Origin of the sequence: Streptomyces viridochromogenes, assembly GCF_001270495.1 — a bacterium.
Classification (GTDB): domain Bacteria; phylum Actinomycetota; class Actinomycetes; order Streptomycetales; family Streptomycetaceae; genus Streptomyces; species Streptomyces viridochromogenes_A.
The window spans coordinates 1-51,098 of the sequence record NZ_LGUR01000238.1 but is presented as its reverse complement, the minus strand read 5'-3'; the positions used below and the strand labels follow the sequence as shown (position 1 = coordinate 51,098).

General features: G+C 72.0%; 50 protein-coding genes and 2 pseudogenes. 32 read left to right on the top strand and 20 right to left on the bottom strand.

Going from position 1 to position 51,098, the window contains the following annotated elements; translation table 11 throughout:
- Positions 1-574 precede the first annotated feature (574 nt).
- On the bottom strand, positions 575-706 hold the full coding sequence (locus ADK36_RS51085; RefSeq protein WP_267887438.1) for a hypothetical protein: 132 nt from the start codon (positions 704-706) through the stop codon (positions 575-577).
- Positions 707-842: 136 nt separating this feature from the next.
- On the opposite strand from ADK36_RS51085, the pseudogene ADK36_RS36930 reads away from it, so the two are divergent.
- A pseudogene (locus tag ADK36_RS36930) lies at positions 843-1,274 on the top strand (hypothetical protein); the annotation flags it as partial.
- 99 nt (positions 1,275-1,373) lie between these two features.
- Here ADK36_RS36930 and ADK36_RS36925 read toward each other — a convergent pair.
- On the bottom strand, positions 1,374-2,180 hold the full coding sequence (locus tag ADK36_RS36925) for an NPP1 family protein (protein WP_053200707.1): 807 nt from the start codon (positions 2,178-2,180) through the stop codon (positions 1,374-1,376).
- Positions 2,181-2,489: 309 nt separating this feature from the next.
- Between ADK36_RS36925 and ADK36_RS36920 the strand changes: the two genes are divergently transcribed.
- From ADK36_RS36920 to ADK36_RS36870, 11 genes are all read left to right on the top strand, one after another.
- On the top strand, positions 2,490-6,224 hold the full coding sequence (locus ADK36_RS36920) for a hypothetical protein (protein WP_053200698.1): 3,735 nt from the start codon (positions 2,490-2,492) through the stop codon (positions 6,222-6,224).
- 146 nt (positions 6,225-6,370) lie between these two features.
- Positions 6,371-7,036 carry a hypothetical protein gene (locus tag ADK36_RS36915; protein WP_053200696.1) on the top strand — a complete coding sequence of 222 codons (666 nt, stop codon included), beginning with the start codon at positions 6,371-6,373 and terminating at the stop codon, positions 7,034-7,036.
- 68 nt (positions 7,037-7,104) lie between these two features.
- On the top strand, positions 7,105-7,953 hold the full coding sequence (locus ADK36_RS36910) for a helix-turn-helix domain-containing protein (RefSeq protein WP_048585858.1): 849 nt from the start codon (positions 7,105-7,107) through the stop codon (positions 7,951-7,953).
- Entirely contained in the window at positions 7,913-8,110 is a 198-nt protein-coding gene (locus ADK36_RS36905; RefSeq protein WP_048585857.1) for a DUF397 domain-containing protein, read from the top strand. The genes ADK36_RS36910 and ADK36_RS36905 overlap by 41 nt, the downstream gene beginning before the upstream one ends.
- 88 nt (positions 8,111-8,198) lie before the next feature.
- The gene (locus ADK36_RS36900) at positions 8,199-8,780 is read left to right on the top strand and encodes a tellurite resistance TerB family protein (RefSeq protein ID WP_048585856.1); all 582 of its coding nucleotides are present in this window, start codon (positions 8,199-8,201) and stop codon (positions 8,778-8,780) included.
- Between the two features lie 989 nt (positions 8,781-9,769).
- Entirely contained in the window at positions 9,770-10,354 is a 585-nt protein-coding gene (locus ADK36_RS36895; RefSeq protein ID WP_053200694.1) for a hypothetical protein, read from the top strand.
- 373 nt (positions 10,355-10,727) lie between these two features.
- The gene (locus ADK36_RS36890; protein WP_053200691.1) at positions 10,728-12,077 is read left to right on the top strand and encodes a helix-turn-helix domain-containing protein; all 1,350 of its coding nucleotides are present in this window, start codon (positions 10,728-10,730) and stop codon (positions 12,075-12,077) included.
- An 87-nt stretch (positions 12,078-12,164) separates the two neighbouring features.
- The gene (locus ADK36_RS36885; protein WP_048585852.1) at positions 12,165-13,169 is read left to right on the top strand and encodes a permease; all 1,005 of its coding nucleotides are present in this window, start codon (positions 12,165-12,167) and stop codon (positions 13,167-13,169) included.
- Positions 13,166-13,969 carry a TIGR03943 family putative permease subunit gene (locus ADK36_RS36880; protein WP_048585851.1) on the top strand — a complete coding sequence of 268 codons (804 nt, stop codon included), beginning with the start codon at positions 13,166-13,168 and terminating at the stop codon, positions 13,967-13,969. The genes ADK36_RS36885 and ADK36_RS36880 overlap by 4 nt, the downstream gene beginning before the upstream one ends.
- Before the next feature lie 135 nt (positions 13,970-14,104).
- Positions 14,105-14,842 carry a GAF and ANTAR domain-containing protein gene (locus tag ADK36_RS36875; protein WP_048585850.1) on the top strand — a complete coding sequence of 246 codons (738 nt, stop codon included), beginning with the start codon at positions 14,105-14,107 and terminating at the stop codon, positions 14,840-14,842.
- A gap of 66 nt (positions 14,843-14,908) precedes the next feature.
- Entirely contained in the window at positions 14,909-15,184 is a 276-nt protein-coding gene (locus ADK36_RS36870) for a ribosomal protein L7/L12 (RefSeq protein WP_048585849.1), read from the top strand.
- A gap of 31 nt (positions 15,185-15,215) precedes the next feature.
- Here ADK36_RS36870 and ADK36_RS36865 read toward each other — a convergent pair whose 3' ends face one another.
- On the bottom strand, positions 15,216-16,001 hold the full coding sequence (locus ADK36_RS36865) for a hypothetical protein (RefSeq protein ID WP_048585848.1): 786 nt from the start codon (positions 15,999-16,001) through the stop codon (positions 15,216-15,218).
- A 454-nt stretch (positions 16,002-16,455) separates the two neighbouring features.
- Here ADK36_RS36865 and thrS point away from each other — a divergent pair, with 454 nt between their 5' ends.
- Together thrS and ADK36_RS36855 are read left to right on the top strand one after the other, a co-directional pair.
- Entirely contained in the window at positions 16,456-17,811 is a 1,356-nt protein-coding gene (gene thrS / locus ADK36_RS36860) for a threonine--tRNA ligase (protein WP_267887439.1), read from the top strand.
- Between the two features lie 136 nt (positions 17,812-17,947).
- Positions 17,948-18,919 carry a nucleoside hydrolase gene (locus ADK36_RS36855; protein WP_048585846.1) on the top strand — a complete coding sequence of 324 codons (972 nt, stop codon included), beginning with the start codon at positions 17,948-17,950 and terminating at the stop codon, positions 18,917-18,919.
- Positions 18,920-19,007: 88 nt separating this feature from the next.
- Here ADK36_RS36855 and ADK36_RS36850 read toward each other — a convergent pair whose 3' ends face one another.
- A complete protein-coding gene (locus ADK36_RS36850) occupies positions 19,008-19,919 on the bottom strand; it encodes an LAETG motif-containing sortase-dependent surface protein (protein ID WP_048585845.1) in 912 nt (303 codons plus the stop codon).
- Positions 19,920-20,180: 261 nt separating this feature from the next.
- On the opposite strand from ADK36_RS36850, the gene ADK36_RS36845 reads away from it, so the two are divergent.
- On the top strand, positions 20,181-21,854 hold the full coding sequence (locus ADK36_RS36845) for a glycoside hydrolase family 13 protein (RefSeq protein ID WP_053200689.1): 1,674 nt from the start codon (positions 20,181-20,183) through the stop codon (positions 21,852-21,854).
- Positions 21,855-21,893: 39 nt separating this feature from the next.
- Here ADK36_RS36845 and ADK36_RS36840 read toward each other — a convergent pair whose 3' ends face one another.
- Entirely contained in the window at positions 21,894-22,481 is a 588-nt protein-coding gene (locus ADK36_RS36840) for a DUF4142 domain-containing protein (protein ID WP_107086947.1), read from the bottom strand.
- Positions 22,482-22,639: 158 nt separating this feature from the next.
- On the opposite strand from ADK36_RS36840, the gene ADK36_RS36835 reads away from it, so the two are divergent.
- Positions 22,640-22,933, top strand: a complete 294-nt coding sequence (locus tag ADK36_RS36835) for a hypothetical protein (protein WP_048585843.1) — start codon at positions 22,640-22,642, stop codon at positions 22,931-22,933.
- A gap of 7 nt (positions 22,934-22,940) precedes the next feature.
- On the opposite strand, the gene ADK36_RS49235 is transcribed toward ADK36_RS36835, so the two are convergent.
- Positions 22,941-23,093, bottom strand: a complete 153-nt coding sequence (locus ADK36_RS49235) for a hypothetical protein (RefSeq protein ID WP_159029301.1) — start codon at positions 23,091-23,093, stop codon at positions 22,941-22,943.
- A 185-nt stretch (positions 23,094-23,278) separates the two neighbouring features.
- Between ADK36_RS49235 and ADK36_RS36830 the strand changes: the two genes are divergently transcribed.
- A complete protein-coding gene (locus tag ADK36_RS36830; RefSeq protein ID WP_053200687.1) occupies positions 23,279-24,037 on the top strand; it encodes a hypothetical protein in 759 nt (252 codons plus the stop codon).
- A gap of 81 nt (positions 24,038-24,118) precedes the next feature.
- A complete protein-coding gene (locus tag ADK36_RS36825; protein ID WP_053200685.1) occupies positions 24,119-24,730 on the top strand; it encodes a DinB family protein in 612 nt (203 codons plus the stop codon).
- 8 nt (positions 24,731-24,738) lie between these two features.
- On the opposite strand, the gene ADK36_RS36820 is transcribed toward ADK36_RS36825, so the two are convergent.
- Positions 24,739-25,212: an FxLYD domain-containing protein gene (locus ADK36_RS36820; RefSeq protein WP_053200683.1), complete on the bottom strand. Its 474-nt coding sequence runs from the start codon at positions 25,210-25,212 to the stop codon at positions 24,739-24,741.
- A 188-nt stretch (positions 25,213-25,400) separates the two neighbouring features.
- Here ADK36_RS36820 and ADK36_RS36815 point away from each other — a divergent pair, with 188 nt between their 5' ends.
- A complete protein-coding gene (locus ADK36_RS36815; protein WP_053200681.1) occupies positions 25,401-25,994 on the top strand; it encodes a DUF7144 family membrane protein in 594 nt (197 codons plus the stop codon).
- Here ADK36_RS36815 and ADK36_RS36810 read toward each other — a convergent pair.
- The 5 genes and pseudogenes from ADK36_RS36810 to ADK36_RS36790 form a co-directional block, all read right to left on the bottom strand.
- Positions 25,954-26,142 carry a hypothetical protein gene (locus ADK36_RS36810; protein ID WP_048585839.1) on the bottom strand — a complete coding sequence of 63 codons (189 nt, stop codon included), beginning with the start codon at positions 26,140-26,142 and terminating at the stop codon, positions 25,954-25,956. The genes ADK36_RS36815 and ADK36_RS36810 overlap by 41 nt on opposite strands.
- A gap of 98 nt (positions 26,143-26,240) precedes the next feature.
- Positions 26,241-26,609 (bottom strand): DUF6479 family protein, encoded by a 369-nt coding sequence (locus tag ADK36_RS36805; RefSeq protein ID WP_048585838.1) that lies wholly within the window; start codon positions 26,607-26,609, stop codon positions 26,241-26,243.
- A 100-nt stretch (positions 26,610-26,709) separates the two neighbouring features.
- Positions 26,710-26,991 (bottom strand): annotated as a pseudogene (locus ADK36_RS36800) (MFS transporter); the annotation flags it as partial.
- Positions 26,992-27,234: 243 nt separating this feature from the next.
- Positions 27,235-27,948 (bottom strand): DUF305 domain-containing protein, encoded by a 714-nt coding sequence (locus ADK36_RS36795; protein ID WP_425315485.1) that lies wholly within the window; start codon positions 27,946-27,948, stop codon positions 27,235-27,237.
- 109 nt (positions 27,949-28,057) lie between these two features.
- A complete protein-coding gene (locus ADK36_RS36790) occupies positions 28,058-28,510 on the bottom strand; it encodes a DUF6153 family protein (protein ID WP_338060814.1) in 453 nt (150 codons plus the stop codon).
- 264 nt (positions 28,511-28,774) lie between these two features.
- On the opposite strand from ADK36_RS36790, the gene ADK36_RS36785 reads away from it, so the two are divergent.
- Genes ADK36_RS36785 through ADK36_RS47180 form a run of 4 tightly spaced genes read left to right on the top strand, consistent with a single transcriptional unit; the run spans position 28,775 to position 30,918 of the window.
- Entirely contained in the window at positions 28,775-29,185 is a 411-nt protein-coding gene (locus tag ADK36_RS36785) for a Tat pathway signal sequence domain protein (protein ID WP_053200677.1), read from the top strand.
- Positions 29,186-29,202: 17 nt separating this feature from the next.
- A complete protein-coding gene (locus ADK36_RS36780) occupies positions 29,203-29,841 on the top strand; it encodes a class F sortase (RefSeq protein ID WP_107086946.1) in 639 nt (212 codons plus the stop codon).
- Between the two features lie 53 nt (positions 29,842-29,894).
- Entirely contained in the window at positions 29,895-30,386 is a 492-nt protein-coding gene (locus tag ADK36_RS36775; RefSeq protein ID WP_030050204.1) for an RNA polymerase sigma factor, read from the top strand.
- Positions 30,370-30,918, top strand: coding sequence for a hypothetical protein (locus tag ADK36_RS47180; protein ID WP_078916629.1), 549 nt, complete (start codon positions 30,370-30,372; stop codon positions 30,916-30,918). The genes ADK36_RS36775 and ADK36_RS47180 overlap by 17 nt, the downstream gene beginning before the upstream one ends.
- Before the next feature lies 1 nt (position 30,919).
- On the opposite strand, the gene ADK36_RS36765 is transcribed toward ADK36_RS47180, so the two are convergent.
- Entirely contained in the window at positions 30,920-31,891 is a 972-nt protein-coding gene (locus ADK36_RS36765; RefSeq protein WP_053200673.1) for an expansin EXLX1 family cellulose-binding protein, read from the bottom strand.
- Between the two features lie 239 nt (positions 31,892-32,130).
- Between ADK36_RS36765 and ADK36_RS36760 the strand changes: the two genes are divergently transcribed.
- From ADK36_RS36760 to ADK36_RS36730, 8 genes are all read left to right on the top strand, one after another.
- Positions 32,131-33,639 (top strand): hypothetical protein, encoded by a 1,509-nt coding sequence (locus ADK36_RS36760; RefSeq protein WP_053200671.1) that lies wholly within the window; start codon positions 32,131-32,133, stop codon positions 33,637-33,639.
- Between the two features lie 138 nt (positions 33,640-33,777).
- Entirely contained in the window at positions 33,778-35,013 is a 1,236-nt protein-coding gene (locus ADK36_RS47175; protein WP_078916631.1) for an AAA family ATPase, read from the top strand.
- On the top strand, positions 35,010-36,314 hold the full coding sequence (locus ADK36_RS36755) for a DUF2201 family putative metallopeptidase (protein ID WP_078916628.1): 1,305 nt from the start codon (positions 35,010-35,012) through the stop codon (positions 36,312-36,314). Before ADK36_RS47175 ends, ADK36_RS36755 begins: the two co-directional genes overlap by 4 nt.
- A gap of 129 nt (positions 36,315-36,443) precedes the next feature.
- Entirely contained in the window at positions 36,444-36,959 is a 516-nt protein-coding gene (locus tag ADK36_RS36750) for a hypothetical protein (RefSeq protein WP_048585830.1), read from the top strand.
- A gap of 217 nt (positions 36,960-37,176) precedes the next feature.
- Complete coding sequence (locus ADK36_RS36745) at positions 37,177-39,441, top strand: MMPL family transporter (protein WP_159391248.1); 2,265 nt, start codon at positions 37,177-37,179, stop codon at positions 39,439-39,441.
- 112 nt (positions 39,442-39,553) lie between these two features.
- Positions 39,554-40,816 carry a sensor histidine kinase gene (locus tag ADK36_RS36740; protein WP_053200668.1) on the top strand — a complete coding sequence of 421 codons (1,263 nt, stop codon included), beginning with the start codon at positions 39,554-39,556 and terminating at the stop codon, positions 40,814-40,816.
- 89 nt (positions 40,817-40,905) lie between these two features.
- The gene (locus tag ADK36_RS36735) at positions 40,906-42,162 is read left to right on the top strand and encodes an SLC13 family permease (protein ID WP_048585861.1); all 1,257 of its coding nucleotides are present in this window, start codon (positions 40,906-40,908) and stop codon (positions 42,160-42,162) included.
- Between the two features lie 29 nt (positions 42,163-42,191).
- Positions 42,192-42,674, top strand: coding sequence for a universal stress protein (locus ADK36_RS36730; RefSeq protein WP_048585827.1), 483 nt, complete (start codon positions 42,192-42,194; stop codon positions 42,672-42,674).
- Here ADK36_RS36730 and ADK36_RS36725 read toward each other — a convergent pair.
- Positions 42,671-43,678: a LacI family DNA-binding transcriptional regulator gene (locus ADK36_RS36725; protein ID WP_048585826.1), complete on the bottom strand. Its 1,008-nt coding sequence runs from the start codon at positions 43,676-43,678 to the stop codon at positions 42,671-42,673. The genes ADK36_RS36730 and ADK36_RS36725 overlap by 4 nt on opposite strands.
- 263 nt (positions 43,679-43,941) lie before the next feature.
- Between ADK36_RS36725 and ADK36_RS36720 the strand changes: the two genes are divergently transcribed.
- On the top strand, positions 43,942-46,011 hold the full coding sequence (locus ADK36_RS36720) for a glycoside hydrolase (RefSeq protein WP_048585825.1): 2,070 nt from the start codon (positions 43,942-43,944) through the stop codon (positions 46,009-46,011).
- 114 nt (positions 46,012-46,125) lie between these two features.
- Here the strand turns inward: ADK36_RS36720 and ADK36_RS36715 are convergent, their stop codons facing one another.
- The 6 genes from ADK36_RS36715 to ADK36_RS36690 all read right to left on the bottom strand — a co-directional run bounded on the left by ADK36_RS36715 (position 46,126) and on the right by ADK36_RS36690 (position 50,668).
- Positions 46,126-46,506, bottom strand: a complete 381-nt coding sequence (locus tag ADK36_RS36715; protein WP_048585824.1) for a hypothetical protein — start codon at positions 46,504-46,506, stop codon at positions 46,126-46,128.
- A gap of 55 nt (positions 46,507-46,561) precedes the next feature.
- A complete protein-coding gene (locus ADK36_RS36710; protein WP_048585823.1) occupies positions 46,562-46,849 on the bottom strand; it encodes an SCO5918 family protein in 288 nt (95 codons plus the stop codon).
- A gap of 25 nt (positions 46,850-46,874) precedes the next feature.
- Positions 46,875-48,383, bottom strand: coding sequence for a DEAD/DEAH box helicase (locus ADK36_RS36705; protein WP_048585822.1), 1,509 nt, complete (start codon positions 48,381-48,383; stop codon positions 46,875-46,877).
- A 243-nt stretch (positions 48,384-48,626) separates the two neighbouring features.
- On the bottom strand, positions 48,627-48,830 hold the full coding sequence (locus tag ADK36_RS36700) for a cold-shock protein (RefSeq protein ID WP_007383480.1): 204 nt from the start codon (positions 48,828-48,830) through the stop codon (positions 48,627-48,629).
- Positions 48,831-49,061: 231 nt separating this feature from the next.
- Positions 49,062-49,400 (bottom strand): MerR family transcriptional regulator, encoded by a 339-nt coding sequence (locus ADK36_RS36695; protein ID WP_048585821.1) that lies wholly within the window; start codon positions 49,398-49,400, stop codon positions 49,062-49,064.
- A 158-nt stretch (positions 49,401-49,558) separates the two neighbouring features.
- Entirely contained in the window at positions 49,559-50,668 is a 1,110-nt protein-coding gene (locus ADK36_RS36690) for a sugar ABC transporter substrate-binding protein (RefSeq protein ID WP_234330022.1), read from the bottom strand.
- Positions 50,669-51,098 lie beyond the last annotated feature (430 nt).

Below are 51,098 nucleotides of genomic sequence, written 5' to 3'. Positions count from 1 at the left end.
GCCCCGCCCCGCTCCTCGTGCCGAGTTCCTTACGCGGCTTCGAGCCCAACCCCACCCAGGGCCCGACCCCCGTCCCCCCACCGCTCCCTGGCGAACTCCCGGCTCTCGACTCACCGCTGCCCGGGGAGGCCCCGGCCTACGGCTCTCCGCCACTTTCTTCGGCACAGAGCCCGGCCCCGGGGGCCCCGCGGCTTCCGGCGCGGGACGTGTCGCCGGGTTCTGGGCCGCTCCCGGCGCAGGACCTGCCGCCGGGTCCGGCGCCGAGCCCGGCTCCGGTTGCTGCGTCGAGTTCCGTGCCGGTCCCGGCTCCGGTCGCTCCGTCGGGTTCCACGCCGAGTGCCGAGCCGAATCCCGCGTCGGGTTCACTGCCGCTTCCGGCGGAGAGCCCTGGTGCGGGTACCTCGCCCATTCCGCCGCAGCAGTCGCCGTCGGGTTCGGTTCCGAATTCGGCTCCCGCCTCTGTTGTGCCGGGTTCCGTGCAGAGCCGTGAACCGGTCCCGGTGTCGATTTCCGCGCCCAGCACCGAGCCGAGTCCCGCGCCGGGTTCCCCGCCGCCCCCTGCGGAGGGTCTGGCTCAGGGTTCCCCGTCGCTTCCGCCCGAGTACTCGCCGTCGAGTTCGGCGCCGACCCCGGCTCCGGTCTCTGCGCCCGGCTCCGAGCCCAACTCAGAGCCGAGTTCCGAGCCGAGTTCCGAGTCGAGCCCCACCCTGGTCCTGCCGCTCCCTGTGCAGAGCCCCGCGCCGAGCTCCCCGCAGGCCCCTGTGCGGAGCCCCGAACCGAGCGCCCCGCCGCTCCCCGCGCACAGTCCTGTCCCGAGCCCCGCGCCGACCCCCGCCCAGCTCCCCGCGGCCCATGACCCCCACGCCACCATCGCCGCCGCCGTGGAGTCCGGTCGGCATGGGGAGGCCGAGGTGTTGGCGGCTCACTATGAGCAGACGGCTCTGCGGGCCCATGGGCCGGCTTCCGAGGCGGCGCTGCACTGGATCGAGGTGCGGGCCGACCTGGCCATGATGGCCGGGGATCCGGTGCGCAGTTGCCGGGCTTGGATGATGGTGGCCTCGGCGCGGCTGTCCGCCGGGCAGGCGCCGGACGCGCCGGCGGTGGAGGCCGCGGTCGACCGGGCCCATCACCAGTGGGGCCAGATCAAGGACGCCGCCCCTGCCCGTGAACTCGGCCCCGCGCTCGCGGAGCTGCGGGGCCGGGTGCCGGGGCGGCGGCGGGGTGCGCTGGAGAATGTCCAACGGCAGCTGCAGCAGCTGCAGACCCAGGCCTGAGCCGCCGCCGCGGACGTCACTGGGTGAAGACGAAGCAGGGGGAGCCCCCGGCGGGACAGGGGGGATGTCCCACCGGGGGCGGCTCGGTGCGGGCCCGTCTCAGGAGAAGGCGGGGACGATGCGCTCGATCGACTGGCCGCCCCTCTTGGCTTGCCGGGCCTTGTTGATCTCGTTGACGAGGTTGTTGGTCAGGGGGAAGTTGGCGTCGCCCCACTTGGAGTTCCACAGGGCGTCACGCGGCGCCTTGGCCATCCTCTCCATGGACACCAGGGCAGGCCGGTCCCAGCGGCCGTTGCCCCAGGCTTTGGGAACTTCGCCCCACTTGGCGAAGCGGAAGGCGTGGGAGCTGCCGCCGTCCTTGTGGTAGACGATCTTGACGTGGTTGCCCTCCATCGGCACCTCGTTGATCGGGTGGGTGCTGTATTTGCCGTGCGCGGAGGCGGCCAGGTAGCGGGGCCGCTCCTCGCCCTGCTTCTGCAAGGCCACGACGGACTCGAAATCGTGGCGGTGCCCGAAGGCGTCGGCGCCGTTCACGACCTGGTCCTTCTCGAAGTAGAGCGCGTAGACGTACGCGCACCAGCCGTGCTGGCACTTCGACTGCGCGTAGGTGTTGGCCCTGCCGAGGTGGCCGTCCCGGCAGCCGCCGGTGATCTTCCCGCTGTTGTTGAGGCCGCCGTTGAGCCGTCCGTTCGCGTCGACCGCCGCGGCCGGGAGGCAGCCGTCCGTGTCGTAGTCGAACAGCGGCATGTACTTCTGCTGGAAGGTGGTCGCGTTCGCGCGAAGGGGCTGCAGGACGGCGGCGTTGGCACTGCCGGTCAGGCCGGCGGTCAGCGCGGTGACGCTGCCCGCGACGACGGCGGCCTTGGCGAGTCGGGACTTTCGCTTGGTCTTGAGTGCCTTGGGCATGCGGGTCTCCTCCAGTTGCTCGGTCTGCCGGGAGTCCGGCGGGCTGAGATCGAGACTGGAGAGCCGAAAGTTGATCAGCACCCCCTCTGACCAGGGCAATCAATTCCGAGGGAACCGGAGGATTGATTGCCGCATCCCCTTTGTCGAGACAATCAAATTCCATGATCATTGCTGATTTGTCCGGTGACGCGCGTCCCGGTGCCTTTCATTTGCCTGCACGTCACCCATGGCGTGCTCAGGCGAAAGGTGCCGCGACGTATCGTCACCGCCCTGACGTCGGTTTCGTCAGCTGTGTGGAGGTACGTGCGCATGGGCCGACCCGAAAGACCCCTGGACCCCGCGGCCGGGCCCATAGCCCGGCTCGCCCATGAGCTCCGCGAGGTGCGCAAGGCAGCCGGCACCCCCTCGTACCGGCGGATGGCCGAGGTGGCCGGGTTCTCCGCGACAACGCTGTCGCAGGCCGCGGGCGGCGAACGGCTGCCGTCCCTCGCCGTCGTCCAGGGATACGTGCGGGCGTGCGGCGGCGACCCCGGCGCGTGGGAGGCCCGCTGGAAGGACGCCGAGGCGGAGGTGTCGGGCGCGGCCCGCGAGGACGACGAGGACGCGGCGCCGCCGTACCGGGGGCTCGCCCGGTTCGAGCCGGCCGACCAGGGGCTGTTCTTCGGCCGGGACCGGCTGGTGGAGGAGCTGCTGGAGCTGGTGTGCGGGCACCGGTTCGCCGCGGTGTTCGGTGCCTCCGGCAGTGGAAAGTCGTCCCTGCTGCGGGCCGGGCTGATCCCCCGCCTCCAGAAGGAGATCGCCGACCGGGGCGGTCCGGCGGTGCTGCGGGTGCTGACTCCCGGGCAACGGCCGGCCGCCACGTACGGCCATCTGCTGACCCCGGCCGAGGACGAGCCGGAGAGCTGGGTGGTGGTCGACCAGTTCGAGGAGGTCTTCACGCTGTGCCGGGACCGGGCCGAACGCGCCCGGTTCGTCGACCTGCTGCTCGCCGCCCGCGACCCCGGGAGCCGGTTGCGGGTCCTCATCGCCGTACGGGCCGACTTCTACCCCCGCTGCGGTGAGCACCGGGACTTGGCGGACGCCCTGTGCGGTGCCGGGCTGCTGGTCGGGCCGATGACGGCGGACGAGCTGCGGGAAGCGGTCGTCAAGCCGGCGCAGCAGGCCGGGCTTCTGGTGGAGCGGGAGCTGACCGCGCGGATCGTGGAGGAGGTCCTCGACGAGCCCGGCGGGCTGCCGATGCTCTCGCACGCCCTCCTGGAAACCTGGCGACGCCGCAAGGGCCGGCTGCTGACCCTCGCCGCGTACGAGGCGGCCGGCGGCGTGCACGGCGCCATCGCGGCCAGCGCCGAGGAGGCGTACGGGCAGCTGACCGCACCCCAGGCGGAGGCCGCCCGGCGCCTGCTGCTGCGGATGGTCGAGCCCGGTCAGGGCACCCCCGACACCCGGCGACCGCTGACCCGGGCTGAGCAGGAGGACTGGGCGTGCCCCGATGTGCCGGCGGTGGTGGAGCGGCTGGCCCGCGCCCGCCTGCTGACCGTCGACGAGGAGGACGCCCAGCTCGCCCACGAGGCGCTGATCAACTCCTGGCCGCGCTTGCACGACTGGATCGAGGAGGAGCGTGAGCGGCTGCGCCACCACCGCCGGCTGACCGAGGCCGCCCGCGCCTGGCTGGAACACGACCGCGACCCCGGCGGGCTGTACCGGGGCAGCAGGCTGGCGCGGGCCGAGGAACTGTTCGGGGCCGACGACGGCACGCTCACGGTGTCGGAGCGGGCGTTCCTCGTCGCCGCGCTGGAGGCGCGTGAGGCCGAGCGGCGGGCGGCGGCGCGGACCGCCCGCAGGTCGCGGGTGCTGGTCACCGCCCTGTCCGCCGTCCTGGCGGTGGCGCTCGTGGTCAGCCTGGCCGCCTGGAGTCAGCACCTCGACAACGAGCGGCAGCGCACCGACACCACCGCCCGCCGCGTCGCCTCCGTCGCCGACTCCCTGCGCACCACCGACCCGCGCGCCGCGATGCTGCTGGGCGCCGCCGCCTGGCGAGTCTCCCCGCTGGCCGAGTCCCGCCGGGCCCTGCTCGGCGCCCTCGCCCAGCCCGAACGGGACACCTTCTCCGATCCCGCGCCCGGCGACACCGCCCTCCGTTTCCTCACCACCTCCGGCCGCGTCCTGCTCAGCGTCGCGGGCCGGACCTGGCGGACGTACGACGTGGCTGCGCATCGCCGCACCGGCTCGGGCCGGCTGCCGGCCGACGCCGCCGAGGTGGTCGGGTTGTCCCCCGACGCCAAGGTGATCGCGCTGTCCGGCCAGGACGGCATCCGGCTGTGGGACACGGTGGCGGGACGCTGGACCGGCGGCGGGCCGTGGCAGGCGTTCTCCGCCGTCGTCGGCGACCGGGCCTTCCTCGTGACCGGCAGCGACGACGAACGGGCCGTCGTCCGCTCCCGCACCGACGGAAAGTCCCTGTTCGAGAGCCCGCAGGTGGTGGATCGCGCGGACATGGCCCCCGACGCCGGCACGGTCGCGGTCTGCCCGGCGGGCGGCCAGGGCGCCACGCCCCAGGTGTGGGACGTCACCCGGCAACGAAAGCTGTCCGGCGAGTGGGCGCAGGACAAGGACGTCTGCGCCGACAACGACGCCACGCTGGTCATGGGCGGCGGGCAGCGGATGGCCGCCGTCTCCCCGGCCGGAGTCCGCGTCTGGAACACCGGGTCGGGAAAGCAGCTGGCCGATCTCTCCGTGCCGGACGTCGGGTACGCCGCCTTCAGCGGGGACGGGAAGTTCCTGGCGGCGGTGGACAGCGCGGAGATCAAGGTGTGGCGGCTGTCGTCCCCCGACGCCCCGGTCTTCCGGCACTCCTTCAACAACCAGTACGTGTACGGCGCCCTCGCGTGGGATCCCACGCACCCCGTGCTGCGCTACCTGGAGTCCGGTACCGTCCACTCCCTCGACGTGTCGGCGGCGGTGACGCCGGACTGGCAGGACGACGGCCTGTCCGGCGTGCGGCTCGCCCCCGACGGCAGGACCCTCGCCACCGCAAAACGCACGAGCACCGGCACCGGCTATAGCTTCCAGCTGCGCGACACTGGCGCCGGCCAGGCCCCACGAACCCTGCCGTCGCCGCCGATGCCCGTGGCCCTCGCGGGCATGGACCCGGTCGTCCCCGGCGACACCCTGGCCCTGACGGCGTTCAGCCCGGACGGTGCGGTCTTCGCGTACGGCGTCTCGGCGCCGGGCCGGGAGGCCGCCCCGCAACGGATCACGATCTGGGACGTACGCCACTCCAGGGTCCGCGAGACCCTGGACCTGGCCACGCCCGACTCGACCGGGCCGCTGATCGACATCGCCCTGGGTGCCGGCGGCCGCACCCTGTACGCCGTGCGCACGCCCACGATAGATGACCTGGCCGACGAGGTCTGGGACACGGCGAGCCACCGCCGCACCTCCGTGGTGACCGGCCTGAACAGCAGCCGCCTGGCCGTCCGCCCCGACGACGGCCTGCTGGTCGGCGACAACCGCGTCGCCCGCCTCCCGAAGGGGCCGGTGGCCGGGAAGGGCCTCGTCCAGGGCGACCAGATCGGCTCCATCGCCTTCAGCGGGGACGGCTCACGGCTGGCCGTGGGCGACGGGACCGGCCGGGTCGCGCTGTGGGACGGGAACCTGAAGCACAAGGCCGGGGTCCTGCGGAACGTCTTCCCGGCCAGGCTCGGCGACACCCCGGAGGGCGTCAGCGCGCTGGCGTTGAGCCCGGACGGCCGCACGCTCGCCGTGGGCGGCAGCTCGGGAACGCTCCAGCTGTGGGACGTCCCCACCCAGCAGCCGCTCGGCGGGCCGCTGCCGACGGCGGGCGAGGAGATCGTCTCGGTGGCGTTCAGCGCGGACAGCAGCACGGTGTACGCGACCGGACTCCATGTGCCGCTCCAGCGGTACGTCGTCGATCCGGAGCGCGTGGTCGAGCGGGTGTGTGCCCGGGTGGGCGGACAGCTGACGCCGGCGCAGTGGCGGACGTACGTGCCGGACGCGCCGTACCGGAAGGTGTGCGGGGACTGACGGGAGGGGCCTTGATTGATTGTTTGCCCCGATGAAAGGGGCTACCAATCAATCCACCGGCTTGTCAGCCTCGTTCGAGCCGTGGCGTGGGCAACCTCCTCCGCTTGCGCCACGGCCCTATGGACACAGGACGGGAGGCTCACCCCATGAAGCCCAAGACACTCATGAAGGCCGGCAGCAGACGCCTCGGCGTCCTCGCCCCCGCCCTGGCCCTTGTCCTGATCCCCTTCTCCTCGGGGACAGCGAGCGCGAACACCAGCCCGGGCTGGGGCGACGACAAGCCCGACGTGATCTGGGACTGCAACAACGGCAAGGCCGACTCCTGCCAATACCACGAGGTCAAGGCGTGGACCCAGCTGGGCAAGCGGCGCCAGGTCGGCAACCCGGTGTACAACTGCGCGGGCAAGAGGGACCTGGACGTCGAACGCTGGTGGACGGCTTCCCGCACCACCTCGTACTCCTTCCAGCAGGAGACGAGCCACGAGGTCAGCGCCGGCTTCTCGGACACGATCTCAGCGGGCGTGAGCGTCAGCTCGTCGCAGACCGAGAAGTGGGAGGTGGGCAGGACCAGCACCACCTCCAACAAGCTCACGGCCCATGTCCCGCCCGGTATGGCCGGCGGGTACTGGTTCGCACCGTACTGGCGCAAGTCCCAGGGCTGGATCGAGGTCCACTACGGCAAGCGTAAGAACGGCCACTACTTCTGGTACTACCCGGGCAAGGGCTCCAGGGGCGTCGAGATCAACACGCCGGTGTTCAACTCGGACAGCGAGATGAAGGGCAAGTGGTACTGGGCGGTCTGGAACTGCTGACCCGGCCGGTCGCGAGATTGCGTGATTCCCATCACCGGAGCGGAGTCGATTGACTACGCTCCGGCGATATGCCGCTCATCCGCGAACTCGACCCCAGTGCCTCGCCGTTGGACTACTACGGCTACGAGCTGCGCCGCAGACGGGAAGCGGCCGGTCTGAGGCTGCGTGACCTGGGCGACGTCGTCTTCTGCACGGGGTCGCTGATCGGCCAGATCGAGACGGCGAGGAAGGTGCCGCAGCGGGAGTTCTCCGAGCGGGTGGATGCGGCGCTGGGGACGGACGGGTTCTTCTCGGGGTTGGTCGGGCTGGTGCTGCGGAGCCAGTTGCCGACGTGGTTCCAGCCGTTCGCCGACATGGAGGCGAAGGCGACGTACATCTCCACGTACCAGTGCCAGCTGGTCTACGGATTGCTTCAGACGAAGGAGTACGCCCGCGCGGTGCTGGCCACGGGTCAGCCGGACAAGCTCGACGAGCTGCTTGCCGCCCGCATGGAGCGCCAGCGCATCCTCAAGCGGGAGCAGCCTCCCGTGACGTTGGTGGTCCTCGACGAGGCCGTACTGCACCGCCCGATCGGCGGCCGGGAGGTCATGCGGGACCAGCTCCTCCACCTGTTGAGCCTCAAGGACGAGCGCTGGATCCGCCTCCAGGTGCTGCCCTTCAGGGTGGGTGAACACGCAAGCCTGGACGGCTCGTTCACCCTGCTCCGCTTCGACGACGACCCGGACGTCATCTACACGGAGGACTTGATCTCGGGCCACATGACGGCCAACCCGGAAACCATCCGCGACGCCGCCCTTCGCTACGCTGGCTTGCAGGGAGCCGCCCTGTCCGTGGAGGATTCGGCGGAACTGATCAAGGGTGTACTGGAGGAGCGTTATGGGCAGCAAACCGGAACTGGTCAACGCCCTGTGGCGTAAGTCCAGTTACAGCGGCAGCACGGGCGGCGAATGCGTCGAGGTCGCCGACCTCCCCACCCTCGTCGCCGTCCGTGACTCCAAGAACCCCGACCACGGCACGCTGACCCTGTCGCCGGAGGCGTTCACGGCGTTTGTGGCGCACGTGGCCGCGCCCTGATCTCAGGGCTTTGTGGAACCTTTACTCAGAGGCGGTCGTTGCCTCAGTGATGGCCCGGATGACCCCGACGAATACCGAGGTGACGTCAATGGCACTGTTCGACCGGCTCAAGGACCAGGCCAAGCAGCTCCAGCAGCAGGTCCAGGGCGGCGGCCACGGTACGACCGGCGGCCAGGGCGGTCACGGCGGCCCGGCGGCCGGCGGCTCGCGCAGCGGCTCGCGGGGCGGTTCGAAGGCCCAGCTGGTGGGCCTGCTGAAGACTCAGCTCGGCTCCCTGAAGACCGAGCTGAAGAGCGGCGCGTACCGGGACGCCAGCATGGCGATGTGCGCCCTGGTCGCGGCGGCGGACGGGCATGTGGACGCCGCCGAGCGCCAGCAGATGGAGTCGATGATCCTCAGCAACGACGTGCTGCAGAACTTCCCGCCGGACCAGCTGCGCCAGCGTTTCAACAAGCATGCGGACCTGTTGACCCGCAACTTCCCGCAGGGCAAGACCGAGGCCATGCAGGAGATCGCCAAGGCCGCCAAGAAGCCCACCGAGGCCCGCGCGGTCGTCCAGACCGGCATCGTCATCGCCGGCGCCGACGGTCACTTTTCCCAGGCGGAGGCGGCGATCCTCAGGGAGGCCTGCGGTGCGCTGGGCCTGTCGCCGGCGGAGTTCCAGCTCTGATCGTGGCCAGATAGCCGCAGCCGCATCCGTAGCCGTGGCCCAGCCACAACCAGACCGTCGGCAGGGCCCCGGAGTTCTCAGGACTCGTCCGGGTTTGGTCATGGGATGCCGTGGAGGGTGCGGGTGCTTTCGGGGTCGGTATGAGCGCGTCGGCCGCTGGCCGTGTTGGTCCGGCCGGCGAGCCGAAGGGTGCCTCGCACGATGTCGCGTAGGGCCGTCATGACCACCGGGGCGTTGTGCCCCCTGGCCCGCGTCCTCGCCGAAGGCAACGTCCTTGGTCCAGTGCACGGCGTTCTCGATGATCCAGTGCCCGCGTGCCCAGGCGGCCGGCTCGGAGGCGCCGGTCTGTCCGGCGGGCAGATCGGTGGCGGCGTAGACGGTTTCCGTGGACCACTTATTCGCCCCGATCTTCCGGCGCTTCCGGCTTCCGGCGCTTCCGGCGGATCTGGACGCCTCATCTGCCCGGCCAGGCTTGGCTGGTTGTCCTTGACGGACAGGAAGTAGTGCGCGTGACCCTCCTTGACGAGGTGGACGGCATGGGCCCGCCGGGCGTGCAAAGCATCCACGGTGACCACGCAGCCGGTCAGGTCGGCGTCGTCGATCTGCTCCAGTAACGGGGCGCACTCGGGTATCGCGTTGGTCCTGGCGCCGATCTCCCGCAGGGCAACGGTGACGGCGTCACTGTGGCGTGCGGCCGACAGGACGAAGACCTGGCCGCCGTCGGGGCTCCAGCGCTACCTGATCGAGCCGTCGAAGGCGATCACGTCGGTGTGCGCGGACCGGCGAGAGCGGTCTGCCCTGGGCGCAGCGGCGAAATGACGTGCCCGGGATGCCGTACCGCGGCGTGTGCGGCGATTGATCCGTCCGGCATTGATTCGCCCTGGTGAAAGGCGATTGATTCCTGTGGCGAAGAGGCGTGGTCATCAACTTCCCCCCTTGTGAATGTGGATGCCGGACCGGTCACCACAGTGGTCGCCGGCCATCGACCGATGGAGGACGTCATGCGAGGCACGAGGCAGCGGACACGGCGCGCGATCGCCCTGGGACTTGCGAGCGCAGCACTTGGCACTGCCTTCAGCCTCGGCAGCCCGGGCGCGGCCATGGCCCAGCCGATCCCGCCGTCGGGCCCTTCGCAGAGTGGTTCGAGCGTGGCCGGCAGTTCCAGCAACCCTCAGCCGGCGCCGCAGGACATGCGCGACGGGCTCGACTTCTGGCGCGACATGGGCTGGCCGAACTGGCACAATATCGCCGGCCGGGAGTGGTTCACCGCTTCCGCTTGGGTCGACCCGGCCACTCACAGGCAGCACCGGGAAATGATCTTCACAGGGGGTCAGTACCAGGACCGGGACGGTGCGCTGCGGAGCTTCATGCACGCCGGGCACGCCGGCACGTCGTCAACCGCAATGCACTACATGGGGAGCTTCCAGGAGTACAACACGACCATCTACACCGGCCCCGTGAACAGTGCCGTTCCCCGGCGCGACGCTCGCCGGCTCGTCCGGGCGGTCAACACAGGTGACGTGTGGTGGACGGACGACCACTACAGCACCTTCCATTACATGGGCCGGCCCTGAACGCTGATCCCCTGACGGGCTGACCGTCGCTGGGCCCTGTCGACGGCACCGCGGCCCCGGCGGGACACGGTGAGTGTCCCGCCGGGGCCGGCCTGTACGACTCTCAGCCGCTCGCATGCCGCGAGATGACATGCTGAGCCGGCCGCCGGTCAGGATCCGGCGCCGCCGCTGGCGCCGGGCCCGCGTTCGCCGCCAGGACCAACGTCGCCACGGCGGCCACCGCCGCGGCGAACCCTCGGGTGTAGCGCTCGGTGGTGCTGGTGCGTTCCTGCACGGCGACCTCGCAACAGCGTTGTGTTAACCACGTTTAATACGCGGTTTAACCTAGGCGCTGTCGGACGCGAACGGCAAGAGGCACAGGGGGAGTTGGGCGATGTCGGACCGTGACGACCCGGGGACCATCGGGCGAAGAGTGCAGCAGTTGCGGGCCGACCGGGGGCTGACGCAGAGGCAGTTGGCGGAGCCGGCGTACACCCCCGCCTACATCTCCACACTGGAGGCGGGCCGCGTCCGCGCCTCCGACGACGCGCTCCGGCACATCGCCGGCCGGCTCGGCGTCGCCTTCGAGGAACTCGCCACCGGGCGCCCCGCGCACCTCGTCACGGGCCTGCGGCTGCGGCTGACCGAGGCCCACCGCGCCCTCGCCACCGGCGATGCCGAGGCGGCGGCCGAGCAGTACACCGCGCTGCTCGCGGAGGCGGAGGCGCACGGGTTCACCGAGGAGCGGGCGGCGGCCCTGCTCGGGCTCGGCGATTGCGGCATCGACGTAGGCGAACTCGCCTCCGCCCGACGCCACTTCGAGCAGGCCGAGCAGGTGCTCACCGAAGCCGACGCCCCGCTTCCCGCCCGCGTCCCCGCCCTGCGCGGAAGGGCGGTGTCCCACTACCTCGCCGGTGAACTCCGCTACGCCGTATACCTGTTGGAATCAACCCTCGACGAGCTCAACCGGGGCGGCCTGCACGACCCCGACGCCCTCCTCCTGCTCTACGCCAGCGTCATCGGCCCCTACATGGACATGGGCGCCCACGCCCGCGCCGCCCAGTCCGCCGAATACGCCCTCGCCCTGGCCCCGCAGGCGGCGGACCCGGCCCTGGTCGCCCGGATGCACCGGTCCGTCGCCCGCACCCTCCTCGCCGAGGGCCGGGTCGCCGAGGCCGACGCCTCCCTCGCCAAGGCCGCCGAGCTGTACCGGCAGCTCCAGATCCGTACCGAACTCGCCAACTGCCACTGGATGCGTGGCTACGTCCACGCCCAGAACGGCGACCTGGAGGGCGCCGAGGCGGCGCTGCGCGAGGCACGGGCCATGCTCACCGCCAAGCGCGCCGCCCTCTACACCAGCCAGGTCGCCGTCGAACTCGCCGACGTCCTGCACCGGCGCGGCAAGTCCGACGAGGCCGCCGCCCTGCTCCACGAGGTGCTCAGCGACCTCAGCCCCGAACGCGGCGCCCTGCACTCCGCCGCCGCCCACCGCCTCCTCGGCATCATCGCCGAGGACACCCACGACACCGAGACCGCCGAGGAGCACTACGTCCGCGCCCTGAGCCTGCTGGAGCGCGCGGGCGCGGCCGGCGACCTGGCCGACCTGTGCCGTCTGCTCGGCGACCTGCTCCGCCGCACGGGACGGGTGGAGGCGGCCCTGGACGCGTACCGGACGGGGCTGGGCCACCGCACGGCCCCCGGCACCACAACCCTCGGCCCCGCCCCCGCACAGCCCCCTCTGTGAGGAGCCCAAGGCTGCGCACAGGTCGGACCGGTTAGCCTGCCCGAGGCAATTCGCGGAACATTCCGGCACCGGGGCGAGGACAGGCGCGTGCAGAACCAGCGGACCGTGGGCGACGGGCTGCGCGTCGTCATACGCGCGCTCGTGTACGCCGTGCTCGGCGGCGCCGCGCTCCTCGCCATCGCCACGGTCGCCTCGGTCCTCGGGCCGATGCTCGCCCTCGACCTCTACACCCCGCCCGTCGCCGCCTGGTGGACCGTCTTCACGGCGATCGCGGTGCAGGGCGTGCCCTTCCTGCTGCTCGGCACCATCGTCTCGGCGGCGATCGGGGCCCTCGTACCGGAGAAGGTCTTCAGCCGGCTGCTGCCCCGCAACCAGGCGCTCGCGGTACCCGTGGCCGGGGCGGCCGGTGTCGTCCTGCCGGGATGCGAGTGCGCGTCCGTGCCGGTGGCCGGGAGCCTGATGCGGCGCGGCGTCGCCCCGGCGGCCGCCCTCGCGTTCCTCCTCTCCGCGCCCGCCATCAACCCGGTCGTCCTGGTGGCCACGTCCGTCGCCTTCCCCGGACAGCCGGAGATGGTCCTCGCCCGGCTCGTCGCCTCGCTGGCCACGGCGGTGGTGATGGGCTGGCTGTGGGCCCGGTTCGGCCGCGACGAGTGGCTGCGCCCGCCCAAGCGCCACACCGACCCGACCGCCACCGGCCTGCGCGCCTTCACGGCCGGCCTCCAGCACGACTTCCTGCACGCGGGCGGCTTCCTGGTGCTGGGCGCGGCGGCCGCGGCGACCTTCAACATCGTCGTGCCCCGCTCGGTACTGGACCTCTTCACCGGCTCGCCCTGGCTGTCGGTGCTGCTCCTGGCCCTCCTCGCGGTCGTCCTGTGCGTGTGCAGCGAGGCGGACGCGTTCGTCGCGGCCTCCCTGAGCGGCTTCTCGCCGACCGCGCGGCTGGCGTTCATGGTCGTCGGTCCGATGGTGGACCTGAAACTGATCGCCCTCCAGGCGGGGACGTTCGGGCGGTCCTTCGCCGTGCGGTTCTCGTCCGTGACCTGGGTGGTGGCCGTGCTCAGCAGCGTGCTCGTGGGGTGGTGGCTGCTGTGAGGCGGTACGGGCCGGCGGTGCTGCTGCTCCTGACGGGCGCGGCGATCCTGCGGATCTCGCTGTTCAGCGAGCTGTATCTGCGGTACGTGCAGGCGGGACTACGGCCATACCTGGTCGCGTCCGGGTGCCTGCTGGTGCTGCTGGCGGTGGCCGCGGCGGTCGTCGGGCGACCGGAACAGGAACCGCACGCCGAGCAGCGCCAGCACGCAGAGCACGGCGAACACGCCGGCCGCGATCAGCAACGCGAGCACGGCGAGCACGACGAATCCGGCGACGATTCCCACGCCCACGATCAGCACGGCGGCCACCATAGCCCCCGGGTCGCCTGGCTGCTCACCCTCCCCGCCCTCGCCCTCCTCCTCTTCCCGCCCCCCGCGCTCGGCTCCTACAGCGCCGAGCGCGAGGCGGGGCAGCGTGCGGCGCAGGGGATCGGGCACTTCCCCGCGCTGCCGGCCGGGAACCCGGTGGAGCTGACGCTGGCGGAGTTCGGTTCCCGGGCGGTCTACGACAGCGGACGGTCACTGGCGGGACGTACGGTCCGGCTGACCGGCTTCGTCACCCGCGACGACGGCACCTGGTACGTCACCCGCCTCCTCGTCGCCTGCTGCGCCGCCGACGCCACCACCAGCAAGGTCGAGATCCGGGACGCGGACGCGCCGCCCGCCGACGCCTGGGTCACCGTCACCGGCACCTGGCGTCCCAAGGGCGAACTCGGCACGGACGAGGCATGGCCGCCGGTGCTGGACGCCGTCGCGGTACGGCGGATCGCGCAGCCGGCGAACCCCTACGAGAAGCGGTAGGAGAGGTTGTCACGCAAGGTCGGCGGGGTTTCGCCGGACGGGCCTCGGGTAGTCGGGCGTCGTCCGGGGGTGGGCGACTGAGAGGGGTGTCGGGCCCCGGAACCAGCAGGCCGCGCTCGGAACGAGGAGGCAGCCGTGCGGCCCAGAGACGAGCCACCTGGTGAGCGCGGACGGGAGCGAGCCGCGGACGCCATCGCCGAGGGCGTACGCGGTGTCGGGCCCGGCGAGATCCCTGCGCGACTCTGTGACGTCGCCGTGGAGCTGCTGCCCGTGATCGGCGCGAGCGTGTCGCTGCACAGTGACGGAATGCCCGTGCAGCTGGGCGCGAGCAGTGCGCAGGCCGCGTATGTGACCGAGATCCAGGCCACCTTGGGCGACGGCCCCTGCCAGTCCGCCGCGGAGAGCGGAACCCCCGTGCTCGCCCGTGATCTGACGGCGGGCCAGGACGTGCTGCGCTGGCCGGTCTTCGCTCAGCAGGCCACGGCGGTGGGCGTGCGGGCGGTGTACTCGATGCCGCTCGGCAACGACACGATGTGCGTGGGCACGCTCGACCTCTACCGCGACACCCCCGGCGACCTCACGGACCGGGACCTGCGGACGGCGCGGGTGATGGCCGGGATGATGACCGTGGCGCTGATGGCGCTGCCGCGGGTGGAGGAGGCGGGCGAGCCCGGGGACGAACGATGGCTGAGCGGTCTCGCCATCGACCATGACCAGGTCTACCAGGCCACCGGCATGATCATGGCCCAGCTGGGCGTCGGCACGGACGAGGCGCTGGCCCGGTTGCGGGCACACGCGTTCGCGCATGCGTTGACGGCGGTGGACGTGGCGCGGGACGTGGTGGAGCACCGGCTGCGGTTCGACGTGGACTAGCGGCACGAAGGACGGACTCCCTGGCACATAGGCCGGCACGCGGGCCGGCACGTAGGATCGCCGACCATGGATATAGCGGTTCTCTTCCTCGTGCTCGCCGCCTTCGGGGGCATCATGACCCTCCAGAGCAGGATTTCCCAGGCGGATCAGCGAGTCGCCCGTGTCGAGCGCAAACTCGACCTGGTTCTGGACCACTTGGGACTGGACGGCGAGGACCCCCGCATGGGCGAGGTCGTGTCGCTCGTGCGGACTGGTAGGCAGGTCCAGGCCATCAAGGTCTACCGGGAGATCACCGGGGCGGGCCTGAAGGAGGCCAAGGACGCGGTGGACCGGCTGGGTTAGGGCATCCCGGCCGCCTGGGCCGGCGCCTGGGTCAGATTTCCGCTCTGCCCTGCTTTTGGACCTCGGTCAGCCGGTGGGCGCCCAGTTCGACGGCCGCCACGGTGGCGTCGCCCGGTACGTCGCCTAGGCCGCCGTTGGTGAGGACGACCGCGTCGTCGCCCACGCGGACGGCGGCGACGTGGAGGGTCAGGACGGGCGCGTCCTCGTACTCGGAGACGGCGCTGAGGACGACCCGCAGACCCTGCCGGGCGTCCCCGACCTCCGGCACCTCGGCCTCGGTGACCTCGACGGCCATCGGCCCGCCGCCCGCCCTCGCCGTGAACTCGCCGCACTCGTCCGGCATGCGGCCGAGCCATGCCAGCGTCCGGTCCACGGCGTCGGGGCGATGGGCCACGACCTGGTAGCGCAGCTGGGCCTCGTCCACCAGGTCGTCCAGGGCGACCGACGCGCGCGTGGTGGCGTCGGGGCCGAGGAGTTCCTCCGCGTACAGCGCGTCGAGCAGCTGTCCGCACTCCGCGTCGGCCGACTCGGTACTCGCCTTGAGCATGGACTCCCGCCAGGTGGCGAAGCCCTCCGTGGCGACCCAGGGCTCGCCCAGGTCGGACTCGCTGATGAGCGCGGCACGGGCCTGGGACTCGGTGAGGGTGGGGGCGGCCGCGGGGGTCGCCGGTGTGGTGGGGCTCGCGGCGGAGGCGTTGGCTCGGGTGGCCGAGGCGGGTCTGCCCAGGCCGGCGATGGAGTCGCAGGCGGAGGCGGTCAGGAGGGTGGCCGCGGAGAGCGTCGCGGCGATGACGGCGCGGGCCGGGGGACGGGGCATCGCGGGCCTCCTGGGCTGGGGTCGGGCGTGCGCCCAAGATCGGGTGCGTGTTCTTAAGGCACCACCCCGACCGCACGCCCACCAGCGCGCCGGGCCGTCCGGGTGAAGCGCACCGCACGGGACAAGTCCTTCGCCCCCGCCGCCCCTACCCGTCCCATCCCCAGGGGCGCTGCCCCTTCGCCCCCACTGGGGCTGCCGCCCCAGACCCCGCTTCGGCCCTGGAGGGGCCTCGTCCTCAAACGCCGGACGGGCTGAAAATGCCTGGCGAATCCAGCCCCTCCGGCGTTTGAGGAGCGGGGTCTGGGGCGGAGCCCCAGGAGGATGGGACGGGTAGGGGCGGCGGGGGCGAGGAAAAGTGGTCGCTTGGCGGGGCAGGCCGTTGCTACCGTCCCCCCATGCAGCGCGCCGCCAACCCGTCTCCCACGACGACGCCGGACCCCGTCCCGGCGCCGCGCTGACACCTGAGCGATCCGAAGCCCCGGGCGAGTGCCCCGGGGCTTCGGCGTGTGGGTGCTCGTCCTCTCAACCGGAGGAGCACCCCGTGCACGACCACCGCCGCCTCGGCCGCGAACTGGACCTCTTCGACACCGACCCCCTGATGGGCGCGGGACTGCCGTACTGGCTGCCCGACGGGGCGATCGTCCGGCATGTGCTGGAGGAGTACATCCGCGACGCGGAACGCGAGGCCGGGTACCGGCACGTCTACTCGCCCGTGCTCGGCAAGCGCGAGCTGTACGAGATCTCCGGGCACTGGGACCACTACAGCGACGACATGTTCCCGCCGATGAACCTCGGCGACGGCGGAAACCCCGCCGAAGAAGTCGTCCTGCGCCCCAGCCTCTGCCCCCACCACGCCCTGATCTACCGCTCCCGCGCCCACAGCTACCGTGAACTGCCCTTCCGTATGGCTGAGTTGGGTGGAATGTACCGCTCCGAGCTGTCGGGGGTCCTCGGCGGGCTCACCCGCGTGCGCGCGATCCAGCTCAACGACGCCCATATCTTCTGCACCCTGGACCAGGCGGTGGACGAGGCCCGCGCCGCCCTGAAACTCATCACCCGCGCTTACGCCGATCTGGGGATCCGGGCCACCCGGCACCGTCTCTCCCTGCCCGCCGAGGGCGACGGGGAGGGCGGAAAGTATGTCGCCGACCCCGAGCTGTGGCGGCGGGCCACCGCCCTGCTCCGCGAGGTCCTCGACGCCTCCGGCATCCCGTACGAGGCCGCCGAGGGCGAGGCCGCGTTCTACGGCCCCAAGATCGACGTCCAGATCGCCGACCCGGCCGGCCGCGAGGCGACCCTCTCCACCGTCCAGATCGACTTCCACCAGCCGGAACGCTTCGACCTGCACTACATCGGACCCGACGGCGCAAGGCACCGCCCCGTCATGGTCCACCGCAGCGTCATCGGCAGCGTCGAACGAGCCGTAGCCCACCTCGTCGAGCAGCACGGCGGGGCCTTCCCGCCCTGGCTCGCCCCGGTGCAGCTGGTGATCCTGCCCGTGTCCGACGCCCAGACCGGGCAGGCGGAGAAGCTGCTGCGCCGGGCCCGGCGCAAGGGGCTGCGGGCGGAACTCGCCGGGCCCGAGCACGGCACCCTGGGCGCCCGCGTCCGCGCGGCACGCCTCGTGCCGTACCAGGCGGTCATCGGGGAGCGGGAGGCCCGGGAAGGCGGGGAGGAGGACCTCGTGGCGGCCCTGCGGCTGCGGGACGGGCGTCGGCCGGGAGGCGTATCCGGCGCCGAGCTGGTCGAGCGGATCGCTGCCCGCGTCGCGGCGCGCGGTCCCGGCCTGTGGGACGGTGACGCCGCATGACGCCGCACGCACGAAGCCCGCACGGCGACGCCATACGGCGACGCACTCCACCTGTACGACACCGTAAGGTCGGTTCCGCAGAACCCGCCACCGCAGAACCGCGGAACCGCCACCGCACCCGTGTGAGGAGCTCGCCGTGACCAACGCCGAAGGGCAGCCCATCCCGGTGATCATCGACTGCGACACCGGTGTCGACGACGCTCTGGCGCTGTTGTTCGCGGTACGCCACCCGGGGCTCGACGTGCGCGCCGTCACCTGCGTGGCGGGCAACACGGATGTGGACGGCGTCGTACGCAACACCCTCACCGTCCTGGAGCTGGCCGGCGCCCCCGACATCCCCGTCGCCCGGGGCGCCGGACGTCCGCTGATCGAGCCCGCGCGCTCGGCGCGGCACGTGCACGGCGAGGACGGCATGGGCGACATCGGCCTGCCCGCGCCGACCCGCGCCCCGGCCGACGTGGACGCGGTGACGCTGCTGCGCCGCGAGATCCTGGCGTCCCCGCGTCCGGTGACCCTCATCCCGACCGCGCCCCTGACCAACATCGCCCTGCTGCTGCGGACGCACCCGGAGGTGACCCGCAACATCGAGCGGATCGTCTTCATGGGCGGCGCGGTGGCCTGCGGGAACGCCACCCCGGTCGCGGAGTTCAACGTGTGGCACGACCCGGAGGCGGCCGCGATCGCGCTCACGGCGGGAGTGCCGATCACCATGTACGGCCTGGACGTCTTCCAGCGGGTCGTGGTGCCCGGGGCGGACGTACGGCGGCTGCGGGCGAGCGCGGAGCCCGGCACCCGGCTCGCCGGCGACCTGCTGTCCCATCGCCCGGCCACGCCGGACGTCGGGGCCGACTCCGAGGCCGGCGGCATCGGCGACGCGGGCGCGGTGTGCTCGGTGGTGGACCCGGCGGGCATCACCACCCGCCTCCTGCCCGTCGAGGTCTCCCTCGCCCCGGGCCCGACGCGGGGTCAGACCGTCGTCGACCGACGCCCCCGCCCCGGCGAGTCCGAGATCCACGACGGCCTGCGCGAGCAGCAGTTGGTGGATGTGGCCCTGGACGTGGACGTCGACCGGTTCGTGAAGCTGTATCTGACGACGGTCGAGGGCTGACCGCGCACGAGCTGTGACCGGGCCCCGGGGTGATCACCCCGGGCCCCTTCAGTGCCGCTGGTCAGTGCCGTTGGTCAGTGCCCCTGGATCAGGAACGCGCCGCGCGTCGCCGCTTCGACGCGACCACGAACGCCGCGCCGCCCGCCACCAGGACCACCGCGCCGATGGTGATCGGGCCGGTCGCGCTGCTGCCGCCGGTCTCCGCGAGGTTGTCGCCGCCGCCGTTCGGCTTGGGCACCGCGGGAGTCGTCGGCTCGGAGGTCTCCGGGGTCGGGGTCTCCGAGGCCGGCGGCGTCGTCTCCTCCGCCGGCGGCGTCGTCTCCTCGGTCGGGGGCTCCGCCGGCGGCGTGGTCGGGGGCTCCTCGGTGGCCGGAGGCTCGGTCGTGCAGTCCTTCGTGCCGCCGTTCCAGGCCGCGATCAGCTTGTCCTTGATGACCGGGCGGTCCGGGCCCTTGGGCAGGTCGCCGTGGACGAAGCCGTCGTTCGCGTCGAGCTTCCCGTCGAACTTGACCGCGCCCCGGTACAGGTCGATCTGCGCGAAGCAGCCCGCGTCCGGGACGGCGATGTCGAGGGAGTCGGTCTGGCCGGGCTTGACGGTGACCGTGTCGAAGTCGACGAAGACCTGCTCGCCGGAGGTCTCGAAGGTCGCGCCGTGGGCGAGGTAGGAGGCGAGCGAGGCGGTGCAGGTCGTGGCGTCGGCGGCGGCGCGGACCTTGATGTGGACCTTGCCGTCGTCGGTGACCTTCAGGTTCTGGTCGTCGACCTTGACGGAGTCGTAGAAGTTCGAACCGTCGAGCGAGAACTGGCAGCGATCGGTGGCCGTCTCCGTACCGGCGCCGGTGCCGGGCCGGTAGGTGCCGCCGGACTTCCAGCCGTCACCGCCGTGCGAGCCGGTGGCCCAGGCGCCGGAGGCGGAGGCGACGGTGGCCGCGCAGAGGGCGAGCGACGCGGCGCCCGTCCCCAACAGGCGTCGCGCGATGACACGTCTCGCTATGGACATGCGTATCCCATCGTGGGGTGTGTGGTCGAAGAAGAAACACTGGGCTCATTGGTCACATGCGCCACAGCGTCTGCACATCGTCGGGCGAGCACAGAAAGCTGTCAACCTGCGGGAACGCAACGCAAGTTCAAAGGTCAATCACGATTTCATCACACCGGGAATGATCTACTCCGGACTGCGCGGTGTTCGCTTTTCCGGCCAAGTGGACAGAGTTCTCCCTATCGCCCGTACGTAACCCGAACGCACCGATGAGGAGTCCGCGTGACCGTCCGCACCGCCACGCCCGACACCCCCGACCTCTCGTCCCGCAACCGCGACTGGTGGCGCCAGGCCGTCATCTATCAGGTGTACCCCCGCAGCTTCGCCGACGGCGACGGCGACGGGCTGGGTGACCTGAAGGGCGTCGCGCAGCGGCTGCACCATCTGGCCGCCCTCGGCGTGGACGCCCTGTGGCTCAGCCCCTTCTACCCCTCCGAGCTGGCCGACGGCGGCTACGACGTCGCCGACTACCGTGAGGTCGACCCGCGCCTGGGCACCCTCGACGACTTCGACGCCATGGTCGCCGAGGCCCACCGCCTCGGCCTGAAGGTGATCGTCGACCTGGTCCCCAACCACACCTCCCACCAGCACGTCTGGTTCCAGGAGGCGCTGCGGTCCGCCCCCGGCTCCGCCGCCCGGGACCGCTACGTCTTCCGCCCCGGCCGCGGCCCGCACGGTGAACTCCCGCCCACCGACTGGCAGTCCGTCTTCGGCGGCAGTGCCTGGCGCCGGGTCCCCGACGGCGAGTGGTACCTGCACCTCTTCACCCCCCAGCAGCCCGACCTGAACTGGGAGAACGAGGAGGTCCGCGCCGACTTCCGTACCACCCTGCGCTTCTGGTCCGACCGCGGTGTCGACGGCTTCCGCGTCGACGTGGCCCACGCGCTGGCCAAGGACCTCAGCGAGCCGCTGCGCGACCTCGGTGCCCCCGAACTGAGCCGCGAGGAGTCCCTCCCCGACTTCCCGCCCGGCAGCCACCCCTTCTACGACCGCGACGAGGTCCACGAGATCTACCGCGACTGGCGCAAGATCCTCGACGCCTACCGTCCGCCCCGCATGGCGGTCGCCGAGGCATGGGTGACCCCGTCCGCCCGCCGCGCCCTGTACGCCCGCCCGGACGAACTGGGCCAGGCATTCAACTTCGAGTATCTGCAAGGACGTTGGGATGCCGGTGAACTCCGCCGGATCATCACCGACTCCCTGGCCACCGCCCGCTCGGCCGGCGCCTCCGCCACCTGGGTCCTCTCCAACCACGACGTCGTACGCCACCCCTCCCGCCTGATGCTCCCGCCCGGCACGGACGACAACGCCTGGCTTCTCTCCGGCGGCCACGCACCGGCCGTCGACGAGTCCGCCGGCCTGCGCCGCGCCCGCGCCGCGACCCTCCTCATGCTGGCGCTGCCCGGTTCGTCGTACGTCTACCAGGGCGAGGAACTCGGCCTGCCCGAGGTCGCCGACCTGCCCTTCGAGGTCCTCCAGGACCCGGTCTGGGAACAGACGGGGCGTGTCCGCAAGGGCCGCGACGGCTGCCGGGTGCCGCTGCCGTGGACGACGACGGGGCCGTCGTACGGCTTCGGCACGGGCGGCTCCTGGCTGCCGCAGCCGTCGGGTTTCGCGGCGTACGCCGTCGAGGCCCAGGACGGTGTCGAGGGCTCCACCCTGGAGCTCTACCGCAGGGCCCTGCGGCTGCGCCGCAAGCTGCTGGAGGGGGAGGAACTGGAGTGGGCGCCGGACGCCCCGCCCGGCGTCCTGCACTTCGCCCGCTCGGACGGCTGGCGGTGCGTGGCCAACCTCTCCGGTACGGCGGTGGAGTTGCCGCCGGGTGAGGTGCTGCTCGCCAGCGCGCCGTTGGAGGGGGGGCTGCTGGGGCCGGACACGACGGCCTGGCTGACCTAGGGCACGGTCACCGTCACGGTCACGGTCACGGTTTCAGGGTCACCTGGGGTTCGCCGCCGTGGGAGGGGGCGGGGTCGTGTCGTCGGCCGGGAGCATGGGCGGGGTCGTCTCCTGGAACAGGACCTGGTCGAAGTCGACCAGCCCCGTCTTCTCCATGACCGTGATGTGGTCCAAGACGGTGTTGTTGGCCTGGTCGGCCAGCTGCCGGACCAGGGAGTTCTCGGTCGTGGCCCGGATCTTGGCGATCGTGGAGAAGATCTGGCCGTGCGGGACGCGCAGGATGTTCGCCATGTCGCTGTCGAACTGCCTGCCGCTGTCCGCGCCGAGCGTCGCGACGAAGCCCTGCTGCTGGGGGCTGGGCCGGTCGGGCAGGGTGATGTTCAGCCGCGGGGCGATCCCGCGGCAGGTGGCGTCCAACGCGGCGTGCCCGGCGATCAGGTGCCGACCGGCCGTGCGCACCGCGTCGGTCGTGCCCTTCTCCAGCGCCATCCGCCCCACCGGGTACTCCCACAGCCCGGCCGCCCGCACCTTGACGACGAAGTCCCGGTCGGCTTCGGTCAGCGGACCGGCCGACGTCTGGGCGACGACCCGGTCCTGGGCGGCGGAGGCGGTGCCGACGCCGAGCATGGCGGGACAGGCGAGCGCGGTCTTCCAGGGCGCGGGAAACCTTTTGGCTTGGCATCGGCTCCGTAAAGCACCGCTCAGCGTGCCGTCCGGGTGAGAGGCGCGCGCGGCTCGCGTGGCGCCTCGGGCAGGGTGGTCCCGCTGGCCCAGGATCCGGACGTGTGGCACGTACCTTCGACGAACTGGTCGCGATGCAGCGGGCGGCGGACCAGGCGCACACCCGGGTGGAGGAACTACGGGACGCCTACGGCCCGCCCGCCCACACCCCCTGGACCGAACTCCAGACCGACACGTACGAAAACGCCTGGCGAGCCTGGCGCGACCACACCCGCGTCCTCCACGACGCGGTGACCGAGTACGCGAAGGAACAAGGGACGGCGCGCAACGAGACGGAGGCGGACGTGAAGAAGGCGGTGCGGCACGGGGAGGGAGAGGGAGGCGGGGCGGGTGGCTGACGGCGTACTACAGCACACGGAGGCTGCTGCTGAGTGGGATGTTCCACTCGTTCCTCTCGATGTCGCCGGGCCCGTCATGAGCGGCGGCGGCAGCGGGTACAGCGGACAGCACCAGTCCGGCGACGGCGACGGTCAGGACGGCGAGGGCACGACGCATCACGGTTCCTCCTGGACGACGACAACTCCGACCACCCTGCGCCGAGCCGTTGCCCCCTTCCCGCCCGGACACGCCGCTCCGAGGCGCGGTGCCCCGTACGGCCGTACGCCGCGCGCCACCGGCGGGTGGGCGCCGCGAGAATCGCAGGCAGGGGTACACCGACGTGCGTGTGAGGAGCTCCGCCGACGATGAGCAGGTCCTGGAAGACGACGATCCTCGGTTTGCTCGCCGTCGCGGGCGTGACGGTCACGCTGGTCACGCCGGGCACGGCCTACGCCGATGGCGACCTGTGGGCGAGCGCGACCATCGAGCCCGGGCGGGAGGGCATCATCGAGGTCGGCGGATACGAGGGGACGCCGCTGGGCGAGGGTTCGGTACTGACCCTGACGGCGCCGTCGACGACGCGGGTGACGGGGACGCCGTTCGCCGGTCTCGGGTACCGGGGGTCGGTGACGCTGGGCGGGAGTACGGGGACGTACACCTTCGAGGGGACGCCCGCCGCGGCCGAGGAGCCGGTGTCGGCGGCCTGGAAGGGCCGTAGGTACCCCTTCGTCCTGTCGGTCCCCGAGGACGCCGAGCCCGGCACCCGTCTCCCCGACTGCACCCTGGTCCTACGGGACGCGAAGGGCACCGTGCGGCAGAAGGGAACCTGCACCGTGACGGTCGGACTGCCCGCGCCGACCCTGTCCCACCCCCACTCGGGCGTGCCGCTGAGCGCGCGGCCGAGGCTGTTGGGGTCGGCCTACCCGGGCGCCCAGGTCACGGTCCGTGACGCCCAGGAGGAAGAGGTCTGCGCGACGACGGCCGCGCCCAACGGCATGTGGTGGTGCGTCCCGGAACCCGCCCTCCCGCCGGGCACGGGCCGCCTCCAGGCGACGGCCACGTTCAACGGGGTCAGCGCGATGAGCGAGCAGATCGACATCGTCGTGGCGGGGGCGGGCCGGTAAGGGGCCTGTGCCGGGGTCGGGGCCGGGCCGGTCCGAGATCGTCGGCGTCGGCTGTCAGTGCCTGGTGGAAGACTGCCCGGCATGGTGAAAACGGACCCGAAAGCAGACCTTCTCCGGTATCTGCAAGACGCGCGTGACGCCCTCGTGTGGAAACTCGACGGGCTCTCGGAGTACGACGTCCGCCGCCCCCTCACCCCCACCGGGACGAACCTGTTGGGGCTGGTCAAGCATGTCGCCGGCGTGGAGCTGGGGTACTTCGGCGACACCTTCGGACGGCCGTTCTTCGACAAGGAGCCGCCACCGCCCTGGTGGTACACGCAGGACGCCGAACCCAACGCGGACATGTGGGCCACCGCGGACGAGTCGCGCGAGGAGATCGTCGGGCTGTACCGCCGGGCCTGGGAGCACTCCGACGCCACGATCGAGGCGCTGCCACTGGACGCGACCGGGCATGTCCCGTGGTGGCCGGAGGAACGACGTGAGGTGACGCTGCACCACATCCTCGTGCGCGTGATCTCCGACAGTCAGCGGCACGCCGGCCACGCCGACATCGTGCGCGAACTCATCGACGGAAGCGTCGGGTACGGGGAGGGCAAGTCCGACCTGCCGCCCGGTGATCAGGCGTGGTGGGAGAGCCACCGGCGCCGACTGGAGCGGGCGGCGCTGGAGGCGCGGGCGGCCGGCGACGGCTGATCAGCTGATCAGTAGCGCAGCGCCCTGGCCAGCTCTGCCTTCACCTGCCCGCTCAGGTCGTGCGTGCTGCGCGCCGTGCCCTTCCCCGTCGCGCCCGCCGCCACGTCCGACACGGTGACGACGGTGGCGTCCAGCAGATCGCCGTTCTCGTTGCGGAAGTTGACCTGTACGGCGAAGGACTTCGTCGAGTCCGTCGTGTTCTCCGCCGTGACCTCCACGGTCGTACGGCCGTCGGAGTCGATCGTCGGATCGCCCAGCCGAACCGCGTCCTTGGCGTCGATGCCGCCCTTGATGTCGTCCAGCTGGCGGCCCGCCTCCGCCGTGGCCGAGGCGAAGGCCGATGCCGCCTTGCTGGCCACCGACGCGGGGGTGTCCTCGTCGGAGCAGGAGGTCAGAGTCAGGGTCAGGGCGAGGGTGGCGGCCATGGCGGCGGTCGTCGTGCGGATCGCGGCGGTCGTCCACCGCGTTCGGTGACCGGGCATGGCGCCTCCAGCGGGTTCTCTCCGGTCGGTCCGGGTCCTTCCAGTGAAGAGCCGTGGGCCGCTGCCCGCACTCCGGGCATCACCCGATCGGCTCGTCCCCCGTGGTGGCCGCCCCTGGGCCGACCGATCGTCGTCGTACCGACCGCAGAACCGACCGCGCGACGCGCGAGAAGTGGGGTACGGCGCCCATGAGCCAGCAGCAGCCGCCGCAGTCGCATCCGCAGGCGACCGACGCAGCGCACAGCCCTCCTGGGTCCCGGACGACCTGGGCCTCGGCCGAGACCCGCCCCGGCTCCGGCCCCGGCGCCGCACCCGGCACCGGCCCCGGCGGATTCCAGCCCTCGCCGTCCGGCTACGACTGGGCCACCGGAGGACTCGTCTTCGCCGGTGTGCTGATGCTGGTGAACGGGCTGCTGGCCATCCTGCAGGGCATCTCCGCGATCGCCGAGGACGACGTGTACGGCCGGATCGGCGACTACGTCTTCAAGATCAACCTCACGGCGTGGGGCTGGATCCTGTTGGGCCTCGGCGTCGTGGCGGTGTGCGTCGGCTACGGCATCCTCAAGGGCGCCTGGTGGGCCCGGATCACCGGTATCTTCCTGGCGTCCCTCAGCCTGGTCGCCCACTTCCTGTTCCTGCCGTACACGCCGGTCTGGTCGGTGATCACGGTGGGCATCGACTTCTTCGTGATCCTGGCGCTCGCCACGGCTCCGGACGTCTCCGGGGCCCACGCCAACGCCGCTAGCGCTTCGACGCGCGGCAACGCCTCAGCAGGTCGGTGATCCGGGCCGGGTCCTTGCGGCCGTTCAGCTCGGTCAGCAGGTCGTCGGGGCAGAGGTCGTACAGATCGCCCCAGAAACGGCGGCCGTGGTTGTCCCAGATGCGGTAGCCGCCGGGGACGCCCCGCGCCACATAGCGTCGTCTGCTCAATTCAGCCCCCTGCCCGGACCCGCACGCGTCGGTGCGGCTCCGGGCAGGATGACATGGGCGGTTGCTCCCGTCGCCCGGATTTCCGGGCGGGCGGCGGCTCAGCCGTGCCCCAGTCCGCCCCCGCCGAAGGCACCGCTCTTGCCGGGCAGCCAGCGCTTGCGGTGCTGGTCGTCGCTGCGCCTGCTGCTCGCGTGGTGCAGTTCGTGCGGCAGAAGCCGTTCCCTGCCCTCGGCGTGCGGCACTTCGTCCGGTTCCCTGATCTCGCGCAACTCATGGACCGGACCGGTGTCGGGAAGATGCGGCTGCTCCTCGGCCGTGGGCCGGGGCAGTTCTCGATCACGGACCCGCATGCCGAGCGACACCGCCCAGATCAGTGCGCCGGCGATGAACAGGCCACCCGCGAAGGCGGCGATCACGTTGAGTACTTCACTCGACGAGGCCGCTACTACAAACGTCGCTGTACTCATGCCCCAATTATCACCGAAACGGACGAATAGGCTCCCGGTGGGACCTGAGAACCGCTTGCAGCGCCCGTTCCCAAGGAGTGCGGGTGGGCTCCCCGGAGATCTACGACCGCCTGAGGGACGCCTTGGCCACCGCCCGCTCGGGCTCACCCTCGGGAGCCGGCCGGTCGGCGGCCGCGGTCCGCTGCTTCGGGATGCACGTGGCGACCGCGAAGGCCAGCAGGGCCGCTCCGGCGCCGATGGCCATGACGACCTTGAAGCCGTTCTCCGAGGGCAGGGCGTAGCCGCCGAAGTCGGTGGTCATCTGGGCCAGGACGACGCCCGCGATGGCACCGGCGAAGGAGGTGCCGAGCGAGCGCATCAGGGTGTTGAGGCTCATCAGGGCGGTGGAGTCGGCGAGGCGGTCGGCGGGCAGTTCGTCCCGCAGGATGCTGATCCCGAGCGGGACGACCGCGGCCGCCGGCCCCGGGAGGATGCGTCCGACGATCATCGGGACCAGGGAGTCGGCCGGCGCACACACCACCGACCCGGTCACCGCGCGACGAGCCGGCTCCACCGGCTCCGCATGCCGCCGACTGCGGGCGTCGGTTCAGCGCCGGCCGGCACTGAACCGACGCCCGGTGGTGCGTCAGCTCCCACTCTTGCCGAGCAGCTTGTTCATCTCCTTGATCTCGGCGGTCTGGGCGGTGATGACGTCGTCGGCCAGCTCGGTCGCGGGGCCGTACTCACCCTTCGCCTTCTCGCCCTCGGCCATCTCCACCGCGCCCTCGTGGTGCTCCACCATCAGGGTCAGGAAGAGCGTGTCGAAGGTCTTTCCGGATGCCTTCGACAGCTCGGCCATGTCGTCCTCGCCCATCATCCCGGGCATGCCGGAGGCGTCGGACCCGCCGGAGTGGCCGGAGTGGTCCATGCCGGGTGCGGCCGACGGGACGTCCTCGCCCCAGGTCTTCAGCCACCCGGACATCGTCCTGATCTCCGGGTCCTGGGCCTTCTCGATGCGTGCGGCGAGGTCCTTGACCTGAGCCGAGGAGGCACGGTCGGCGGCCAACTCGGCCATCTCCAGGGCCTGCTGGTGGTGGGGGATCATGCCCTGCGCGAAGGAGACGTCCTGGGCGTTGTGGGACTGGGACTGGGACTGCGACTTGTGGGTGCTCGGGGTCTTGTCCGCGCTGGAGGCGGTGTCCGGCCGGTCGTCACCGCCGCACGCGGCGAGGACGAGGGCGGCGGTGACGGCGGTCGCGGCCAGCGCGGCGCGGCGGGCCAGGGGACGGGCGCCGGTCACGCGGGTGCCGGACGTGCGGAAGCCGGTCATACGGAGGCCGGTCATTCGGGTGTTGGTCATGCTGAGAACTCCTGCGAGTACGTGAGTCGCTGCGCCCTCGGGGCGCGGCATGGGCATGGCTGAGTGCCGTACGCCCGTGGGTGACGGGGACGGACGGCTCGGCCTTGTCCTAGGTCCGCAGGATCTGCAGTTCGGCCAGTGAGGGAGGCGCGCGCCCGCCCTCGGTCGCGGCGGTCGCGGAACGGCCGTCGAGATCGCCCGCGGCCGTCGCTCCGCCCGGATCGGGTGCCGGGGCCGGCAGTACGGGGCCCGCACCGATGGAGCCGGAGGCGCAGGTGGGGTCGGCGTGCTGGGCGTGCCCGCCACCCGAATCGGAGCCGTGGCAGACGGCCTCGTCGGTCATGGCCGTCGTACGGCCGTTCATGGCGCGCGCGGGCGCGTGATGCGACGAGGCAGGGGACGCGTGATGCGGCGAGGTGGAGGAGGAGGCCGCGACGACGTTGCCGGGCCCGAGCGCGTGCATCCCGAACAGCCCGGCGAGCAGCCCGAGCAGCAGAAGCATGCGCCACGGTCCCGTCATCGGGAGCCGCAGCGCACGGTGGTGCTGTGCACGGGTGGTCACGCCCTCATCGTACGTAGGCCGCGCGGGGTCGGTTCATCGGGCCACGGGCGGCGCGTGCAGGCCGTGGATCACCGCGCCCTGCCATCTCTGCCCGTCTCCGCCCTTCCTGCCTATCTCTGCCCATATCCGCTTCCCCGCCCATCCCTGCGACTTTGCCATCTCTTTACAACCCGCTCCGGCGCCGCGTCGTCTCTCCGCTCGACCTGTCACCCACAGCCGCCGGATACGCCAGTACCGCGCGGACCGACGAAAGAGAGCGAATCGATGCGCCGAACCGTCCTCAGCGCCCTCACACTCACCTGCGCGGCCCTGCTCGCGACTGCCGCGCCCGCGGTCGCCCACAGCAGCGCCTCCCCGACCGCGGCGCCCAGCGCGACGGAGTCCACCCCCTCCGAGACGGCCACCCCGACGCCCAGCGCCGAACCGACCCGGCCCTCGACCTCCGCTCCCTCGGCGTCGGATTCGCCGCGGCCGTCGGCCGAGCCGACCCGGCCTTCGGAGGGCGGCCAGGTCTCCGTCGTACCGTCGGGGGCGCCCGACACCGGCGAGACGGCGACGACTTCGGGGTCCGGGAACGAGCAGGCCGGACTGATCGGCGGCGGTGCGGCAGCGCTGCTCGCCGCCGGGGGCGCGACGGCGTTCGTCGTACGTCGTCGGCGGGCGACCGGGGCGTGATGCCCTCGGCGAGGGGCGTGCGGCCCCTCTCCAGGCGCGCGTTCGCCATGGCGGCGGTGGCCTCGGTGCTGGTGGGCTGCGGCGGCCGGGGAGCAGGGCAGGGGGCGACCGCGGGTTCCCGGCGGAGGCGGGAGGACCCGGATGGGGCCGGTGCGGAGCGGTCGTCCTCGGCATCGGCGAACTCGGCGCGTGCGCTGGGCCATTCGCCCCCGGTCCGGCTGCGGATCCCGGCGATCGGGGTCGACACCCCGGTCATCCGGCTGGGCCTGGCGCCGGACGGCACCGTGGAGGTGCCGCCGATCGCGGCCGACGACCGGGCCGGCTGGTACCGGCACTCGCCGACGCCGGGTCAGGTCGGCCCCTCGGTCCTCCTCGGCCATGTCACGGTGGGCGCCTACGGGGACGGCGTGTTCCGCGACCTGGCCCGGCTGCGCCGGGGCGACCGGATCGTGGCGCGCAGGAAGGACGGCAGCACGGCGGAGTTCGCCGTCACCGCCGTACGGACGGTGGCGAAGGCGGACTTCCCGGCGGACGACGTCTACGGGGACGTGGACCGCCCGGAGCTGCGGCTGATCACGTGCGGGGGCCCGCGGGAGGGCGAGGAGTACCGCGACAACGTGATCGTGTTCGCGACGCTGAGCGCCACGTCCTCCTGACCGCCGGCATCCCCACCAGTACCGTGCAGGTTTCCTCACGACCATGGAGAGCGTTGAAACGGTCCCGCGACAAGGCTGCGTCCGAGCTGTTCGCCGCCCTCTATCCGCGCCTCGCAGGCTGGTGCCGCCGTCTGGTCGACGACGACGAGACGGCCCACGAGATCGCCTCCGAGGCGTTCACCCGGCTCTGGGCCCGCTGGAGCCGGGTGGAGGAGCCGCGCGGTTTCCTCTACGTCACGGCGGCGAACCTGGTCCGGGACCACTGGCGCAAGCTGGAGCGCGAGCGGAAGGCGATGCGCCGGGTGACGACGGAGGCGGCGGTCAACGCCCACACGGAACAGGCGGACCCGTCGGTCCGGCTGCTGGTCCAGTCCCTCCCCGAACGCCTCCGCACCCCGATCCTCCTCCACTACTACGCTGACATGCCGATCCGGGAGGTGTCCGTGCTGACCGGACGTAAGGAAGGAACCGTCAAGGCCGACCTCCACGCGGCCCGCGAACTGCTCCGCGTCCATCTGAGGAGGAGCCTTGACCACACGCTTTGACGACGACGCGGACGATCCGGAGTCGGCCACCGACGACCCCCTCGCGGTGATCCTCCGCCCGTCCCCCGACTACCTCGCCCCGCCCCCCGGCAGTTACGAGGCGATCCGCCGCAGGGCGACCCGCCGGCGCGTGGTCCGGGCGTCGATCGGGGCGGCCCTGACCTGCGCCGCGGCCCTCCTCGTCGCGCTACCCCTCCAGATGGGGACGTCCGACGGCCCGACCTCCCCCGCACCCCCGCTCGCCCCGCCGCCGGCAACGGACCGTACGACGCCCCCGGCCCCGTCGGCGGTGCCGAGCCCGTCGGCGTCCTCGCCCCGCACGGCGTCACCCACCCCGACGGTGCCCCCGCAGGCCGCGACCGCCGAGCCCACGGAGACCTCCCGTACCGAGGGGACCCGGCCGACGCCGAGCGGTCCGGCGGAGCCGACAGCCGCGCCGTCGGCGACTCCGACGGCGGAGGACGTGGGGGCGTCGGCGGATCCGACGAGGGGTGGCGTCGCGGCGACCGATACGGGCACGCCTCGCCCGTAGGTCAGCGTGGCGCGAACTGGACCCGGGTCGGTTGTGCGACATCCGGGCGGATCGAGATCCCTTCGACCGTCAACGCCTCCCCATAGATGTCCGTGATCCTGATCGCGCCCCCGCATCCGCTCCCCTGCTCGGAGAGGAAGTAGTTGTATTCCGTGCGGGGCAGCTGTCGCCAGCCGCTGCCGTCGCGGACCTCCAGCCGGGCCAGGGGGTTGCGGTGGCCTGTCGCCTGGATGCCGCACCAGTGGCTGCTGGAGCCGGTCTTGTAGCGGATCGCGATCTTGTCGGACGTCTCGGGGCTCAACAGGCTCCAGGTGATCGGGATGCGGCCGGCCGAGGGGGCCGCGAGCTTGGCGAACGCCTGGGCGCTCAGGTCGAGTTGGCCGGGGGCGCAGGGGAGGGGGCATTCGTTGGTGACGCGGACCGTCACGGAGGCGCCGCCGGCCGCGCGGACCAGGATGTAGGCACCGCAGGCCTTGGCGGTCTCGTAGTCCGTGTGGTTCATCGCCGCCGTCATGACGTCGGCGGTGGGGCCGTACAGGCAGGCGCCGTCACCGTTTCCGGTGTCGTAGAAGGTGGCGACTCCCTCGTAGGCGGTGCCGGGGCGGATACGTCCCGCCAGTGGTGCCGAGCCCGACGCCCGCTGCGGGGTGGTGCTCTTGGCCGAGGAGCGTGCCGGTGCGGTGGCCGTGCCGGGCGGCGGGGTGGTCTTCGCCGCCGTGGGGGCGTCCGGGGACGCCTTGGACGGTTTCTTCGGTTTCGGCTTCGGGGCCGGTTTCGGGCTCGGGGGCGTCGGTGGGGATGCCGACCGGCTGCCGGTGGTGGGCGCGGTCGTGGTGTGACCCGCCGTGGACGCGCCGTCGGGACGCAGGGCCATGAGCAGGGATGCGGCGAGTGCGACGGCTGCCACGACCACGGCGGGGACGAGGGCGTTGCGCCACTTGCCGGGGGACCGGCGGTGCGAAGGGGATGCCACGGATGAGTCCTGGGTGTGGGTGGGTGTGGATGTGCGTGGGCGTGGGGCTCCTGCGCGGTGCGGAGAGTCGCCCGTGTGTCAGTGGGCGCCGGGGGCGGAAAGGTTGCCGGGTTCGGGGCCACCGGTCCCCCGGCACGGAAATTCCCTGGCGGCTCGGCGCGGGCGGCGTTACGCTCGCCCGCGATGACGACTCACTCTGTTGCCAGATTGGGGGTCCCGTCCGCGCAAGGTGAGTGCTGATGGGCACTCAGACCGCGAACGGGGATTCCCGACCCTCCGGGTCCTCCGGGGCCTCTGGGTCCTCCGGGCCTGCCGGGCCTTCCTTCTGGCCGCGCGTGCGCGAGTTCGCCGTGCCGGCCTCCATGATCGAGACCGCGACCGCCCGCCGACTGGCGGGGGACTGGGCGGGAGCGTGTGCTGCCGCCGGGGTCGACGTCGATCTCCAACTGCGTTCCGTGGTGCGTGACTACGGTCGGGAACTCGCCGCCCGTGTCCGGGACGACCTACGGCATCTCGCTCCCGACCTCCTGCGCTGGCACATGCCGAGGATCGCTCCCGACGGCCTGTTGCGGCCGGGGCTGACCCTCGCGCTGGCCAAGTACGGCGGCGGGGGGCGGGACGGCGGGGGCGCGGTGTACCTAGTGGTGCGGACCGCGCCTGCGTGGGCCGACGCCGGTCAGCGGATCAGCCTCGCGCTGTGGGACGGGGGCCGGTCGTCCCGGGGGCCTTATCCAGATCCCCCTCCACATCCCCCTCCGCATCCGTCTCCATCTCCGCATCCGCATCCTCGTCCCAGCAGGCGGTTCCGGTTCGATCTGCACCGGCATCTGTGGGATGCGCGCAGGGCCGGTGAGCTGCGGATGCGGGCGGGGGTGGGGCTGGGCTCCGACCTGATGGGAGCCGAGTCGCCGTACGGCCCTGGCTGTGCCGTCGACCGGTGGGCGGACGAGGCCCGGATGCTGCTCCGAGCCGAGGGACGGTCCGTTGGGGACGTGCTCGTGCGGCTGAGGGGCCGGCATCGGCTGGTGCTGCAGGGAATCGGGGACGAGGGCGGGGGAGGTGACACGGGCGGACTGCGGATCGTGGCCGCCGCTGCCAAGGGGCGTACGTCCGCCCTTCCGGTGCTGCCCGACGCCGCGACCTGGGTGTTGCCCGACCTGGAGTTGCTCCGGGCCGGAGCGATCGAGGCCGAGCGGCTGCACCCACTGGTCGCCTCCGCACTCGTACCGGAAACGGACTCGTCGTCGCCCCGGGCCAGTCGTACGCCCCCGGCGTCCGGGCCGGTGGAGCGCGTAGGGCAGCCGCGTCCGGTGGACTGCCGGGGTGCCCGGCATCGCATCGGTCTGGTCGACGGCGTACTGGCTCCCCTGGACCACGACCCCGCCGAGATCCAGCGGGAGGAACTGCTGGCCGCCCTGACCGGCACGCCGCTCCCCTGCCTCCAGGCCATCGACGAGGCGCACCGGCATCCCGAGTGTCTGCCCGACGTACGCGAGCGCCTCGACCACGGCGACATCGCCGGTGCGCTGGCTGTCGTCGAGGGGCTGTTGGGCCCAGCGGCGGTGCTGCGGGACGGTGCGCTGCGGGACGAACTGGAGGCGGCGGCGCGGCAGCGGATCACGTACGGGCTGTTCAGAGCGGGGCTGATCGGTCCCGGGCCGGGGCGGGTCCGCTACGACGAGCGGGACCGACCCCGATCCCGGCCCCGGAGCCGGCGCGCGCACGCCCGCCACGCGCAGCGTCCCTGACCAACCCCACGCCGTACGGCCTCGACCGATCTGCGGGCGGCCGCTGAGCTCGCCCGCATGTCCCCGCACCGCACGCCCTTCCCATGACGAACCCACAGGTGATCCCACATGACCACGACCACGACCACGACGGTGAACATGAACACATGTACCCCGCCCTCCTCCCAACTCGACGTGGCCTCCGACCTGTTGGCCCTCCTCCGCGACACCACCACCGAACCCCGCCCCGACGCACAACTGGAAGCCCTCACCCTGGCCGTGGCCGCCGATCTGCCCGTTCTCCTCTGGGGTGAGCCGGGGATCGGCAAGACCGCGGCGCTCACCCAGCTCGCCGCCGCGCTGGAGCTCCCGCTCACCACGGTGATCGCGAGCGTCCACGAGCCGTCGGACTTCTCCGGGCTGCCCGTCGTCGGGGACGACCCCGCGGTACAGGGTGTGCCCATGGCGCCGCCGGACTGGGCCGTACGGCTGGTGAAGGCCGGGCGGGGGCTGCTGTTCCTGGACGAGTTGTCGACCGCGCCGCCGGCGGTGCAGGCCGCGCTGCTGCGGCTGGTGCTGGAGCGGCGGATCGGTGCCCTGCGGCTGCCGCCGGGGGTGCGGATCGTGGCCGCCGCCAATCCGCGGTCGTCGGCGGCGGACGGGTGGGAGCTGAGCGCGCCGCTGGCCAACAGGTTCGTGCATCTTCAGTGGACCCATGATCACGAGGTCGTCGTACGGGGGCTGGGTGGGACCTGGCCCCGGGCGACCCTGCCCCGCCTCGACCCCGGGAAGCTGCCGGAGGCCGTCGGATTCGCTCGTCGTGCGGTGTGCGGGCTGCTCTCCGGGCGGCCGGCGCTGGTGCACCGGTTGCCCAACAGCGAGACACGGCGGGGTGGTCCGTGGCCCTCGCCCCGGAGCTGGGAGATGACGCAGTGTCTGGTCGCCTTCGCCACCGCGGCCGGGGCCTCGCGGGAGGTGCTCTCCCTGCTGGTGCGGGGCACGGTGGGGGACGGGCCGGGGCTGGAGCTGCTGGCCGCCGTGGACCGGATGGACCTGCCGGACCCCGAGGTGCTGCTCGGCGACCCGGCGGGGGCGGAGTTGCCCGAGCGGGGGGATCTGCGGCAGGCCGCGCTGGACGGTGTCGTGGAGGCGGTCCGGGCGCGCCCGGACAGGTCCCGCTGGGATGCGGCGTGGGCGCTTCTGGTGCGGGCGGTGGAGACCGGGGCCCCGGACCTGGTCGTGGTCCCCGCGTCCACGCTCGCCTCGCTGCGGCAGGAGGACTGGGACGTACCGGCGTCGATCGAGCGGCTCGCCGGAGTGGTCTCCCTGTCCCGGCGAGCGGATCACGCGGCGACCCGGACCGCCGCGGCCGCGGCGAAGGCGGGGAAGCGATGACCTCCCGGGCTCCAGTCCAGGCTCCAGTCCAGGCTTCACTCCAATCCCCACTCCAATTGCCGCCCCAATCCCCACCCCGCCCCCTGAACCGCGACAAGCTCTTCTCCGCCCGTCTGCACGCCGCCCGGGTACGCCCCTACCTGGCGACCGCGCTGTTCGCCCTGCACGTCGTCGAGTCGCGGCGGGTGCCGACGATGGCCGTCGACCGGCACTGGCGCTGCTATGTGTCACCGGCGTTCGTGGAGCGGACGCCGGTGGAGGAGCTGGCCGGGGTGTGGGTGCACGAGGTGTCGCATCTGCTGCGGGATCATCACGGGCGCGGCGACCGGGTGGCGCGTGAGCGCGGGCTGACCGGGCCGGGGGAACGGCTGCGGATGAACATCGCCGCGGACTGCGAGATCAACGACGACGTGTACGGGGACGGGCTGGCCCGGCCGGAGGGGGCCGTCGAACCGGCCACCCTGCTGCTGCCCGAGGGCCAGCTCATGGAGGACTATCTGCGCCAGTTCCGGTTGGGTCCGCGGACGCAGGATCTGGCCTGGCTGGACTGCGGCAGCGGCGCCGACGGGCTGGAGCGGGAGTGGGACCTGGGGGCGGACGGCGCGCACGGCCTCAGCGCGCAGGAACGGGACGCGGTCCGGTTCCGGGTCGCGCAGGGCATCACCGGGCGTCCGGGCAGCGCCTCGCAGGGGTGGCAACGGTGGGCGGAGGAGGCGTTCCATCCGCCGCAGCCCTGGCGGGAGTTGCTGGGGGCGGCGGTGCGGTCGGCCGCCGGTGGCCCCGGTGCCGGCGAGGACTACACCTACGGCCGCCCGTCGCGCCGCTCCGCCTCGGTCCCCGGCGCCGTCCTGCCGAGCCTGCGGCGCACGCCGCCCCGCGTCAGCGTCGTCATCGACACGTCCGGATCGGTGAGCGACGCCGAGCTGGGCAGCGCGCTCCTGGAGGTCGCCGCGATCTCCCGCGCGGTGGGCGGGCGCCGCGACCTGGTCAGCGTGGTGCCGTGCGACGCGGCGGCCGCGGGTGTCCACCGAGTGTGCCGCGCCGAGGGAATTCCGCTGGTCGGAGGCGGGGGCACGGACCTGCGCGCGGGCTTCACCAGAGCGCTGCGCGCACGCCCCCGGCCCGATGTCATCGTGGCCCTGACAGACGGTCAGACCCCGTGGCCGAGCGAACGACCACCGTGCCGGACGGTGGTCGGGCTGTTTCCCCGGCAGCACGGGTACCGGCGGTACGACGAGGACGATCCCGAGTACGTGCCGGACTCACCGCCCGCGTGGGCGCGGGTGGTTGACATCGGGTAGCCCCCAACCCGCCAACCCGCCTCGGCGAACCCCTCTAGAAAGCGCTTGGGTACCTTGGTCACGTCCCTGGCGGCAGTCATGGACGGGGGGAACACCAGTTACCCGAGCGAATCCGAAGGATCAGCCAACGTGTCGTTGAAGATCAGCCGTCCCAGGGTCGCCGCCCTGGTCCTCATGGCGGCGCTCCTGGGCGGCGTCGCCACGGCAGGACCGGCCGTGGCGGCCACGCCGCAGTCCAGCACCGCGACGTCCACGGCCCTGCCCGGACAGACGCCTGCCATACCCACCGAGTTCGTCGACCTGTCCACCAGCGCCCTCGTCGCGGACGACGTGAGTCACGAGGTCACCGTCACCTACCGCAACGACTCGTCGGCGGATCGGACGGTCGCCCCGCAGCTCCTCGTGGAGTCGCCGGACGGCGGGCCCTTCCTGAAGCCGGCCGACGTGCGGGTCGAGCGGCGTACCGCGACCGGCTGCTGGGAGGCCGTGGAACTCGGCAGCCAGACCGGCACCCTGTTCACCGACCTCACCGCCGCCCAGCGCACGCTGCACGCGGGGGACACCCTGACGGAGGTCTACCGGATCACCGTCCTCACCACCGAGGCGGAGGGCACCGTGCACCCGAGGGTGGCCCTCTACGGCTGAGCCTCGCCCGAGCCGCGACCGGCGGGCAGCGGACCAGGCACCGAGCGAGCGTCGTACGACCGACGCTCGCCGGGCCTGGTCCCTTGGGCGGACCTGGCGCCCCGCCCGTACTGCGTTCTCAGTACCGGCGATTGTCGGCAGCCGCACGACGACACGGCACCCCCGCTCCCGAGAGTCTGGGCAGACGTTCGAGTCCCAGATGTGGAGACCCCCTGCCGTGGCTACTTTCCTGTATCGAGTGGGCCGTCTGGCCTTCCGGCGGCGCTGGTACGTCGCCCTGGTCTGGGCGGCCGTCCTGGCCGCCGTCGGATTGGGCGCGCTGAAGGCCCCGGGCGCGGTCGACGAAGAGTTCTCGATGCCGGGCATCGAGTCGCAGAAGGCGTTCGACCTGATGGAGCAGCGCTTCCCGGGCGCCACGGCCGACGGCGCCACCGCGCGGGTCGTGTTCGTCGCGCCGGGCGGCGAGAAGGTGACCGCCACCGAGAACAAGAAGGCCGTCGAGGCGGCCGTGGCCGAGCTGGGCGACGGGTCGCAGGTCGCCGGCGCCGCGGACCCGTTCCAGGCGCGGGCGGTCAGCAAGGACGGTACGACCGCCTACTCGACCGTCACCTACAAGGTCGGCGCCGGCGAACTCACCGACGCCAGCAAGACGCACCTGGAGGACACCCTCGCGCAGGCCCGGGACTCCGGGCTGACCGTCGAGGCCAGCGGGAGCGCCATGGGCGACGGTGGCGGTCCGGGCGGGATGGCCGAGGTCATCGGCGTCGCGATAGCCGCCGTCGTACTCCTCGTCACCTTCGGGTCCCTCGCCGCCGCCGGGCTGCCGCTGCTGACCGCCGTCATCGGCATCGGCGTCAGCATGGCGACCATCCTGGCGCTGTCCGACGCACTCGGGCTGTCCACCACGACCGGCACCCTCGCCATGATGCTGGGCCTCGCGGTCGGCATCGACTACGCCCTCTTCGTCGTCTCGCGGTACCGGGAGGAGCGCGCCAAGGGCCGTACGCCGCAGGAGGCGACCGGACTCGCGGTCGGTACGGCCGGCTCCGCGGTCGTCTTCGCCGGGCTCACCGTCGTCATCGCGCTGGCCGGGCTCGCGGTCGTCGGCATCCCGATGCTCACCAAGATGGGGCTGGCCGCGGCGGGCGCGGTCGTCGTCGCCGTGCTCATCGCGCTGACGTTCGTCCCCGCGTTCCTCGGCTTCTGGCCGAACGCCGTACTCCCGAGGCAGGCCCGCAAGAGCGGCCGTACGGGAGAAGACCGACACGACAACGGCGGTACCCGCTGGGCGCGGTTCGTGCTGCGGCGTCCCCTGCCCGTACTGCTGCTCGGTGTCGTCGGACTCGGGGCGCTCGCCCTGCCGATGACCGACCTTCAGCTGGGCATGCCCGGCGACGAGGCCAAGTCGACCTCCACCAGCGAGCGGCGGGCCTACGACGCGCTCGCCGACGCCTTCGGGCCGGGCTTCAACGGGCCGTTGACCGTCGTCGTGGACGCCAAGGGCGACGAGGACGCCAAGGGCGCCGTCAGCGCCATCTCCGACGAGATCGCCGGCACGAAGGGCGTCGTGTCCGTCTCTCCGGCCCGCTTCAACGACGCCGGTGACACCGCCGTCTTCTCGGTCGTGCCGTCCACCGCGCCTACCGACGAGAAGACCAAGGACCTGGTCACCACCATCCGGGGCGAACGCGACGGGGTCGAGGCCGAGACCGGGGCGACCTTCGAGGTCACCGGCACCACCGCGATGAACATCGACATCGCCGACAAGGTGCAGGCCGCGCTGGTGCCGTATCTGGTAGTGGTGGTCGGGCTGGCGATCGTGCTGCTGCTGGTCGTCTTCCGGTCGCTGCTCGTCCCGCTGAAGGCGGCCCTCGGCTTCCTGCTGTCGGTGCTGGCGGCCCTCGGCGCCGTGGTCGTGGTGTTCCAGCAGGGGCACGGCGCCGAACTGCTGGGCGTGGAGCAGACCGGGCCGATCATGAGCCTGATGCCGATCTTCCTGGTGGGCATCGTCTTCGGGCTCGCCATGGACTACGAGGTCTTCCTCGTCTCGCGGATGCGGGAGGCGTACGTCCACGGAGAGTCGGCCCACCAGGCGGTCATGTCCGGCTTCCGGCACAGCGCCCGCGTGGTCGTGGCCGCCGCGCTGATCATGATCGCGGTCTTCGCCGGGTTCATCGGGGAGAGCGACTCCATGATCAAGATGATCGGGTTCGGGCTCGCGACGGCCGTACTCCTCGACGCCTTCGTCGTACGGATGGCGATCGTGCCGGCCGTACTCGCCCTCCTCGGCGGCAGGGCCTGGTGGCTGCCGAAGTGGCTGGACCGGATCCTGCCCCGCGTGGACGTGGAGGGGGAGGCGCTCAGCCGAGGGCCGGAGACGGAGACGGAGACGGAGATGGACGCGGACGCGGAGACGAAGACGGAGGCGGAAGCGTCGACGGGTCCGGCCGCGGCTGCCGACCTGGACGTCGCTCGTACCTGATCCTGCCCCACCCCCACCGGGGCCGCTCGTGACGAAGGACACGGGCGGTTCCGTCGGCCGTTCGTCCCCGCATGCGTCCACCATGGACCGAGCCCACCGACCGGAGAGCACGATGACCACCAGCCCGGAGCGACGCTACGCGGACCGCATCGAGGGGTTCTCGGAGCGCCACCCCCTCGCCATCGACGTGGTGCTGGTCATGTCGCTGATGGGCTGCGGTGTCCTCGGCAGCATGCTCACCCTGCCCGGCGCCGACCCGCCGGACCGGGACAAGGCCGCGGTCGTGCTGCTCGGCGTGTCCTGCCTCGCCCTGCTGAAGCACCGCACCCACCCGCGCACCGCCCTCGTCGTGTCCGCGGCCTGCGGCGTGACCGTGGTCGCGCTCGGGTACCTGCTCACTCCGCTGCTGCTGGCACCCGTCATGGCGGCGCTCTACTGGCTGGCCGTTCTCGCCGACCGCAGGGCCACCCGCGTCTACGGCATCACCACTTTGGTGGCGGTGATCGTCGCGGCGGCGATCTCCGACTCCATGGACCACCTCTCGCTGCTGCTCAGAACGATCGGCCCGTTGTTCTGGCTGATGCTGCCCCTCGCCGCCGGGACCATGACCCGGCTGCGCCGCGCCTACCTGGCGGCGGTGCAGGCCCGCGCCGAACACGCCGAGCGCACCCGGGAGGAGGAGGCCCGGCTGCGTGTCACCGAGGAACGCATGCGGATCGCCCGTGAGCTGCACGACGTCGTCGCCCACCACATGGCCCTCGCCAACGCCCAGGCCGGTACCGCCGCGCACCTCGCGCTGACCAGTCCGGAGCAGACGAAGGCGATCCTCACCGACCTGACCGGCACCACGTCGTCCGCGCTGCGCGAGCTGAAGGCCACGCTGGGGCTGCTGCGGCAGAACGGCGACCCGGACTCCGCGCCGCTGGAGCCGTCGCCGGGGCTCGCCCGTCTGCCCGAGCTGGTCTCGGCGTGCGCGTCGGCCGGGCTCAAGGTCACGCTCACCACGGAAGGCGAGCCGCGGCACTTGTCCCCGGGCGTCGATCTGACCGCCTTCCGGATCGTCCAGGAGGCGCTCACCAACGTCGCCAAGCACGCCTCCACCGCTGCCGCGCACGTCCGGTTCGCGTACACGGGGTCGCGGCTGATGATCACGGTCAGCAACGACGGGCCGGTGGCCGCGGATGCCGTGGACCCCGTGGACCCGGTGGATGCCGCGGCGGCCGGGGAGGCCACGCAGGGCCGGGGCTTCGGGGTCATGGGCATGCGCGAGCGTGCCCGCTCCATCGGCGGCGACCTGTGCGCCGGTCACCGTCCCGAGGGCGGCTTCGAGGTCACCACCGCACTCCCGCTCCAGCCGTACGACGCCGAAGACTGATCTCCTGCTCGTCGATCTGCTTACCCAGACCGCGTACCGTGCGGCGAGACCCCCGGCGGCCCGTCCGCCATCGCACGGAAGGACCGACCCTGAACACCCCGCTCGCGGAGACCCTGTCCGTGGCCATGCTCGTCCTCGTGCTGGTCTGTGCCGTCGTCCGTCCCTTCAACTGGCCGGAGGCCGTGGTCGCCGTACCGGCCGCGGTGCTGGTGGTGGCCACCGGGGCGATCTCCCCGGGCCACGCACTGGACGAGGCCGAACAGCTCGGACCGGTGATCGGCTTCCTCGCGGCCGTACTGGTCCTCGCCCAACTCTGCGACGACGAGGGGCTGTTCCAGGCCTGCGGGGCCTGGATGGCGCGTACGGCGGCGGGCCGGCCGCGCCGGCTGCTGGCGCAGGTGTTCCTGGCCGCGTCGGCGATCACGGCCGTACTGAGCCTGGATGCCACGGTCGTGCTGCTCACCCCCGTGGTGTTCGCCACCGCCGCCCGGCTCGGCGCCCGCCCCAAACCGCACGTCTACGCCTGCACCCACCTGTCGAACACGGCCTCCCTGCTGCTGCCGGTGTCCAACCTGACCAACTTGCTGGCGTTCGCGGCCAGCGGGCTGAGCTTCACCCGGTTCGCCGCGCTGATGGCGCTGCCGTGGGTGGCCGCGATCGCCGTGGAGTACGTGGTCTTCCGGCGTTTCTTCGCCACCGACCTGGACGCCGGGGCGCAGGCCCCGCCCACCGGCGACGCCCCCGAACTGCCGCTGTTCGCCCTGGTGACCGTCGCGTGCACACTGGCCGGGTTCGTGCTGACCTCGGCCCTCGGTGTCGATCCGGCCTGGGCGGCCCTGGCGGGCGCGGTGGTCCTCGCCGTACGGTCCCTGCTGCGCCGCCGTACGACGCCGAAGGCATTGCTGCGTTCGGTCTCGGTGCCGTTCCTGGCGTTCGTCCTGGCCCTGGGGATCGTGGTCCGCGCGGTCGTCGACAACGGGCTCGACACCGCCCTGGGCCACCTGCTCCCCGACGGCACCGGGCTGCTCGCCCTGCTCGGGATCGCCGCGCTGGCCGCCGTACTGGCCAACGTGATCAACAACCTGCCCGCGGTCCTGGTCCTGCTCCCACTGGCCGCCACATCCGGCCCCGGCGCCGTCCTCGCCGTGCTGCTCGGGGTGAACATCGGCCCCAACCTCACCTACGCCGGCTCCCTGGCCACTCTGCTGTGGCGGCGTATCGTGCACGCCCACGACGCGGAGGTGCAGCTGGGCGAGTTCACCCGGCTCGGCCTGTACGCCGTACCGGCGAGCCTGTGCGCCTCGGTGCTGGCACTGTGGGCGTCACTGGTCGTGATCGGAGCTTGACCCGAGCCTGACCCGAGGAGGCTGGTCGCATGGCGGTGGTCGTCGTCTGGATCGTCGAGGGCACCTGGCCCGCCTGCGTGGACGCCGCGCGGCGGCATGCGCCGGAGGACGCCGAGATCGTCCTGCTGCACATCACCGGGCAGGACATCGCGGACGCCGCTCACGGTGCGTTCGCCGGCCTCCTCGGCCGCGGCCATCCGGAACGCGATCCCGGCACCCGCGTCGAACAGCTCGCCGCCGCCTCCGCCGAGACCCTCCTCCAGGCCGCCGCCGACCGCCTCGGCCGCCCCTGCACCCGCGTCGAACGCACCGGCCGCGCCGAGCGCGAGGTCCTCGCCGCGACGGACGGCGCCGACCTGCTCGTCCTGGCCCGCGACGGCGACCGCACCCGCGTCGGCCCGCCCAGCCTCGCCCCGCCCGGCCGCTTCGTCGTAGACCACGCCCCCTGCCCCCTGCTCCTGGTCTGGCCGGAGTCCGCCCCGGACCTGACGACGCTGCCGGACAGGCCCTAGCCCCGGGCCCCCTCGCGGACAGGCCGCGGCGAACTCGTGCTCGCGCGCCGTACGAGCCGCGTCGGCACCAGCGTCGTGCCGTGCGCGATGTCGCCGTGTCGCATCTTGTCGATGACGCCCTCGACGCAGAGGCGGCCCACCTCGGCGAAGTCCTGGTGGATGGTGGTGAGCGGGGGGAGGAAGGACGCGGACTCGGGGAGGTCGTCGAAGCCGATGACGCTGACGTCGTCGGGGACCTTGCGGCCGCGTTCGTGGAGGGCGCGCAGCAGGCCCAGGGCCATCTGGTCGTTGGCCGCGAACACCGCCGTACAGTCCCGCTCTTCGGCCAGCCGGAGACCGGCGCGGTAACCCGACTCCGCCGACCAGTCGCCGCGCACCAGGGGCGGTGGGGCCACGCCCGCCTCCGTGAGGGCGCCGTGCCACGCGTTGGCCCGGCGCTGGGCGGCGAAGGAGCCCTCGGGGCCGGCCAGGTGCCACACCGTGGCATGGCCGAGGTCCAGCAGATGCCGTACGGCGTCGCGGGCGCCGCCCGCCTGGTCGGTGTCGACGACGGTGTAGCGGTCGCCGGCGTCCGAGTCGGCCACCACGACCTGGACGCCGGGCGGCAGCGAGACCGTCGCCGCGTCGAGGAGGTGGATCTCCATGATGACGATGACCGCGTCCACGGCGAGTTCCCCGAGCCGGGAGAAGGCGCCGTTCACCTCGTCCTGGGTGGGAACGGCGACAGGCAGCAGCGTGACGGCGTAGCCGTGCTGGGCGGCGGAGGTCGCGATCGCCTCCAGGGTGCGGATGTTCCCGTGGGTGGAGAGGGAGAAGGTGATCACGCCGAGGGTGCGGAACTCGCCGCGTTTGAGGGCCCGCGCGGCGCTGTTGGGCCGGTAGCCCAGCTCCCGCATCGCGGCCATGACCTGCTGCCGGGTCTCCTCGGTCACGCCCGGGAAGCCGTTGGCGACGCGCGACACCGTCTGGGAGGAGACACCGGCCAGGCGCGCGACGTCGGCCATGGAGGCGCCCTGGCGGGGGCGGGCGGCGCGTTTTCTCGTGCTCACCGCTGTGCTGTCACCGTCCGCTGTGCCCACTTCGTCCCCTCGCTTCCCGGGCTGCGCAACTTTTGGCCCGGAACGACTCCTTGACCCCTGAGATTCGGACAGTGTAGACATCCCGCCAGCGCATGTTTACGTAAACATTACGAGCCAAAACCATACGAGAACGCACCGAATCGCACCGAACCGCACCTCTGTGGTCCCGAAGAGCTGGAGTACTCGAGATGGCACAACGCACCCGTAAGAGAAGGCTCCTGGGGCTCGGCGTCACGGCCCTCGCGACCGGGACCGTGCTGGCCGCCACCGCGCTGCCGGCCGCGCCCGCCGACACGGCCGCCGCCGCTGCGGTCACGGTCCGGCCCGACCCCTCGTACAAGCAGGAGAAGTTCGAGGGCTGGGGCACCAGCCTGGTCTGGTTCGCCAACGCCACCGGCGACTACCCGCCCGCGATACGCGAGAAGCTCGCCAAGCTCCTCTTCGGTGACGACGGCCTCGCGCTGAACATCGCCCGCTACAACATCGGCGGCGGCAACGCCCCGGACGTCAAGGACTACCTGCGGGCCGGCGGCGCGGTCGAGGGCTGGTGGAAGGCCCCGGCCGGCACCACCCGCGAGGACGTCGACTGGTGGGACGCCGACGACCCCGCCGACTGGAACAACAAGGCCGACAAGACGCAGCGCTGGTGGGTCGACCGCATCAAGAAGGACATCACCCACTGGGAGACCTTCAGCAACTCCCCGCCGTGGTTCATGACCGAGAGCGGCTACGTCTCCGGCAACTTCGACGCGGGCAAGGACCAGCTCAAGACGGAGTCCGTGGACGACTTCGCCAAGTACCTGGTGGGTGCCACCGAACGCCTTGAGAAGGCGCACGGCATCAAGGTCGACACCCTCGACCCGTTCAACGAGCCGAACACCAACTACTGGGGCACCAAGCTGGGCGAGGACGGCGAGCCCGTCGGCGGCCGACAGGAAGGCGCCCACATCGGCCCCGAGCTGCAGCAGAAGGTGCTCCGCGCACTGGGCCCGACGCTGGGGAAGTCCAAGTCGAACGCGGAGATCTCCGCGATGGACGAGACCAACCCCGGCACCTTCGCCACGAACTGGAACTCCTACCCCCAGGAAGTGCGCGACCTGGTCAGCCAGATGAACGTCCACACCTACGGCACCGGCCAGCGCACCACCGTGCGCGACCTGGCCAAGGCGGCCGACAAGCCGCTGTGGATGAGCGAGGTCGAGGGCGACTGGGGCGACGGCCAGAGCTTCACGGACATGCGGCCCGGCCTGGGCCTGGCCCAGCGCATCGTCGACGACCTGCGTGAACTGGAGCCTCGCGCCTGGGTGTTCTGGCAGCCTGTCGAGGACTACGACAACATGAAGCCGGGCGGCGAGTCCGCGAAGGGCGGCAACTGGGGCGAGATCCAGCTGTCGTTCAGCTGCACCTCGAAGGACACGCTCGAAAGCTGCCCGATCTACACGAACACCAAGTTCGACACGGCCCGTAACTTCACCCACTACATCAAGCCCGGCGACCGGCTGATCAAGACGGACGACACCTCCAGCACCGCGGCGGTCTCCCGCAAGGGCGACGCGGCGACCGTCGTCCACGTCAACAGCACCACCGGGGCGCGCGAGGTCACGCTCGACCTGTCGAAGTTCGGCCGCGTCTCCTCCCACGCCACCGTCACCCCGGTGGTCACCAGCGCCGACGGCAAGCTGGAGCGGCAGCGGGCCGTCCGTGTCACCGGCAAGCAGGCCACGGTCACCGTGCCCGCCCAGTCCGTGACGTCGTTCCTGGTCAAGGGCGTGTCCGGCGTCGCGAAGGAAGCGGCCGAGCTCCAGAAGGGCCACACCTACCGGCTGACCGGCGTCCAGAGCGGCAAGGACCTCACCATCGCCGACAACGGCACGGGCCTCGTCATCAGGAGCGCCGACGCCGCCGACCCCAGCGGTCAGCAGTGGCGGGTGGAGCAGATCAGCGGCAACGGCAGCGACAACCGCAAGCGGTACGTCTTCACCGAGGCGACCGAGGACAAGCGCCTGGCCGTCCGTGCCGGCGCCCTGGTGGCCGAGCCCGACGAGGGCCGCCGCGACGGCGCCGCCCAGTGGATCATGTCGACGACCGGCGACGGCACCTGGACCCTCGTCAACGCCGCCACCGGTCAGCTCCCGGACGTCGGCGGGCAGGCCACGAACGACGGTGCCGCCGTCGGAGTGTGGCAGCCGAACTCGGGCACGAACCAGCGCTGGAAGGTGACAGACGTGACGAGCGCCGCCGGCGCACGGACCGAGTAGCCGTACACCCACGGGCGCCTCGCCCCGCGGTCACCACGACGCCCCCGTCCGCCGCCACCGCAAACCCGGTGGCCGTGGCGGGGGCGTCACCGCGAAGGTGTCACCGCGGAGCCGTCACTGGTCCGAGTAGCCGATGTCCCCGATGGTCCAGGCGCTCACGTCCTTCAGCGCGACGCGGTACATGCCGCCCGTGTCGGGGATGCCGAAGCTGCCCTGGAGGATCCGGGCGACGTGGAAGTGGAGGTGTGTGGGCCCGTCACCGTGTCCCGGCCGGTGGTCGCCGTCGCCCTGGGGTGGGGTGAACACGGCGGCGAAGGGCCGCAGGTGCTCGGAGTCCCGCAGGACCTCGGCCACGCGTTCCTTCCACAGGGCCTCGGGGGCCAGCCGTCCCGTGATGACGGCTCCCGGGATCACCACGGTCAGGGACATCTGGCTGCTGTGCCGCGACTCCACCATCGCGGCGATCGCGACGAGCAGGTCGTCAGGGTGTGTCATGTCTCAGGAGCCTAGCCCGACCGCAGGGGTCATGGCGTGGTCAGTGACCGAGACGTCACCAGCCCAGCGCACCCTCGTCGGCTCGCGTGTCGCGGGCCGGGGCGGCCGCAGGGGCGTCGTGGCAGGTGAAACCCAGCCGGGTCAGCGCCCGGCGCATCTCGCCCGAGGTGAAGTCGCGGCGGTTCTGCCGGGTGATCACTTCCCCGACCTGCATCACGGGGTAGACGCGACGGCCGATGGTCACGGCCACGCCCTCGACGGCTTCGGGCGTGACGCCGCTCATCGACTGCTCGACCTCGCTCTTGGTCAGGTCGAAGGGGAATCGGGCGATGACACAACGCATGGGTGCCTCCACGGAGTTGCCTGGGCTACGGGGTGTTCCTCGGGGTGGAGCGACGGCTGCGGCCGGAGCTGCGTCCGCTTTCGCCACGGCCGGTGGTCCGGCCGCCGCCGCTGTGACCGGCGGCGCGCCCGTTGCCGCCGCGGCCGGCGCCGCCGCGTCCCCTGCGGCTGCGGCCGGGAGCCCCCGTGCGCTCGCTCTGCTCGGCGGCCGGCGGGGTGAGGGTGACGGGCACGCCCGAGGGGGTGCGGGCGCCGGTGATGCGCTGGAGCTCGGCCTCGCCCGGACGGACCCGGGCGGAACTCGGCGTGATGCCGGCGTCGGCCATCAGACGGTCCATCGCGCGACGCTGGTGCGGCAGGACGAGGGTGACGACGGTGCCGGACTCGCCGGCCCGCGCGGTACGGCCGCCACGGTGCAGATAGTCCTTGTGGTCGCCGGGAGGGTCGACGTTCACGACGAGGTCGAGGTCGTCGACGTGGATCCCGCGGGCCGCGACATTGGTGGCCACCAGGACCGTGACCTCGCCGTCCTTGAACCGGGCGAGCGTCTTGTTGCGCTGCGGCTGGGACTTGCCGCCGTGCAGGGCCGAGGCCCGCACCCCCACGGACAGCAGGTGCTTGGCCAGCTTGTCCGCCGCGTGCTTGGTGTCCAGGAACATGATCACCCGCCCGTCACGGGCGGCGATCTCGGTCGCGGTGGTGTGCTTGTCGGCGTCCTGCACGTGGAGCAGGTGGTGCTCCATGGTGCTGACGGCGCCCGCGGACGGGTCGACCGAGTGCACCACGGGGTCGTGCAGATAGCGGCGCACCAGGAGGTCGATGTTGCGGTCCAGAGTGGCCGAGAACAGCAGTCGCTGGCCGCCGGGAGCCACCTGGTCGAGCAGGGCGGTCACCTGCGGCATGAAGCCCATGTCGGCCATCTGGTCGGCCTCGTCCAGGACGGTGACGGCGACCTGGTCCAGCCGGCAGTCGCCGCGTTCGATGAGGTCCTTGAGGCGGCCGGGCGTCGCCACGACGACCTCGGCGCCGTTGCGCAGCGCGGTCGCCTGCCGGCCGATCGCCATGCCGCCGACCACGGTGGCGAGCCGCACCCGCAGGGCGCGGGCGTAGGGGGCGAGCGCGTCGGTGACCTGCTGGGCCAGTTCGCGGGTGGGTACCAGGACCAGGGCGAGCGGCTGCCGGGGCTGGGCCCGCTGTCCGTCCAGCCGGGCCAGTACGGCCAGGCCGAAGGCGAGCGTCTTGCCCGAGCCGGTGCGTCCGCGGCCCAGTACGTCCCGTCCGGCCAGCGCGTTCGGCAGGGTGGCCGCCTGGATCGGGAAGGGCACGGTCACGCCCTCGGCGCCGAGCGCGGTCAGCAGACGTGCGGGCAGTTCCAGCTCGGCGAACGTCGCGACCGCCGGCAGCGGTTCGGTGAGGGTGACCGGGAGGGTGAACTCCTGCGGGCGGGTGGTGGAGCGTGCTCGGGGGGTCTGCCGGCCGGCCTTGTGGGCACGGACGCGACCTGAGCTGCCGCCGGTACGGCGGGTGCGGTTCATGAAGGAACCTTCCTCGATCCGGCGTATCGAGGAATTCTGCCCAGCGGTGGTGACCGCACGCGGATTCACAAGAATGAGCCGAGGGAATACGAAATGCCGCTCGGCGCTGAAGCCGGGGCTAGTCAGTAACCCGGGAACTCCGGGGACTCCGAGGGTGCCGGGGATCCCGGGAACTCGGGGAAAACATGGAGCTGGGACCCGCACCCCAAGAGCGCGGGCCCCAGCTCCAAGTCGCGTCAAGCGTCAGGCGGGAACGATGTTCTCGGCCTGCGGGCCCTTCTGGCCCTGCGTGACGTCGAAGGTAACCTTCTGGCCTTCCTGAAGCTCGCGGAAGCCGGAGGTGGCGATGTTGGAGTAGTGCGCGAACACGTCAGCGCCGCCGCCGTCCTGCTCGATGAAGCCGAAGCCCTTTTCCGCGTTGAACCACTTCACGGTGCCAGATGCCATATTGAATCTCCCTTGGGGGGCAGTGCCGGAATCCGCACTTTACGGATCCGAGTCGCCGCGATGATCACCCCTCCGGAAAGATCCGGAAAGCTCTGCAAAGAAACAAGTCTCTGGCAACCAAAACTGCAACTGCTATCACGCTAACACAGTCGGGGCCCAAGGCTCGGGGGTTTTTCGGCACCGTTCAGAAATTCTCATCCCGCCGTCGCCCGTATTTCTGTACCGGCCGGACTAGGTATTCGGGCCGCGCTCGTCCAGCCTCCGGCGCATGTCCCGGTTCAGGCGGAGGGCGTCGTCCAGCTGGTCCTCGAGGGAGACGATGCGGCAGGCGGCCTCGATGGGGGTGCCCTGGTCGACGAGCTCACGGGCGCGGGCGGCGATGCGCAACTGGCGGCGGGAGTACCGGCGGTGGCCGCCCTCCGAACGCCGCGGAGTGATCAGTCCGGTCTCGCCGACGGCGCGGAGGAAGGCGGGGGTGATGCCGAGAACGTCGGCGGCGCGTCCCATGGTGTAGGCGGGATAGTCGTCGTCGTCGAGGTTTCCTGCGACAGGGACGTTCTCAGCGGGCATAGCACCTTCGTTTCGGGGACATGGTGAGGGCCCGGGCGTGCGCGGCACCCGTGCTTGCGAAGGTTCAGCACCATCTGCCTCGTGCCCCAACCCTAACGCCGCCGGGTACGCAGATGTGGTTCGGCCGCGACAGACTTATGGAAGCGGTGCGGCCGCGGTCAGTCGGTGAGGCCGGCCTTCTCACAGGCGGGTGCGGTCTCCGGGGTGCAGATCTGGGCGATCGTGTAGAGGCCGTCCTTGATCACGGTGGCCCTGATGTCGTCGACGGTCACCGGGATGGGGTCGAGCAGGACGGCGGGGATGTCCTGGGTGGTGGCCGTGGCGACCGTCGTGTCGGCGATGTCGTCGAGCTTCTCGCCGCGGCCGAGGGCGACGGCCATCTCCGCGGCCGCGTCGGCCTCGGCCTTGAAGGGCTTGTAGACGCTCATGTACTGCTCGCCCTTGACGATGCGCTGCACGGCCGCGAGGTCGGCGTCCTGGCCGGTGACGGGGGGCAGCGGCCGGATGCCCGCGGCCTTGAGGGCGGAGATCGCACCGGCGGCCAGTCCGTCGTTGGCTGCGTAGACGCCGTCGATGCCGTCGACGCCCAGCGCGGCGATGGCGTTCTCCATGTTGGTGTGGGCGGTCTCCTGGCTCCAGCCCGGGGTGTCGTACGCCTCGCCGATCCGGACCCGGCCCTGCAGGACGGACAGCGCGCCCTTCTTGAAGGCCACGTTGGTCGGGGAGGTCTGGGGGCCGTTCATCATGACGATCCGGCCGCTGTCCGCCCGCTCTCCCAGGGCCCTGAGGAGCGCCTCGCCCTGGAGCCTGCCGACCCGTTCGTTGTCGAAGGAGACGTAGGCCGCGATCGGGCCCTCGACGAGTCCGTCGTAGGCGATCACCGGGATGCCCACGTCGTGTGCCCGCTCGACCGAGTGGCGCAGGGAGCGGAAGTTCACGGCGCTCAGGAGCAGGACCTCGACATCGTTGTTGATCATGGTCTCCACCTGCTGTTGCTGGGTGGCGACATCCCCCTTGGCGTTGGCGTAGTCCATCGAGCAGTCCGCGCACAGCTCCTTGATCTTCTTCTCGATCAGGGGCTTGTCGAAGTTCTCCCAGCGCGGTTGGACGCCCTGGCTGAACAACAGGCCGACCTTGAAGCCGCCCTCGCCGGAGGCGGTCCCGCCCGGGTCGTCGGATCCCCCGCCACCGCATGCGGCCAGGGATACGGCCATGACCAGCGACAACGCGGTCGCGATGAGGGGGGTACGACCCCGGTACGCACTCACGGGGGCCTCCCTGGCTCGTTCGGGAACGTCCGAGGAACCCCCTGGCCGGTCACTTCGGCCACTCACTGCCAGGATAGGCCGCCGGGCGGGGCGCCGGGCAGGCGCCGGGGCGCTGCGGGAGCACCCGCCCGTGTCGTCCGGCGGGACGTACCTGTCGTCCGCGCCGTTGATCGCGAGCGTAGGCGAGCCGACGGCCGCGTCGAGGGAGCGCCGGGCGGATCCGCCGGAAGGCGTGGACCGGTGTCGTCCGATCGACGCGACACCTGATTGCTCCTCATATTCCTTGAATCACAAGGGCGTTGGGCGGATGCTGTGATCCGTCTGTGAACTCCTGATTCATGGAGGAACATCCGTGCCGTCCAACCCCCCACCGATCTTACCGATCTCACCGATCCCACCGGCTCCCCGTGCGAAGACCCGCGGAAGACTG

Bases quoted from the DNA above. Each gene is read 5' to 3' on its own strand.
- ADK36_RS36925 (WP_053200707.1), bottom strand. From the start codon at position 2,180: ATGCCCAAGGCACTCAAGACCAAGCGAAAGTCCCGACTCGCCAAGGCC.
- ADK36_RS36920 (WP_053200698.1), top strand. From the start codon at position 2,490: ATGGGCCGACCCGAAAGACCCCTGGACCCCGCGGCCGGGCCCATAGCC.
- ADK36_RS36915 (WP_053200696.1), top strand. From the start codon at position 6,371: ATGAAGCCCAAGACACTCATGAAGGCCGGCAGCAGACGCCTCGGCGTC.
- ADK36_RS36910 (WP_048585858.1), top strand. From the start codon at position 7,105: ATGCCGCTCATCCGCGAACTCGACCCCAGTGCCTCGCCGTTGGACTAC.
- ADK36_RS36905 (WP_048585857.1), top strand. From the start codon at position 7,913: ATGGGCAGCAAACCGGAACTGGTCAACGCCCTGTGGCGTAAGTCCAGT.
- ADK36_RS36900 (WP_048585856.1), top strand. From the start codon at position 8,199: ATGGCACTGTTCGACCGGCTCAAGGACCAGGCCAAGCAGCTCCAGCAG.
- ADK36_RS36895 (WP_053200694.1), top strand. From the start codon at position 9,770: ATGGAGGACGTCATGCGAGGCACGAGGCAGCGGACACGGCGCGCGATC.
- ADK36_RS36890 (WP_053200691.1), top strand. From the start codon at position 10,728: ATGTCGGACCGTGACGACCCGGGGACCATCGGGCGAAGAGTGCAGCAG.
- ADK36_RS36870 (WP_048585849.1), top strand. From the start codon at position 14,909: ATGGATATAGCGGTTCTCTTCCTCGTGCTCGCCGCCTTCGGGGGCATC.
- ADK36_RS36865 (WP_048585848.1), bottom strand. From the start codon at position 16,001: ATGCCCCGTCCCCCGGCCCGCGCCGTCATCGCCGCGACGCTCTCCGCG.
- ADK36_RS36850 (WP_048585845.1), bottom strand. From the start codon at position 19,919: ATGTCCATAGCGAGACGTGTCATCGCGCGACGCCTGTTGGGGACGGGC.
- ADK36_RS36840 (WP_107086947.1), bottom strand. From the start codon at position 22,481: ATGCTCGGCGTCGGCACCGCCTCCGCCGCCCAGGACCGGGTCGTCGCC.
- ADK36_RS36830 (WP_053200687.1), top strand. From the start codon at position 23,279: ATGAGCAGGTCCTGGAAGACGACGATCCTCGGTTTGCTCGCCGTCGCG.
- ADK36_RS36825 (WP_053200685.1), top strand. From the start codon at position 24,119: ATGGTGAAAACGGACCCGAAAGCAGACCTTCTCCGGTATCTGCAAGAC.
- ADK36_RS36820 (WP_053200683.1), bottom strand. From the start codon at position 25,212: ATGCCCGGTCACCGAACGCGGTGGACGACCGCCGCGATCCGCACGACG.
- ADK36_RS36815 (WP_053200681.1), top strand. From the start codon at position 25,401: ATGAGCCAGCAGCAGCCGCCGCAGTCGCATCCGCAGGCGACCGACGCA.
- ADK36_RS36805 (WP_048585838.1), bottom strand. From the start codon at position 26,609: ATGAGTACAGCGACGTTTGTAGTAGCGGCCTCGTCGAGTGAAGTACTC.
- ADK36_RS36795 (WP_425315485.1), bottom strand. From the start codon at position 27,948: ATGACCAACACCCGAATGACCGGCCTCCGTATGACCGGCTTCCGCACG.
- ADK36_RS36785 (WP_053200677.1), top strand. From the start codon at position 28,775: ATGCGCCGAACCGTCCTCAGCGCCCTCACACTCACCTGCGCGGCCCTG.
- ADK36_RS36760 (WP_053200671.1), top strand. From the start codon at position 32,131: ATGGGCACTCAGACCGCGAACGGGGATTCCCGACCCTCCGGGTCCTCC.
- ADK36_RS47175 (WP_078916631.1), top strand. From the start codon at position 33,778: ATGAACACATGTACCCCGCCCTCCTCCCAACTCGACGTGGCCTCCGAC.
- ADK36_RS36755 (WP_078916628.1), top strand. From the start codon at position 35,010: ATGACCTCCCGGGCTCCAGTCCAGGCTCCAGTCCAGGCTTCACTCCAA.
- ADK36_RS36740 (WP_053200668.1), top strand. From the start codon at position 39,554: ATGACCACCAGCCCGGAGCGACGCTACGCGGACCGCATCGAGGGGTTC.
- ADK36_RS36730 (WP_048585827.1), top strand. From the start codon at position 42,192: ATGGCGGTGGTCGTCGTCTGGATCGTCGAGGGCACCTGGCCCGCCTGC.
- ADK36_RS36725 (WP_048585826.1), bottom strand. From the start codon at position 43,678: ATGGCCGACGTCGCGCGCCTGGCCGGTGTCTCCTCCCAGACGGTGTCG.
- ADK36_RS36720 (WP_048585825.1), top strand. From the start codon at position 43,942: ATGGCACAACGCACCCGTAAGAGAAGGCTCCTGGGGCTCGGCGTCACG.
- ADK36_RS36715 (WP_048585824.1), bottom strand. From the start codon at position 46,506: ATGACACACCCTGACGACCTGCTCGTCGCGATCGCCGCGATGGTGGAG.
- ADK36_RS36710 (WP_048585823.1), bottom strand. From the start codon at position 46,849: ATGCGTTGTGTCATCGCCCGATTCCCCTTCGACCTGACCAAGAGCGAG.
- ADK36_RS36705 (WP_048585822.1), bottom strand. From the start codon at position 48,383: ATGAACCGCACCCGCCGTACCGGCGGCAGCTCAGGTCGCGTCCGTGCC.
- ADK36_RS36700 (WP_007383480.1), bottom strand. From the start codon at position 48,830: ATGGCATCTGGCACCGTGAAGTGGTTCAACGCGGAAAAGGGCTTCGGC.
- ADK36_RS36695 (WP_048585821.1), bottom strand. From the start codon at position 49,400: ATGCCCGCTGAGAACGTCCCTGTCGCAGGAAACCTCGACGACGACGAC.